Here is a 56,503-nt window from a genome sequence, read left to right as displayed (position 1 = left end):
GTGTCTCCGCAGTGGTCTTCAACAACTTCTTCGGCTTCCCGGGAGCGGACGCCACGGTGCCACTCTTCGGCTTCGTCTTCCTTGTGGCGCTCGGCGTGGACTACAACATCTTCCTGATGAGCCGGGTCCGGGAGGAATCCCTGAAGCACGGCACCCGGCCCGGCATCCTGCGCGGCCTGGGCGTCACCGGCGGCGTCATCACCTCCGCCGGAGTGGTCCTCGCGGCGACCTTCGCGGCCCTGGGCGTCATTCCGATCATGTTCCTGGTGCAGTTGGCCTTCATTGTGGCCTTCGGCGTTTTGCTGGACACCGTGCTGGTCCGCTCCCTGCTGGTGCCGGCCCTGGCTTACGACATCGGCCCGCGGCTGTGGTGGCCGAGCAAGCTGGGCCTTCCGGAGACAGATGCCCGTGCCCGCGCCGTGCCTGCCGCCGCCGGGGCGCCGGAATCCGCGGACGCCGGAATCCGCTAAGCAGGACCCCCCAAGCCGCAGCCGCCGTCACCGTCCCTGGTCCCCCACCAGGCCGCGGTGGCTGCGGCTGCTTCCTTGAGCGGCGCCGGTTTCAGTGCCCGGGCTGCCCCGCCGGCGTGCGACTCCGTCACGAGCGGCGCTTTCCCTGCGCGCCGCCGTCGTCATCCCGCGCGGGGAGCGCCCATTTGACGCAAACGGCCGCTACGGGGATCAACAGTGCGGCCATTTGTGGCGAATGGACGAAGGAAGGCCGCCGCCATCCGGCATCGGCAGTGAGTGTCCCACCCCCTGTTGCCTCCCAGCGGGGCTGGATAGACTGCGACTGCGTCCGCACGGGCGCGCCCGATGCTTCCAGGGAGGATCCATCCATGTCCGAAAACAGAGAGTCCGATCGAACGGCAGCCCACGTTGTAGGTGCGGAGGCTGAACCCAAAGAGGCCGGACCCAGCGAGACTGTACCCAAAGAGGCCGCAACCGAAGTGGCCGAGGGGCAGTATGTCGCTGGCGACTACGGCTCAGCGGGCGCCACCGGCGAGAATCCTGCTACCGCAGAGGAGGGCGAATACCCGGCGGGTGACTACGGCGCCGCGGGCGTGGCCGGCGGGACCGCCGTCGGCGATGCTGAAGGCGACTACCCCGAAGGTGACTACGGCAAAGCCGGCGCCGTCGGCGAGACCGCGGGGGGCGGGACGCCTGCCGCCGTCGAGGAGGGCGAGTACAAGGAAGGCGACTACGGCGCGGCGGGAACTGCCGGTGAAGCGCCCCGCGGGGACCGCTAGGCGGGGACTTCGCGCACAGCGAAACTGTCGCATGTGACGGCGCCTCCGCGCCCAATTGCGGGGAAGCTGGCCTGCCGAGATGCCTTCCAGGTTGCCCAAAATCCAAGGTTGAGCGTTCGCGACTCAACTTTGGATTGACTTTGGCTGCTGCCTGGGTAAGGTTGAGTGCAGATCGCTCAATGACTGGGCGAGCACCGATCTCGGCAGGTCCCATCCCCGGGCAGCAGTTCGATCACCGGGCCGTACCCGGCGACGGAGCCAGCAAGTTTCCAAGAAAAGAAGGAAGCAATACATGTCACGTGCAGTAGGTATTGACCTCGGAACAACCAACTCCGTCGTCTCCGTTCTCGAAGGTGGCGAGCCCACCGTTATTGCCAACGCCGAGGGTGGCCGCACCACGCCGTCGGTTGTTGCCTTCTCCAAGACCGGCGAAGTGCTGGTCGGTGAGATCGCCAAGCGCCAGGCCGTCAACAACATTGACCGCACCATCGCCTCCGTCAAGCGCCATATGGGCACCGACTGGTCCGTCGCTATCGACGACAAGAAGTACACCGCGCAGGAAATCTCCGCACGCATCCTGATGAAGCTCAAGAACGACGCCGAGTCCTACCTGGGTGAGAAGGTCACGGATGCCGTGATCACCGTCCCCGCGTACTTCAACGACGCCGAGCGCCAGGCCACCAAGGAAGCCGGCGAAATTGCCGGCCTGAAGGTGCTGCGCATCGTCAACGAGCCCACCGCGGCCGCACTGGCCTACGGCCTGGACAAGGGCAAGGAAGACGAACTCATCCTCGTCTTCGACCTCGGCGGCGGAACCTTCGACGTCTCCCTCCTCGAGGTGGGCAAGGACGAAGACAACTTCTCCACCATCCAGGTCCGCTCCACCGCCGGCGACAACCGCCTCGGCGGCGACGACTGGGACCAGCGCGTTGTCGACTTCCTGCTGAACCAGCTCAAGGTCAAAGGCATCGACCTGTCCAAGGACAAGATCGCCCTGCAGCGCCTGCGTGAAGCAGCTGAGCAGGCCAAGAAGGAACTCTCCTCCTCCACCAGCACCAACGTCTCGCTCCAGTACCTCTCCGTCACTCCCGACGGCCCGGTTCACCTGGACGAGCAGCTGACCCGTGCGAAGTTCCAGGAACTCACCAAGGACCTGCTGGAGCGCACCAAGAAGCCGTTCCACGATGTCATCAAGGAAGCCGGCATCAAGCTCTCCGAGATCGACCACATCGTGCTCGTCGGCGGGTCCACCCGGATGCCGGCCGTCTATGACCTGGTCAAGGAGCTCGCCGGCGGCAAGGAGCCGAACAAGGGCGTCAACCCGGACGAGGTGGTCGCTGTCGGCGCCGCCCTACAGGCCGGTGTCCTGAAGGGCGAACGCAAGGACGTCCTGCTGATTGACGTCACTCCGCTGTCCCTCGGCATCGAAACCAAGGGCGGCATCATGACGCACCTGATCGAGCGCAACACGGCCATCCCCACCAAGCGGAGCGAGACCTTCACCACGGCGGATGACAACCAGCCCTCCGTGTCGATCCAGGTCTTCCAGGGCGAGCGCGAGTTCACCCGCGACAATAAGCCGCTGGGCACTTTCGAGCTGACCGGTATCGCCCCGGCTCCGCGCGGCGTCCCGCAGGTCGAGGTCACCTTCGATATCGACGCTAACGGCATCGTGCATGTCTCCGCGAAGGACAAGGGCACCGGCAAGGAGCAGTCCATGACCATCACGGGCGGGTCCAGCCTCTCCAAGGAAGACATCGACCGCATGGTCAAGGACGCCGAGGAGCACGCAGCAGAGGATAAGGCCCGCCGCGAGGCAGCCGACACCCGTAACACTGCCGAGCAGCTCGCCTACTCCGTGGACAAGCTGATCGCCGACAACTCCGACAAGCTGCCGGACGAGGTCAAGACCGAGGTCCAGGCCGACGTCGACGCCCTCAAAGCCGCACTTGAAGGCACCGATGACGCAGCCGTGAAGACCGCGTTTGAGAAGCTGCAGGCTTCGCAGACCAAGCTCGGCGAGGCCATCTACGCCCGGCCCGGTTCCCCCGACGGTGCCGCCGGCGCCCAGGGTGCTCCGGCCGGGGAGCAGGCGGCCGGGGCCGACGAGGATATCGTCGACGCCGAGATTGTTGACGAAGACGAGAAGAAGTAGTCATGCCGCATCACGGTAACGAAGAAGAGCACGGTTCTTCCGAGGACCGGCGGGACGCTGAACAGCGGGCAAACGAGCCGCAGAAGCCAATCATCCACGACAACCGCAAGGTTGATCCGGAGACCGGCAAGGCCCGCCACCCGGACCAGGAAAGCCACCCGGACCAGGAAAGTGCCGACTCCGGGGACGCCCTGTCCCAGGTGGAGGACATCCTCAACAGTGCTGAGGTGCCGGCCGCGGAGTCGGTGGCCCAGGGTGCGGACCAGGCCGAGGCGGAGGAGCTCAAGAACGATCTCCGCCGCCTGCAGGCCGAGTACGTCAACTACCGCAAGCGGGTTGAACGCGACCGTGCCGTGGCGGGGGAGATGGCCGTCATCGGCGTCCTGAACTCCCTGCTCCCGGTCCTGGACGACGTCGACGCCGCCCGCCAGCACGGTGACCTATCGGACGGCCCGTTCGCTGCGATCGCGGCCAAGCTGGAGAATGCGGTGAAGACGTACGGCCTCGTGCGCATCGATGAGACCGGTGTGGAGTTCGATCCCACGATCCACGAGGCTCTCATCCAGCAGCCCGGCGCGGACGTCGAGATCGACACCGTCAGCCAGGTTTTGCGATCGGGTTACAAGTCCGGTGACCGCGTGCTCCGCGCAGCACAGGTCATTGTGGCCGTCCCGGCCTAGCAGCACCTCATCGAGGTGACAGTTCGCGCCCATGTTTCGAACAAACATGGGCGTGAACTGTCACCTCGGCACACAGATTTGAAAGGAAACGCCATTGGCTAGCCAGGACTGGGTGGACAAGGACTTTTACAAGATCCTTGGCGTCGCCAAGGACGCTTCCGGAGCCGACATCAAGAAGGCCTACCGGAAGCTCGCGCGGCAGCACCACCCGGACACCAACGCGGGGGATGCCGCTTCGGAGCGGAAGTTCAAGGACATCTCCGAGGCCTATTCCGTGCTTTCCGATGCCGATGAGCGCCAGCAGTACGACGCCGTCCGGGCCATGGGCGGCGGCGCCCGTTTCGCCCCCGGCGGAAGCGGCGGCGCGGGTGGCGGCGCCGGCTTCGAGGACCTCTTCGGCGGCCTCTTCACCGGCAACGCTGGCCGCCAACCAAGCGGGTTCAGCACCTCCGGCGGGATTCCGCCCGAGTTCGCCGATTTGTTCGGCGGCGCCGGGGCCGGCGGTGGATTCGGCGGCGGCCAGTCGTTCCAGCGCGCTCCGCAGAAGGGTGCGGACCGCACCGCGTCCACCAGCATCTCCTTCGCAGGCTCCATCCGCGGAACCACCATCGGCCTGCGTGAACCGGACGGCGAAGTCATCGACGTGCGCGTCCCGGCCGGCATCAAGGACGGCCAGAAGGTCCGTGTCCGCGGCAAAGGCCAGTTCGGCCCGGCAGGCAACGGGGACCTTATGGTCACGGTCTCGGTGAAGCCGCACGATTTCTACGTCCGCGACGGCGACAACCTGCGCATCCACGTTCCGGTCACCTTCCCGGAGGCCGCCCTGGGTGCCGATATCGAGGTCCCGACCATCGACGGCGACAAGGTCAGGGTCCGAGTTCCGGCCGGCACACCGTCGGGCCGCACGCTCCGGGTCAAGGGCCGCGGCATCAAGCACGCCAAGGCCACCGGCGACCTACTGGTGACCATCGACGTCGCCGTCCCGCGGAAGCTGGGCAAGGAAGCTGAGGAAGCCGTCAAAGCCTTCGCCGCCGCCACCGCCGGCGAGGACGTCCGCGCCGAACTGGCAGCCAGGGCACGGCTCTAGGAACGGGCTATCGCCATGGTCATCGAATTCGACTTCGACCAGCCGATCTTTGTCATCTCCGTCGCCGCGCAACTGGCGGATATGCACCCCCAGACGCTGCGGCAGTACGACCGGCTGGGCATTGTCTCGCCCAGCCGTGCGCCGGGAAAGTCCCGGCGGTATTCGCAGCGGGATGTAAACATGCTCCGCGAGGTGCAGCGGCTCTCCCATGAGGGCGTCTCGCTCGAAGGGATCAAGCGGATCCTCCAGCTCGAAAACCAGGTGACGGCCCTGCAGGGCCGGGTCATTGAACTGACCGAGGAACTGCAGCGCCGGCCGCGGGCCGTGGGCGCCCGCATTTTCGCTGCCGGAACGGCGGGCGACGTCGTCAGCCTGGCCCGTGGAAAGCGCCCCCGGGCCCGCTCCCAGGCCCTTGTGGTGTGGAGGCCGCGCGGGACGGGCTTTGAACTCCCGCAGGGCTGACCGTTCCCTTCGACCTTTCCCCGGGCCCGGTCCCCGTGGTGGCTGCAGGCGGTTGCGGTCTTCCCGGTGCCCCGGTCCCGCCGCCGCTATTGGGGCCTACGCCGTGTTCGCGACGCCGGCCTAGCCCTCCATCCTGATCATGGCGGCGACCTCAGACCTGCAACGCGGGGTCACTTCGAGCCCATCCCGAGGGGCTTTACCGGCGCTAAGTGACCCCGCGTTGGTGTCCTCTGCCGTGGCTAACGGGAACTGTCGAACGGGAACTGTCGAGCGTCAAACCCTGGAGGTAGCGGTTTTCAAGACACTTGTAACCCGCGTCATACCTGCCGTAGAGTTTCGGATTACGAGAGTTTTCAATTATCGAACACGTCGTTCTATTATCGAACACAAATACGGCAACAGGCCGCCACACAGCGAAGTGAGGAAAGCCCGTGCAGTTCCACCACCACGGTTACGTATCCGGTGACCCGCGAGTCCAGCCGGCCGCCGGCGTCGGCATCGATCGGCCCGCGCAACTTCCTGACGAGGTCGACGTGCTCGTCGTGGGCACCGGGCCCGCAGGCATGCTCACGGCCGCACAGCTGTCCCAGTTCCCGGGCATCACCACGCGGATCGTGGAGCGACGCAGCGGTAGGCTCGCCATCGGCCAGGCCGACGGCATCCAGGCCCGGAGTGTCGAGACATTCCAGGCCTTCGGCTTCGCCGAGAGGATCATCGCTGAGGCTTACCGCATCACCGAAATGGCCTTCTGGAAGCCGGACCCCGCGGACCCTTCCCGCATCGTCCGTGCCGCCCGGGCTGTCGACGACGCGACCGGCGTCAGCGAATTTCCGCACCTGATCGTCAACCAGGCCCGCGTGCTGGATTATTTCGGCGAGTTCATGGCTAACTCGCCCACCCGCATGTCGCCGGACTACGGCCTGGAGTTCAGCAGCCTCGAGGTCGCCGACGAGGGGGAGTACCCCGTCACCGTCACACTCCTCCAAACGGCCGGCCCAGACGAGGGCCAGGAGCGCGTTGTTCATGCCAAGTACGTCGTCGGCGCGGACGGCGCGCGGAGCAAGGTGCGGGAATCGATCGGCTGCACGCTCGCCGGCGACAAGGCCAACCACGCCTGGGGCGTCATGGACGTCCTCGCCGTCACCGACTTCCCGGACATCCGCACGAAGTGCGCCATCCAGTCCGGCGCGGGCGGCAGTATTCTCCTGATTCCCCGCGAGGGCGGCCACCTCTTCCGCATGTACGTCGACCTTGGCGAGGTCCCGCAGGACGACGCCGGCGCCGTGCGCAGCACAACGGTCGGGCAGATCATCGCCAAGGCGAACAACATCCTCCACCCCTACACGCTCGAGGTGCGCGACGTGGCCTGGCACAGCGTGTACGAGGTTGGACACCGCCTCACTGACCGGTTCGACGACGTCCTCCCGGACCAGCGCGGCATCCGCACGCCGCGCATATTCATCACCGGCGACGCCTGCCACACGCACAGCGCCAAGGCGGGCCAGGGAATGAACGTCTCCATGCAGGACGGCTTCAACCTGGCCTGGAAGCTGGGACACGTGCTTGAGGGCCGCAGCCCGGAGAGCCTGCTGTCAACGTATTCGGCCGAGCGCCAGGTCATCGCGAAGAACCTCATCGACTTCGACAAGGAGTGGTCGACGCTCATGGCGAAGAAGCCCGAGGAGTTCGCAAGTCCCTCCGAACTCGAGGACTTTTACGTGAGCACCGCCGAGTTCCCCGCCGGCTTCATGACCCAGTACGCCCCGTCCATGCTCATCGCTGCGCCTGTCCACCAGGAGCTCGCCGCCGGCTTCACCATCGGCAAGCGGTTCAAGTCCGCGCCCGTTGTGCGGGTCTGCGATGCAAACCCTGTGCAGCTCGGCCATCAGGCCGCGGCGGACGGCCGCTGGCGCATCTACGTCTTCGCCGACGGGGCAGCGCCACAACAACTGGCGGCGGCACCGTCGCCGGCCGCGGACCTGGCCGAGTGGATCGCCAGCTCGCCGGAATCCCCGCTCGCCGCCGCCCCCGAACGGGCCGACCGAGACGCGTGGTTCGACATTAAGGTCATCTACCAGCAGGACCATACGAGTATCGACATCGGAGCCGTCCCGGCCGCGTTCAAGCCCCAAGTTGGCCCGTTCCGGCTCACCTGTCTTGAGAAGGTCTACGCCACCGATGCGGCGGCGGACATCTTTGAACTACGCGGCCTCGACCGCGGAGGCGTTGTGGTGGTGGTGCGACCGGACCAGTACGTGGCTAACGTTCTGCCGCTGACGGCGACGGCAGAGCTCGGCGCGTTCTTCGCGCCCCTCCTGCGGGCAGGCAGCCGCGCCCCCGAATTCCAGGATCACGCGGGCTAGGCGCCGGCGCGGGCATCCTGCCGCTGGACTGGTGACGCGTCAGGCAGGTTTCCCGCGGCCGGGGCGAACTCCCTCCGGCCTCCCTCGTCGCACGATGCCCCCGACAGGCCTAGCCGTTGATGACCTGCGGCACGCCGAGGGCTTTGAGTCCCTCGACGCCGAATTCCAGGCCATAGCCGGATTGCTTGGCACCGCCGAAGGGGATCCGTGGGTCCACGGCGCCGTGCTTGTTAATCCACACGGTGCCGGCCTGGATCCGGGCCGCAACCTTGCGGGCCGCGGCCTGATCGGAGGACCAGACCGAGGCGCCGAGTCCGACGTCGAGGGCGTTGGCCATGCTAACTGCCTCGTCCACCGTGCTGTAGCGGATGATGGGCAGGGCGGGACCGAACTGTTCCTCGGCCACGAGAGGATTGTCGTTGGCGATGTCGGCAACCAGGGTGGCAGGGTAGAAGTAGCCGGGCCGGTCCGTGTCCGGGTTCCCACCGAGGAGAATCCTGGCCCCGGAGTCGCGGGCGGCTTCAACCAGCCGGGCCACGATGTCGAACTGCTGCCTGTTCTGCAGCGGGCCCAGGACATTGGCTTCGTCGAGGCCGTTGCCCATGGGCATGGCGGCGGCGACCGCGGTGAGTTCTTCGCAGACGGCGTCGTAGATGTCGCTATGGACGTAGAGGCGCTTGAGGGCGGCGCAGGTCTGGCCGGTGTTGATGAACGCGCCCCAGAACAAGCCCTCGGCGATCGACTTCGGATCAGCGTCGGGCAGCACGATACCGGCGTCGTTGCCGCCCAGTTCCAGAGTGAGGCGTTTGACAGTGTCCGCGGAGGACTTGATGATCGCTTTGCCCGTGGCGGTGGAGCCGGTGAACATGACCTTGCCGATCGCAGGGTGTCCGGCCAGGGCCTCGCCGACCTCGCGGCCGCCCGCGACCACGGACAGGAGGCCCTCGGGGAGTTCCTGGTTCAGGACATGGACAAGGCCCAGGACACTCAGCGGCGTGAATTCCGAGGGTTTGACTACCACGGCGTTGCCCATCCGCAGGGCGGGGGCGATCTGCCAGACGGTGATCATCATGGGCCAGTTCCAGGGCCCGATCGCCCCGACGACGCCGATGGGCCGGTAGTGCAGCTCGGCGCGGATCTCGCCGTCGTCCACCACGGTTTCCGGGGCCAGGGGCGTGGCGGCGGCCGCGCGGAGCCAGGCGGCGCAGGCGCCTACCTCAAAGCGGGCGTTTGGCCCGTTGAGCGGCTTGCCCTGTTCGCGGGAGAGAAGGCGGGCTAGCTCCTCAGTGGAGCGTTCGACGGCGTCGGCGGCCTTGAGCAGTGCGGCGCTGCGGGCGTCGTGCCCCAGCGCGGCCCAGGCCGGCTGCGCAGCCGCTGCGGCGGCGATGGCCTGTTCGAGGTCCTGGACGGTGTGGACGGGCGCTTCGCCGACCGCTTGACCGGTGGCGGGGTCGAGGATGGTCCGGATCTGGCCGGTAGCCGGGGTAATCGCAGCCAGAAGGGCGTCGTAGGTTTCCATGGTTGTACTCCACATCGAGTAGTTGAGGCACTGGGCTATTGAAGCACTGGTGGTCATTGAAGCACTGCGTAGTTGAAGCACTGCGCGCGGTACAGGATGGTCCTAGAGCGGCCGTACTGTCATGTCCGAGTGTCCCCCGGTGAGGGACGCGCAGTCTTGTCTTTGCGCGAACTGAAGTTGACCCATTGCGAAGGATCGCGACGGCCTTGGATGCCGTTGCGCTGAGGAACAACAACCGATCGCTGATCGACAAAAAAGTGACCGGTGTCACCTGCCATGCTGGATTGCACGGTGCAAACCACCTCGATTTCTCAGACCGCTATTTCCCAGGCTCATGACTGTTAAGAAGGATCCGATGAGTATTTCAAATTCCGAGTCCCGGACCGCGGAAGCAAGTTCCCGCACGGAGCACTCCACGGCGCTGCGCGCCGGCAGCGTGGGCGTTATGGGCATCCTCTTCTTTGTTTTGTCTGCCCAGGCGCCGTTGACCGGAATCGTCGGGGCGTCCCCCCTGGCCGCAGCCCTCGGCAACGGTCCCGGAGCGCCCGGGGCTTACCTCGTGGTGGGCATTGTTATTGTGATCTTCGCCGTCGGGTTTGTTGCAATGAGCCGCAAGATCCAGGCCCATGGCGCCTTCTACGCCTACGTTACGGCCGCCTTTGGGCGCAAAACCGGAGCGGGAGCCGCGTGGCTCGCGCTCCTCGCGTACAGCACGGTCCAGGCCGCGATGTATGGGCTGTACGGCGCGGCGTTCTCGGGGCTCCTCGGATCCGCCGGCATCGCGGTTCCCTGGTGGCTGCTGGCCGTGGTCACCATGGCGGGCGTGCAGGTGCTGGGATCTCTCAACATCCAACTCGGGGCGCGGGTCCTGGCGTTGCTCGTGGGCCTTGAGGTCGCCATCCTGCTCATGTTCGGGTTCACCGTGCTGTTGCGGGGCGGCGGACCGGAAGGAATCAGCCTGGCGGCGTCCTTTTCTCCCGCGGCGATCGCCGCCGGTGCCCCGGGCGTAGCCATCATGTTCGCTGTCGCCTCCATGTTCGGTTTCGAATCTACGGCCATCTACTCGGCCGAGGCCAAGGACGCCCAACGCACGGTAGCCCGTGCCACGTACCTTTCGGTGGGGGTCATCTCGGTGTTCTTCTCCTTCATTTCGTGGATGCTGGTCAGCTACTACGGCCCCTCTCGCGTCATTGATGCCGCGGGCGCAGCCCTCGAATCGGGAGATTCCACCTCCTTCGTATTGACGCCGATGGTGGAGCTGTTCGGGCCCTGGGCAGGAATAGCCACGGGCGTCCTGCTCGTGACGTCCCTGCTGGCCGGCATCATCGCCTTCCACAACGGCATCAACCGTTACCTCCATTCGCTGGCCCTGCGCGGGTCCATGCCCGGTGCCGTGGCCCGCACTAACCGGCACAGGGCCCCCGCCGCCGCCGCGCGGATCCAAACACTGATCGCACTCCTGCTCGTGGCGCCGTTTGCCTTGCTGTCCCTTGATCCTATCCTGACCCTTTTCTCCTGGTTCAGCGGACTGGCCGTGGCGGCGCTCCTGGTCTTGTATATCCTGTGCTCCCTTGCCGTCGTCGCGTATTTCCGGCGCGAAAAGGTGGCCGGCCAGGTCTGGCAGACCAGGGTGGCACCGATATTTGCCACGTTGCTGCTCGGCTGGGTTCTGTTCCTCGTGGTCAGCAACTTCACGGCATTGATCGGCGGCAGTGCCGAAACGGCCGTGGGCCTGCTGATCGCTGTGCCCATATTGTTTGCGGCCGGCGTGCTGGTGGAAGTCGGCGTGGAACGCAGGGCAGAGCGGGCAGGAGTCCCCGTCTAGCAGCGGGCCCTGAGGGTAGAAGGGTGCGGTGCCGGGTAAATCCGGCACCGCCTTTTCTAACACTTCAGCTCGCGGGGTTAACAAAGGGCGCTGACAGCACCTGCTGTCACCGCGGGAACGGGCCGTTCTAGGCGCCGCGCCGCCAGTCGCTGGGGGATCCGCCGAAGGCGTCACGGAAGGAGCGGCTGAAGTGGGCCGCATCCAGGAAACCCCAACGCCCGGCCACGGCTCCTACGGACATGCCGGCCAGGAGCGGATCCCGCAGTTCGCGGCGCGCCCCTTCCAGCCGCTGGGTCCGGATCCAGCTCGCCACGGTGGTCCCGGATTCATGGAAGACGTTGTGCAGGTGCCGCGTGGAGATGAAATGGGCCGCTGCGATGGAAGCGGGCGAGAGCAGCGGATCGGCCAGGTTGGCGTCGATGTACTCGCGGACGGATGTCGCCAGGAGGGCCTGGGGCCTCATCCGGTCCGGGGACATGTCCAGTTCCGAATGCAGCATCGTGGACACGAGATCGAGGGCATTCGTGGCAAGGCGGGACCCGCTGGGGCCGCTCAGCGCATCCAGGTTCTGCGCGAGGTGGGCGATGAACGGCCCGACGATCGCGGCAAGGCCTGTGTCAGCGGCCATCCGCACGGCGGAGAGTTGTGCAATGCAGTCCGGCGGTAGGGAAAGTGCGTCCCAGGGGAACATCACCACCATGAGCCGGGCGTCCGCCTCGAACGCAAGCGTGTAGGGGCGGCTGGTGTCGTAGATGGAGAGATCGCCCGGGCGCAGCAGAGCCTCGCGGTTGTCCTGGATGAGGAGCCCGGTGCCTTGCAGTTGGAGATTGAGCTTGAAATAGCGCTCGTTGGACTGCGCAATCAGGGCCGGCGTGCGGTGGACCTCATGGCTCGTGGAGGAGACTTCGACGACCGCCATGCGGTCCAGCCGGCGGGCCCGCATGCGGCCGCGGAAGTTCTCGGCATTTCCGCTCGAGGCGGCCAGGGGAACGAAGGACTCCGCGACGAGGTGCCGCCAGTGGTCGAAGGATGTTGCCGTGCTGGTGCGGACGTCCTGTCCGGCAGGACTGAGGGATAGGCGGGCTGCAACTGCGGTCATAGAAGATCCTGACGCCGTCGTACTTCGGGGATTGTGTCGTGGGACACAGTCCTTTCAGGGTAGCGTCGCAGCCCGTCGATGTCATCTTTTTTCGACAACCGGCGAAAAAAGATTATCCTCGGGTCCTAGCAGCCGAGCAGGGTCAGGAATCCCTCCAGCTGCTCGTTCAACCCTAGCTCCACCTGGCCTCCCGGGGCGAGCGCCGCCGCGATCTGGGCGCCGAGGAGAAGGTTGAGCAGCTGCCCGGCCAGGGCGGCGTCGTCGACGGCGGTGGTGACGGTGCCGGCGTCCCGCGCCTCGGCAAGATACTGCCGCATCGCCGCAAGCCACTGCTGCATCGATTCCCGATGGATCCGGGCCTTTCCGGGATCGTTGATGGCCTTCTGCCAGAACGGAATGACGATCCGGGCCTCATTGATCCGCTCCTCATCCAGGGGCAGTACCTCGAGGCAAAATGCCCGCAGGGCCTCGAGCCCGGCCTGACCGGCGGTGACCTCCGCGATGCGCTCGTTGGTGCGGTTGAAGACGTGCCCGAAGGCGAAGGTCAGCAGGTCATCCTTCGTGGGGAAGTACGGCTTGAGGGCCCCGTTCGCAAAGCCGGCCTCGAGGGCAATTTCCCGCATGGTGGCACTTTCGATCCCGAGCCGGGCGATGATCCGCCACGTGGCGTCGACGAGTTCGAGCCGCCGCTGGTGGTGGTCGACAATCTTTGGCACCGGGCAGCTCCCCAAAATAATTTGCGTCGGACTCTTGTGGCACATCTTACGTTTCCGTATTCTCTACAACTATAGAAAATAAAGTTCTGGCCCGCCAGGGTCCCCGAGCAAAGGTCGCCATTATGCCCGCACAAACTGACACCCGCACCTCGTTTAGTCCGTACAGTCCATACCGCCTGGCCACAGACGCCGAAATCACAGCAGTCCAAGGCATCCTGCGCGCCGCGGGCCTGCTGGGCGAGACCAAACGCATCGCGTACCTGGGATTGGTGGATCCCGCCAGGAACGCGCCGGAGGGACGCGAGGACCGCCGGTTCCGCGTCTTCGTCCACGATGTGTCCGGAGGGCGCCCGGCCGACGTGACCGTCTCGGTTTCCACCGGCACAGTGGTTTCCGACGTCGAGCTGGACACGGCCGTGACCGGTGAGCTCCCCGTCCTGGAGGAGGAGTTCGAGGTCGTCGAACAGCTTCTGGCCACGGACGAGCGGTGGCTCAAGGCGCTGGCGGAACGCAACCTGGACGTGAGCAAGGTGCGGGTGGCGCCCCTGTCGGCCGGTGTCTTCGAGTACCCGGAGGAAAAGGGCCGCCGGATCCTGCGTGGCCTGGCCTTCGTGCAGGATTTCCCCGCGGACAGCGCCTGGGCGCACCCCGTGGACGGTCTCGTGGCGTACGTCGACGTCGTCAGTAAGGAAGTCACGCAGGTTCTGGATACCGGCACCGTCCCGATTCCCGCCGAGCACGGCAACTACACCGACCCCGAGCTGACCGGGCCGCTACGGACCACGCAGAAGCCCATCACCATCACCCAGCCTGACGGGCCCAGCTTCACGGTCACCGGCGGAAACCACATTGAATGGGAAAAGTGGAGCGTCGATGTCGGCTTCGATGTCCGCGAAGGGGTGGTGCTGCACAATCTTGCCTTTCAGGACGGCGGCCGTCTGCGGCCCATCATCAACCGCGCCTCCATCGCCGAGATGGTGGTCCCGTACGGGGATCCGTCGCCGATCCGGTCCTGGCAGAACTACTTCGACACCGGCGAATACCTCGTGGGCCAGTACGCCAATTCGCTGGAACTGGGCTGCGACTGCCTCGGCGAGATCACCTACCTCAGCCCCGTGATCAGCGACGCCTTCGGCAATCCCCGGGAGATCCGCAACGGCATCTGCATGCACGAGGAGGACTGGGGAATCCTGGCCAAGCACAGCGACCTCTGGACAGGCATCAACTACACCCGCCGCAACCGTCGCCTCGTGATCTCTTTCTTCACTACCATCGGCAACTACGACTACGGCTTCTACTGGTACCTCTACCTCGACGGCACCATCGAGTTCGAGGCCAAGGCCACCGGCGTCGTCTTCACCTCCGCCTACCCGGAGGGCGGCTCGGCCAACATCTCCCAGCTCGCCCCGGGCCTGGGCGCCCCGTTCCATCAGCACCTGTTCAGCGCGCGCCTGGACATGGCGATCGACGGCCTCACCAACCGGGTCGAGGAAGAAGACGTGGTCCGGCAGGCGATGGGCGAAGGCAACGAACGCGGCAACGCGTTCTCCCGGAAGCGCACGCTCATTGCCCGCGAATCCGAGGGCGCCCGCGAGGCCGATTCCCGCAGCGGCCGGACCTGGGTCATTTCCAACCCGCGGTCACGCAACCGCCTCGGCGAACCCGTGGCCTACAAGCTCCACGCCGAGGGGCACCCCACCCTGCTGGCGGACCCGGAGTCCTCCATCGCCTTGCGCGCCGCCTTTGCCACGAAGGACCTGTGGGTGACCCGGTTCGCCGAAGACGAGATGTACCCCACGGGCGACTTCGTGAACCAGCACGCCGGGGGAGCGGGCCTGCCGCGGTATGTGGCGCAGGACCGGGACCTGGACGGCCAGGACATCGTGCTGTGGCACACCTTTGGCCTGACCCACTTCCCGCGGCCCGAGGATTGGCCCATCATGCCGGTGGATACAGCCGGCTTCAAGCTACGGCCGGAGGGCTTCTTTGACCGCAGCCCCGTGCTGGATGTGCCCGCGAGTGCACAGCCGGCCGGCGGCCACTGCCACAGCTGATCCGACGCCGTGAGTGTCGCAGCCAGCGTGGGACGCCGGGCCGGCATGGTCCCGCATTCCCGGATCTGTGCCACCGTGACGGCGGCGTCGAGCCTCGCGCACCTGTGGCTTGTCGCTGGCAACCAGCACGGGACATGGCTGAACCTGCTCATGCTGGCCATGGTTGCGGTGTGTCTGCCGTGCGCCGTGCATATCTGGCGCCACGGACGGGCCAGCGCCCTTCGCCAGGTCATGGCCTCGGCTCTGGCGATGACCGGGGTGCATGCGCTCTTACTCCTCGGCGCCGGGGCTTCGGGCCATGTCCATCAGGGTGCCTCTCCCGCAGCAGCCGGAGCGGCGCCCTCAGGTGCCGGGGCGCTACTGGCGGTCATCGCGCTGGAAATGACGACGGCGCTGCTCGCCGCGACGCTTCTGGCCCGGCTCCGGACGCAGGCCAACGGCTGAAACAGGCCAGTCGGTGACTCAGTCGTTGAAGAGCCCGGCCAGATCCTCTGCCGTGAGCGCGCCGCCGGACAGGGCATCGCCTTCCATAACGTCGGCGAACAGCTTTGACTTCCGGGCCTTGAGCGCCATGACCTTCTCCTCAATGGTGTCCTTGGCGACCAGCCGGTAGACCATCACATTCCGGGCCTGGCCGATCCGGTGCGTCCGGTCCACGGCCTGAGCCTCCGAGGCCGGGTTCCACCACGGGTCCAGCAGGAACACGTAGTCCGCTTCCGTGAGGTTCAGCCCGAAGCCGCCGGCCTTGAGGCTGATGAGGAACACCGGCGCCGCGCCGTTCTTGAACTCGTTGACGACGTCGGTGCGGTTGCGGGTGCTGCCGTCAAGATAGCAGAACTCAATTTTTTCCTCGACGAGCCGTTCCCGGACCTTACCCAGGAAACCGGTGAACTGGCTGAAGATCAGCGCCCGGTGCCCTTCCGCGACGAGGTCTTCCAGTTGCTCGAACAGCACATCAAGCTTGCTGGACCGCACACCGGACAGCGACGGGTCGATCAGCGAGGGGTCCAGGCTGAGCTGCCGCAGCAGTGTCAGTGACTGGAAGATCGTAAACCGGTTCTTGTTGACGTCGTCGATCAGGCCCAGGATCTTCTGTCGCTCCCGCTGCAGGTGCGTCTGGTAGACCTTCTGATGCCGCGGATTCAGGACCACCTCCAGGATCTGCTCCTGCTTCGGCGGCAGATCGTGGATGACCTGCTCCTTGGTCCGGCGCAGCATGAGCGGACGGACCCGGCGCCGCAGCTTGTCCAGCTGCGCCTTGTCCCCGTTCTTCTCCACCGGCTTCTGGTAGTACTCGGCGAACCGCTTGGGGCTGGAGAACAGTCCGGGCGCCACGATCGAGGTGAGCGCCCAGAACTCCATCAGGTTGTTCTCCAGCGGGGTGCCGGTGACGGCCAGTTTGAAGGCCGCAGGAAGCTTGCGCGCGCACTGGTAGGCCTTGGACTGGTGGTTTTTGACGAACTGGGCCTCATCCAGGACCAGGCCGGCCCATTCCTTCGCCGCATAGGCGTCGTAGTCGATCCGGAACAAGGCGTAGGACGTGATGATGATGTCAGCGCCCGCCATTGCTTCGGCCGGATTCGAGCCGCTCTTGGCGAAGGTCTCGCCGATGGCGCAGACAGTCAGCCCGGGGGCGAACCGTGCCGTTTCTGCCTCCCAGTTGCCAACGACACTGGTGGGTGCCACCACCAGGAAAGGCGCCGCGCCAGGCGCGGCCCCGGCCCCGTCGGCAGCATAAGTGGCGGCAGCGTCGCCGTCGGGAGCCGCTGCCGGCTTTCCTGCCGCTTCCTTGGCGGCGCAGATCAGCGCCAGCGCCTGGACGGTCTTGCCCAGACCCATGTCATCGGCCAGGACCCCGCCGAGACCGTGACGGTAGAGGAAACTGAGCCAGTTGAAGCCTTCAAGCTGGTACGGGCGCAGATCGGCGTTGAGCGTCGAGGGCAGCGGCAGCCCCTTCACTCCGCCCTCCAACAGCCCGCCGACGGCCTCGCGCCAGGCTGCGGCCTGCTCATCCACAATGCCGAGCTGCGCGAGCTCGTCCCAGAGACCGGCCTGGAATCGGCTGATCTGCAGCGGGGCGTCCTTGTTGTCCTGCAGCGAGCGGGCTTCATCAATCAGGGCCCGCAGCTGGTGCAGCTCGGGCAGGTCGAGGGAGAAGTAGGCGCCGCTGGGCAGCAGCATGCGGGTCTGCCCGGCCGCGAGGGCGGAGAACAATGCGGCAAAGGATACAGGCTGGCCTTCGAGGGTGATCACGATGCCAAGATCGAACCAGTCGCGGCTGTCCGTCGCCTTCGTCGAAATCGCTACCACGGGCGCCTCGTCGGCCTCCCGGTAGTCGGCGATCTCGCCGGCGGTATCCACGGCGACCCCGGCAATCTCCCGGAGCGCAGGGAGCAGCTCCTCGGTGAAAGCCAGGGTGTCCAGGCCGCTGAGTTCAGCCGAGGCTGCCAACCGCGGTGTTCCCCAGCCGCCGGTGGCCGACTCGCCCAAGGCCGGCACAACGTCCCACGGCTGCCCGAGAGCCTCCAGGATGTGCGCCTCCGCCGGGTCGTCCCGGTAGCCATGGTCACCCGGATGGCGCCAGAGGGGCTGGGCCGTGACCAGCGTCCCGGTCTTGTAGTGCCATTCCCAATGCAGCCGGACCCGGTGATCCGCGCCGTAGTTGGCGAGCAGGGACAGGGTGGGGACAGCCAGCTGGGGCAGCTCCACTGACTCGTCGGATGCCGTGACCCGGGCGGACTGCTTGAGCTTGGGGTAGAAGCCGGTCAGGAAGCGGCTCTCGTCCCGGGCCGGGATATGCAGCGTGGTCCCGGCGGTGACGAAGGTCAGCAGTTCCTCACTCAGCCCGTTTTCCAGCGGAGCGAGCGTGATGATGGAGTCCGACGGCGCGGCGCCGGGCAGCGCGTCCGCCCCGGAGGTCAGGAAGATCCCATGGGCGGGGCGGCCGATGGTTCCCACAGACGCCGGATCGACGACGACCCCCTCCACTGTGATGGTCGGGGCGAGCGACAGGCCGCTGTTTCTGTCCGCGGCCGCGGCCGCGGCCGCCAGAGCCGTCGAACCGGAGTTTTCAACGGGGACGCCTTCAACGGAGACGCCTTCCCCGGGAACCCCGTCCCCGGGAAACGCTGCGGTGCCGAAGCGGGCCAGATTGAGCCCAACAGCGGCGGGTTCCTCCACGATTCTCACCGGCGCCGCACCGCGGCTATGGACCAGCTCGACGCCGATCTTCTGCGCATGGGCCAGCAGGCTCCAGAGGTTCTTCCCGGCATAGGTATTCAGTCCCAGCCACGGCGCGTTTCCGGTGTGCTGGCGGTTCGCCAGGACCGTGTGCGAGGCGAGGAACTCCTGCATCCACTCAACGTGTGCCTCGTTGCACTCACGCCGGTAGTTCAGATAGCTCAGGGTGTTCCAGGAAACGTCGCCGCGGATCCATTTGCCTTTGGCGCCCATGATCACGGGCCGGGCCTTGAGCTGGCGGACGCTGCGGAGCGGGTCCCGCCGGCCGGTGTAGGAGAAGTGCGGGGCCGGTTCCTCGACCTCGAGCTGCAGGGCCAGCGGGATGCCGTTGGTGGACTGGGTGATTCCGGGCCGGGCGATCAGTGGGCTGAGGGCCTGCTCCCAGTCGGGAACGTCCGTCGGCTCGGCCCGCCGTGCGAGCCGGGTGGCATCTGCGGGGGCCAGTAACTGGAAGCGGGTGGCGGGGTTATCTTCGGCCGCGAACAGCAGCGCGGCAACATGTTTGCAGTCTTTCCGGACCGGACAGCTGCAGACTCCCACGGTGCAGCTCCAGCCTCCTGCCTTGCGGACCAGCTTGGCGGTGGTCGAATAGGGCACGTCGGAACCGCCGCGAACCTTGCCGAGCAGCAGGCCTGTGGCGGCGTCGAAGGAGATTCCGGAAACGCGGCTCCCCATGGCGTACGCCAGTCCGGCCGCGAGGGAACGGTCATTGATCGCGGGTGTCTGTATTGCCAGTGCCGCACTCTCGTCCGGATGGGATGGCATTGTGCGCACTACTTTCAGCAGTTGGTCATCTGGTCCATCTTAGCGAGCCTGGAAGGGCCCCTCGAACTTCGCCGGCTGAGCCGGTGCCGCCCCGGACGGACAGACCGGACGCCGGTGCCGCCCCGGACGGACAGACCGGACGGACAGGATGGCAGGAACCCCCAAACTTCGTCCGACGTTCAGCTCCGGCTCAGCCGCGGGCCGGCCGGAGCAACATATCTTGGAGGGGTCCGGAGTGCCACCAGCCTTCAGCAGTGAGGATTTCCCATGAGCAACGGCCTTTCCACCACCGTTTCCAGCGCCACACCCGCCCCGGTCCTGACCAGGGAAGGCGTCGGCGGCAGCGACGCTGACGCGGTCGACGCGAACGTAGACGTGGTCAACGCCATGTACGCGGAACTGCTCGACACGGACGAAATCGCCCCGAACGCATTGCGCGCCTACTACGTAGATTTCTACCTGACCCAGTCGCTGGGCGGCGGGTTCGCCCAGTACGTGTTCACCGCACCGGAACGCGAGGACATTGATGCCTGCATCCGCGAAGGGCTCGAAGCGATGGGAGCGGTGGCGCATCTGGACCTCTTCAACCGCACCGTGGCGGCCTTCGGCGCACTCTCCGAGGAGGAAGCCGACGCCTATCTTGATGGCGATGCCGACGCTGAGGATGACGTCACGGACGGCGGCCGCCCGGACGCCGTGCACCTCCTGGAAGAGCTCGACCGCGAGTTCGAGTCGCTGCTGGAGACCGAGGACATCATCCGCCTCAACGCGGTCTGGCTCCGGGGCCAGGTGGACCTCCTGGTCCTGGACGACGAGGAACTTGATCGTCACATCGCCGAGCGCGTCTTGCGGATCCCTAACCTGGCGGAACGCCAGGCCGGGGCCGCGGAGGACGACCTGCTGGATGCCCCGGAGTTTGAGCTCATCATCCGTGAACTCTGCGACGTGGCGGGTCACACATTGGTGAAAATCACCATGGGTGACCCCAACTACCCCCACGACGGAAACCCCGTCCTGGCCTGGCATTTCACCACGGACCAGGGCGAGTACCTCATGGTCGAAGACGACGATGAGGCGTTCATGATCCACCCGGACACCCAGGAAATTGTGGCCGCCGTCGAATTTGCGGAGGACGACGCCTAACCGGGGTCCGTCCGTCGTCGGCTAGGAACCGGCTGCCGTGGTGATCATTTCACCGGAGGGTGCCACGACGTACCAGACGCTGTTGACGCCCTGCCCCAGGACATCCCCGGCGGCCTTGTCCTTGGCGAAGTAGTAGATGGGCATACCGTTGATGGTCACCTGCTTCTTGCCGTCCGGGGTGGCGATGGTGCCCACCTTGCCGGTGACGCCGTCGACCGTGGGTGCGGCAGAGGTGGTGACGACCGGCGGCCAGGCGGTGAGGCACCCGCCGGTGCAGGCGCTGGTCCCCGAATCCTTCGTGTCCTTCGTGAAGTAATAGACGCTCATGCCTTTGCCGTCGACCACGATCTGGCCAAGCTTGGACGAAGCCACCTTGAGCGCTGCGGCCGCAGCCGCCGGCGTGGACGCCGGCGCCGAACTGGCCGCGCTGGGGGACGTCGTCGCGGGCGTCGACGTCGTTGAAGTGCCGCTGCCTCCGGCACAGCCGGAAAGTAGTGCGGCGACGGCGAAAGCGGACAGGCCGATGCTGAGGTGCTTCTTCATGTGATGCTCCTTGACTCGTGCCGGCCAACTCAGAGTCCGGCCCTAACCCTTACGACGCCGCCGGGTGAACAATGGTTCAGGGCGGGGCAATGAACTTTTCCGCTGCCCCGTGCGTCGTAGGGGGCAGCAGAGGGCAGAGCGGAACGTCGGAGCAGGGGAGGTAAGGGCATGTCGCTGGACGAAGACGTCGTTGCCTCGATCTACCGCGAGCACGGGACCGCGCTTAGGCGATTCGTCCTGGGGGCCTCCCGCGATCCGCAACTGGCCGACGACGTCGTGCAGGAGACTGTGCTGCGCGTCTGGCAACAGGCACCGCAGATCACGGGGAGCCTGCGCAGCTACCTGTTCAGGACAGCCCGCAACATCATGATCGACAATTACCGCAAGGCCCAGCGGCGGCCGCAGGAAGTCGCGGAACGCGACGGGGCCGATCCCGTCGACGGGGCCGAACGGGTGGACGAACTCCTCAACAGGGTCCTGATGGAGGAGGCGCTGCTACGGCTCAGCGCCGGGCACCGGGACGTTCTGGTCGCGCTCCACTACCGCCGCTACACGGTCCAGGAGGCGTCGGCCCAGTTGAACATTCCCAGCGGAACAGTAAAGTCCCGGGCGTTCTACGCCGTGCGGGCGCTCCGGACGATCCTGGACGAGATGGGGGTGCAGCGGTGAACCCGACGGAACTCCACCAGCTGCTCGGGGCCTATCTGCTCGGCGGGCTGGCACCGGCCGAGGCCGCTCACTTCGAGCAGCATCTGGGCTCATGTCCGGACTGCCGGCTGGAGCTCGATGAACTGGCCAGCCTCCCGGCTCTGCTGGACGCGATTCCGGTGCCCGACGCCGTCGCCCTGGGCACCGCCGCCGCTGCGGCGGGCCGCGAGCCGGCGCCTCCGGGTCCCGAGGCGGTGCCGGTGCCGCGGCGGCTCCTCGATCAGCTGTCCGCCCGGCGCCGGAACGTACGACGCCGGTGGTCGGCGGCCGTGGCTGCCGCGGCTGCCGCCTGCCTCGCCGTCGGGGTCCTGGCCGGACCGGTGCTCAACCAGCCGGCCAAACCGGACGCCAGTTACTCCGTCCAGGCCAGCGACGGTCCACAGTTCACGGTGGGGCTGGTCAAGAAGACATGGGGAACCGAGCTCGCGGTCGACGGCCGTAGCCTGCCGGCGGACGGAACGTTCTCGCTCTGGGTGAAGGACCGCGACGGCGGCGAGGACCGCGCCTGCGCGTGGACGGCGACCCCCAGCGGCAAGGTCAAGATCACCGGGGCCACCCCCGTGCAGCTCACCAGCATCGCCGGCGTCGAGGTGCGGAACGCGCAGCAGCAGACCGTGGCCGTGATCGCCGTACCGGGGGCTTAGCGGGATTGTCCTGCGGCGAATTCGTCGTAAAGGCTCCCGGTATCGGGTGTCAGGACGATGATGCTCCCGAGTGACAAATCCGAGCGCGTCGTAGAACGGGAGAACATCGTCGAGGCGTTGGCAGGTCAGAATCGGGATAGCTGCGCAATGATTGCGTGGGTCAACGATCCTCTTGCGGGTCGCGGAGCATCTGCTCGTGGTCGCGGCCGCCTTAGAAGATACCTACGATTGCCACTGTCTCATTCATGATGGCCGGGGGTGTCAAATGGATTGTGTATCTAGCTCCTCATCGGCGCCCGACTCACCGTTCTGGAGCCGGCCGAGCACCGCACCGCATTCACGGACCTCGCAACGGACATCACCCGCATCGCCAACGACAACCCCGCCGGCGAAAAGGTCACATGACAGATCAAGGCAGGAATCGTTCGTGCGCTGAAGCTGACCCGTGTCACATGGGAACCTTGAGCGGGCGGCCAGAAACCGTTGTCGGTCGCCCGGAAGACGTCGCGTGGAATAGATCAGAATAGCGACGCTGCATAACTATGGATGAGTAACTAAGCATTGGTATGGTTGGATCATGTCAATGTTTGAGCAGGACGCAGCCTGGCCACCGCTCGACTTTGAAGAGCGGCTCTGGCGCAACGTTCAAGACGTATATGGCTCACGCACACAGAAGCGTCGGGCCGCCGGACCGTATCTGGCTGCTGTGCCCCCATTCATTTCCGGCCTGGCGATCCACATCGATGGCGAACTGCACGCTCTGACCGAAGAAGCCGCCAGCGAGCTTGCCCGCTTCGACGCCGAAGTCGGACACATTGCAGCACCGTTCGCATCCGTTCTCTTGCGCACCGAAAGTGCCTCCAGCTCAGAGATTGAGAATCTAACCAGCGGTGCGCGACAGATCGCCTTGGCGGAGCTCGGTGAGCACGCCTCGAGGAATGCGCAGCTGATCGTGGGCAACGTCAGAGCCATGCAAGCTGCTCTCGCCCTGTCCGAATCCATTGATGGCCACGCCATCCTGGAAATGCACCGCGCGCTGCTCGAGCAGAGCAATCCCGACATCGCCGGCCATTGGCGCGATCAGCAGGTTTGGATCGGCGGAGGGGGCCTCGGGCCCCACACAGCACAGTTCGTCCCGCCCCATCACGAGCGCGTCACCGTACTCATGGACGATCTCGTCGCTTTCGCCAATCGCATCGACCTACCTGTTCTTGTTCAGACCGCGATCGCCCATGCCCAATTCGAAACGATTCATCCATTCCCCGATGGCAATGGCAGAGTCGGTCGCGCACTCATCCAGGCGATGTTGCGCGGGGGGCAGCTGACTCGTAATGTCGCCGTTCCGGTCTCCGCGGGTTTGCTCCACGACACTAGCCGTTATTTCGATGCCCTCGGCGCTTACCGGTCGGGGAACATCACCCCGATAGTCCGCTCCATCGCCGAGGCATCGTTCGCGGCGGTACACAACGGTCGCATCCTCGTCGAGGACCTCGAAACCGTCCGGCTTGAGTGGCGCGACCGCATTACGGCAAGACGAGACTCCGCGGCCCACCGGCTCGTGGATGTCCTCCTTCGCCAGCCAGCTATTGACAGCGCCGCCGCCGCAACTCAACTTGGTATCTCGGCCGTCAACGCCCAGGTCGCTATCAACCGCCTTGTTGATGCCGACATCCTGATCCAAATCTCGACCGGAAGGCGCAACCGGATTTGGCTGGCGAAGGATGTCGTACGAGTTCTTGACGAGTTCGGCGCTCGGGCCAAGAGACGCCGATAGGGGAACCTTGAACGGGCGGCGATAGGCTCTCCAGCATGTGAGGGCCGAGAGCAGCGAGGAAAGGGGTCGCCAGGGGAATGCAACCCTCAACGGGGGAGAATTCCGGAATTACGGAGCAATCTCCTCCGTTCTGGGTCGCAGTAGGTGTCTGATCCCTAAACAAGTGTCAGGTTGCTTCGGCGGACAGCAAAAGGAACAACGGCACACGCCTTCGGCGCTCCAGCTCGCCTTCGTCTCCGCCGGATCTGCCAGGTTCCGGTTCGCACTCGCGCAGGGCTGTCAAAGTAAAGCCTGCACCAGTAAGCGCGCCCACATACTGTTCGATAGTCCTATGGAACCAGGTCACGGTGTCGCCCATCCACAAGCGCTCCCGGGTTCCACCTACAAAGTAGTCATCGACCGTCCAACTTCCGCGCGACCCTTCCGGAGATGACTGCACGTCCGATGAGGTGATGACGGGGTGAAGGACTGAGAAACAAGTCCTCCCGCCGGGGCGCAGCGCGGCACGACAGGACCGCAGAACGGGGGTTAGATCCTCAAGGTACTGCAGTGCCATCCGCGAAACAACGGCCGGCCGACATGTTCTCAAGCCACAGTCCGATGGCACCGACGGCGTTGTCGGACTGTGGCATCGGCGATGGCGAAGGACAGCCCTTTTCCTTCGGCGGACCGGCCGCGCTGCCTGTGGATCCACTCCAGAGCCTGCTGTGCCGTGGGGAGTGCGGGAAGGCTGCCAATGAGAGGGATGTAAGGATCGTCCCCCAACTCGAAGGCGAGATGGACGTCGTCGTCGGTGAACTCGTGCAAGACGACTGAACCGCAGGTCGGTGGTTCGGTGGGCCAGGACGGTAAGTGCTCAGTCATACGGTGACTATCGTCGTGGTCATCGTCCTGTGCTGCTCACGGTCCACCCGATCATGCCGGACAGAGTGGGGTCTCCACCCGCAGCCCGTTTCCGGTGAGGTATCCCTTTGCGGAACGCCTGTCTGCCCTGGCGGGCAGGTTGGACTTCAGGGTTGTTGTTCTGGCTGATGTTTGTTCAGCCGAGTACGCGGACGTCGCTGTCCTGGATGAGGATCGCTTGTTGGTCGCCAAGTGGTCGGGTCGGAATCCCGTCCGCGACGAGCGCGTTCCTCCAAGCCCTGTTGGCTGTGTCGAAGTCGGGGTTGCCCGTGTGGGGAATGATTACGTGATCGTATAGGTCCAGCCCGTCCTCGGGGACATGGCCAGGAGCGACTGTGACGTCCTCGATCTTGCCGATGTGGCGAAGCGAAGGGCCAGCAAGGACAGCGCCGGCGCTCCACCCGGCGTACACAGTCCCTGCGGACACTCGTGCTCGGATTAGCTCGCGTGCACCGCTACGCTGAACGAGCCAACTCAGGTATGCGGCGTTCCCGCCGCCGACCCAGATGACGTCGACGTGCTCGAACAGTTTGGCCAGCTCCGTGGTGGCGCCTGTTTCGTACTTGCGGAGGTCGACGGGCAGAACATCATAGCCGAGGTCGGTGAGCCCCCGTCGGATCACCTCGACCCAACCGGGCGGCCCTTCGGTCACCACGTCTGCGGCGTTCTCGATGGCCGCCACCCGGGTTTCGTCGGGCCTGCGTCCGACCAGGCCCGCTAATGCCGCGGCGATGTCCGGTGTGAGGTCGAGTGAGTACAGCAGCGCCTTCATCGAGCTTCGTCTCCTGCATGAAGTGTTGGTTCGTCCAGGCTGCGTGCGTCCGCGCCGGCGGCGCCGGTGAGCCATTGCACGAGCTGGGCAAGAGTCTTGGCGTGGCCGTTGCGGTGCCCGTCGATCATGCCTTGGCCGGCGAGCGAGGTGACCTGATCGATGACAGTGATCCGGGTCCCCCCTCCGCTCTCCTCGAATACCCAGGTCAAGACGGCGATGGCCATCAGCTGACCTTTGCGTTGGATCGAGTCGCAGTAGACGAGGCGATGGGGTGGCTCGATGAGGTGATAGCGGTGAGCTCCGACGTTCAACAGGTTTTCGGTGGGCCACATCGGTAGCTGTCTTCACCACCTTCGGTGAAGTTGGCAGTGTCATAGACGATCTGCTCACCGTCGGGGACCGACCAGCGACACCGGTCCTCCACACTGGCATAGGCGACCCATGCCGCCTCGACTGGTGCCTCGACCTTGCGAGTGAAGCGGAGGGTGTCGTGGGCTAGATCCATGCGCTGCTCCTTTCGGCGTGAACGTCTGACGGTGCCTTGGTCGAGTCGTTCTCTCGTGACGTTGCCGCTCAGGCCCCGGCGAGATCCACCCTGTTGCCGTCGGGATCGGAAAGCGGCAGGATGCGCGCTGCGCCGCCGGGTTGCGGGCACCGATACTGCAGTCGCCGAGTTGTATGCACGTACCGACTATATCGGCGGCGGCACGGCCCGATAGCCGAACCCTGACCGGGCCGAAATTCCGCTCTCTGACACCGAGAGGCCAAAGTGGCCAAGCCATCGGATACGCCTACGTGGGCCCGGTGGAGCTGCAGTTTCCCATGAGCTGGCCTCGGCGGCAGCCTGCTTCGGGAATGGATGCGCTCCAGCGCCGGTGGCCAGAAGCCCCGAAGGCAAGTGGCTCGTGCCCCAGTCAGCCCCTTACCTTGTCCCACCCGCAGAAGTCAGGACCATCTACGTTGAAGCGACGCTCTCTTCGGGTTCCCGCGTTGCCCGCACATTTCCGATCGAAACGGAGCCCACCGGAAAGTATCCCTATGGCCGCGAGTGCGGAGGTCCATACGGGTTCACGCCCGTGCAGGTACCGCTCGGCTGAGCGAATCAATTGTCCACCGTAGGCCACTCGCGTTAGCACGCCGCCGGCCGAGGTACCCTTCCGGGCGCCGGGCACCTCACGAACACAGCGAAACATTTCCCGCATCCCCGCCCGTTAGGACCGTCCCGTAGGCCGGTCGATCACCGGGCCGCGGAAGCGCGCCGCTACGTTCCTGTCATTTTCCGAAGTCGTCTGCACGAAATGTCCAAAGTCGTCTGCACGGCCACTACATGTCCGTTTGGGGAACCGCAGGTGAGACGGGTTGGGTCCGGAAGTTTACAGAGTTATTTGTGAGTCTAGTAATTTGCCATACTTCTGTAGATTTCGATAGACCGGGCCTTGGTCAGAGAAGTCATAGCCATCGATGAGTCCGATCTCTTCATGGTGAACTGGCCAGACGATTGCGCAGCTAGTCGAAGCCAATGACCTGAGTGTTGCAGGGGCAATGCCGAAGTTGCAATGCCTCTAGAGGGCCCGATGACCACCAAAGAATGGCTTCGGAATCCCTGCCCGTAAGCCGATCCCTCAGCGTGAACGACTGACGCAGCCGCAGCTCGACCAGCGGCCGCGTCGGTTTGTAACGTCGTCCGGGCAGGCGGTTTGACTGCGAGGCCCCTGCCGCTTGTTTAGGGAATCAGTCGCTGGTCTCGGAGACTCTGGAAGATTCTTAAGAACATGGTTTCGCTGTCAACATATGTGTGGAAGCCGGCTCGCCTCGACTTTGATGTGTCGGCGATGACGTCGTAGTGCCACGCGAAGACGAAATCGCCAAACTGCCAGGAGGACACATCAGAGTAGGTGGTCTTCGCCAGAGCGTGCTTCTCAACCATTGCATCCCAGAGGTCAGACTTGTCTGCCATCACCTCGCTCAGGCTCATCGGCAAAGGTGGCGCTACATCGAGGTCGAAGAACGCTGCAATTTTCGGCCACATCGAGGACCAGCGGAACATGTCACCGTTTGTGATGTTGAAAGCTTGGTTCCTGCTGCCGGGGTTTGTTGCGGCCCAGACGGTAGCTTCCGCCAGCAGCCCTGAGTCCGTCATCTCGATCAGGCTTGTGTAGGCCCCGGGCTTGCCAGGGAACCGGAACGGGACGCCGAGCTCTTTGCTGATTGAGGCGTACACCGCAATCACCATGGCGAGGTTCATGGGGTTGCCGAGCCCAATGCCGGCCACAACCGAGGGGCGCAGTGCGGACCACGACCACGCGGCGTCAGCCTGCCGGCGCTCAAGGAACTGTTGCTGGTCGACGTTGAACTCCGGTGGCATGTGCGGCGGATCGTCCTCACGGGCCGGCGTCGAGAAGGGCCCCAGATGAGCGCCATAGACCTTGTAACCCTGCATCAAACTGATGTGCTCCAGGTTCGTCGCCACGGGTTCGATTGCGTTGACGACATTTGTGAGCATCGCCAAGTTCGGCGGCACCAGTTCCGCCCAGCTGGCGCGATCCTGATAAGCGGCATAGAAGACATGGGTGACCCCAGTCAGGCTTGCGAGTTTCAAAGCGGTGTCGTCTTTGTCCAGAAGGTCAACGGCGATATGTCGGACCGATCCCTGACTAGCCCCTCCCCGCCGAGAAAGTCCGATGATCGTCCAGCCTCCCACGCGGTCGAGGTGCTCGATCAAGTTCCCGCCGATCACACCCCGTGCTCCGACGACTAATGCAGTTCTCGTTGCCATGCTTCCTCCTTCATCGTAAAAACGTGATTTACCGATCTCATTTGTAGCACAGCATCGTGACATCGCGATATTACGATTTAGCGCTACAGTGGAGGCATGGGAGAACTCAGTGACGATCAACTGGTGAGCGCGTTCAAAGCGCTCGGCCACCCAACGCGCTTGGCAATTCTGGGCTGGCTCAAGGACGGCAACTCATTTCCGCCGCAGGATCAGCCGGCGGACGAGGTTGGAGTGTGCTTGAAACACATTCAGGCGCGTGCAAACGTGTCACAGTCCACCGCTTCACAGTTCATGGCGACGTTGCAACGCGCGGATCTTGTGATCTGTACTCGCATCGGCCAGTTCTCCCACTACCGACGTAACGAGCAAACCATCGCCAAGCTCGGCGAGGCCATCGGCGCCGACGTTTAGCCGCACCAGTGCCCCGTTCACGACGAGATCACCACGAGATCATTATGCGAACCCTGGGCGACATGTCGCTCTGACGAACGCCCGCAAGGCGAAGCGCTGCCGGAGCTGGATGCGGGGGGGTTCGTCACGCGAGGTAGTTGGCCAGAGCCTCGAGCAGGCCCCGTGTGCCTTTCTCGCGGCCCAGCCCATCGGTCCAGAACTGGTCGAAGAAGACGCCGTGCTCGACGTGCGTGAACCGGGTGCCCTCGTCTATGGGCTCGAACTCTAACGACGCCACCGACGTCGACATGTGGACCCCGTCGAGCCACATGTCGTACGTCGTGACGATGCGGACGTGCTCGACGATGTCGGAGTACGTGGCTTCGTACCGCGAGACCGGACCGTTGTGAAACGTCCCCGCGTCGATGTCGTGGCCGCCGACGCGGAAGTCGAATACCCACTCACCGGGCTCAATGGCGTCGCCGGCGCCCCACCAGCTCAGCTTCTTGTCCTCTTCGGCGAATGCGTTCCAGACGCGTTCGATAGGAGCGGGGTAGTCGCGGGTCAGGGTGAACCCGGCGTGGGCGAGGCGGCGTTCGATTGCCATGGGTGCGTCCTATCGAGAGAAGGTGACGTGGATGGCGCCGCTCTCGGCGACTTCTGTCGTCACCCTGTGGGTGAGATCGAGGCTGGGAAGATCGTCCCACAACCGGGTTCCGCGGCCGAGGTGGATGGGGGCGACCATGAGATGCAGGTCATCAACTAGGTCGACACGCAAGAAATCGCGCGCGATGCCAATCCCTCCGCCGACGCGCACGTCCAGGCCGCCTGCTGCTTCTGTCGCTTCGGCGAGCACCTCCTCGATGGGGGTGCTGCGGAAGTGGAACGTCGTTCCGCCCGCCATCGGGATCGACGGACGCGGTGCGGTGTGTGTGAGTACATAGACCGGGGTGCCGAACGGCGGCTGGTCACCCCACCAGCCCTTCCAGTTCGGATCGTCGGGGAACGAGTGCAGGCCGAACATTGCCGCGCCCATGACCTCGGCGCCGATGCCCTCGAAGAACGCGGCAGCGTAGGTGTCATCGATGCCGAACGTGCCGGTGCCGGTGGTGTCGCCAAAGACTTGCTCATGGAACGTGCGGGTCGCGGCGTAGGCAGCCGTGAGGCGGCCCCAGTCCTCGCCCATCGGATTTTCGGGCGATCGGCCGGTCGTCGAGGTGTAGCCATCCAGTGAGACGAACAGGTCCATGCGAACGCGGGTCATATCAGGTCTCCTTCGGAGGTGGTGCGGATCAGGTGGATGCCAAGCCGGTCGGCTTGGTGTTCTGCGGGGGTTCGCTGCTCGCCGAGCCACAAGTGCAGGACGTCCAGGGCGCCCGGTCGCAGGCTCACGATGCGGACGCGTCCGTGCTTCTCCGACGTGACGACTCCCGCGTGGTCGAGGACGCTCAAGTGCTGCATGAGCGACGGCAACGTCATCGAGAACGGTGCCGCGAGTTCGGACACGACCGCTGGAGCCTTCGCCAACCGTTCCACGACGGCACGGCGTGTCGGATCCGCGAGAGCGCGGAGCACGGCGTCGAGCTCGTCATGATACTTAGGCATATGCCTAAGTATCAGTGAAGGCAGGGATCCGTCAATCGGCCCACGCGAGTAATGTGTCTCGGGGTTGACGCGTGTCCTGAATTGATCCGTTAACGCATTTCTTGATTCCGTTCTCGGTCGCGAAACTGGCGTCGCTAATGAATTTCCCTGGATTAGCGCCTGAAACGGGCCTTCACAGACGCAGATTCAGTGCCGAGACCAAGATGCAACCAGAGAAGTGTGCTGTGTCACAGGGGAACCCTTACCGGGACAGGTGCTGCTTGACCTTGTTTTGCGGTGGCAGGCCAATATCCGCACTATCGGGACTGTTAACTCCGTTTGGCGGCGAGGCAGCGTGGCGGTCGGACCCCCATAGAACCAAGGAAATGGGACCCCCGAATGGCAGGCAGGGGGCACGTAGCCTGCGAGGGCGTCCTACGACACCTCGCAATCACCGCTCAATTGCCCGGCTGGAAGACGAGTTGCTCAAAACTGCCAGCGCCGCGGTCAGATCGGTGGAAGACCAAATGCGTGAGGGTCTCGACGCCTCCGAACAGGCGCAACTAAGGCGCTTGCTGGCCTCATGCATCGCGGCCCTGTCCGAAACTCGAATACCCGGGCAACATTAGCCATGCAGTGACTTCGAAGCTGGACCTCCGCGCCTACGAGTGACTGGCGGGCGGGTCAGCTTGCGGGGCGGGTCAGGATCTGGCCACCGCGCAGGACCGTGACCAGCCCGAAGTCAGCGTCCACCGCAACGATGTCGGCGCGCATGCCCGCCCGCAGGCTTCCGGTCTCGCCGTCCAGGCCCAAAATCCGGGCCGGGACGAGCGTAGCCGCCTTTACGGCGTCGGCGGGACTTACCCCGGCCCCAACGGTCCGGCGGACAACGTCCAGGAGGGTTGCCGTGCCGCCGGCGAGGGCGCCGTTACTCTGCAGGGCAGCTACGCCGCCGCGCACCACAACGGCGGAGGATCCGAGCTCGTAGTCGCCGTCGGGTAGCCCGGTTGCCGCCATGGAATCGGTCACGAGGGCTACGTTGCCGGCTCCGACCAGCTCGAAGACCATCCGGACCGTCTCGGGGTGGAGGTGGACGCCGTCGCCGATGAGTTCGACGGCGACGGTGCCGGCGGCTGCCAGGCGCAGACAGGCCGCAACCGGTCCGGGGCTCCGGTGATGCAGGGACGGCATGCCGTTGAAGAGGTGCGTCACCGTGGGCCGGGCGGCCGCACCGAAGGGGTCGGTGGTGCCGAGGCCCGTCTCGCCTGGGCCGGTGTTCGCCGCCAGGAGCTCAGCCGCCTCCGTCAGGGATGCGGCGGCGGTGCGGGCATCGGCATCGGTATGGCCCAGCGAGGGGGTAACGCCGTGCCCGGTGAGCATCCTGACCAGCTCGCCGGCCCCGGGCAGTTCCGGGGCGTAGGTCATGGTCTTGAGGGTACCGCCGGCCGCCGCCAGCATGTGGCCGAGCAGCCCCGGATCGGGGTCCCGGAGCCAGTGGGGATTCTGCGCTCCGCAGCGGGCGTGCGACAGGAAGGGGCCCTCGGCATGGACGCCGGCGATAAGCCCCTCGGACGCCAGGGCCCGCAGCACACCGAGTCCCCGCAGGAGCTCGTCGGCCGAGGCAGTGACAAGGCTGGCCAGCAGAGTTGTGGTTCCGCTGCGGTGCAGGAAGTCCACGGCGTCACGGCAGGCCGGGCCGTCCGAGCTGGGGAAGCTGCCGCCGGCCGCGCCATGGCAGTGGACGTCGATGAGCCCGGGCAGGATACGGCTGCCCGGCGGGAGGTTCAGTTCCACCGCGCCGCCACCAACCACGTTGCCAAAAGCAGCGGCGTCAAAGCCGTTCCGGGGCCCGGCGTAAGCGATCCGGCCGTTGGCCACGGCCACGACCGAGTCAGCGTAGCTGGCCCCGTCCGTCAGCATCTCCCCGCGCAGGATGTACCGCCCGGCGGGGGTCGAACCGAGGATTTCGGGGCTGTACATGGGTGCCTTTCAGGAGCGAAACGCGGCGGGCAGGCCGATGCCGGCGGCAGGCCGGCGGGGCCCGCCGTCGGGCATTACATCTTGGCGAGTTTGGCGCGGACTACCATGAAGACGCCGTAGCAGATCAGGCCGACCCCCACGGCAGCCAGCATATACATGCCGAACGGCTGCTCGCGCAGGCCCTTCAGGCCGCCGTCGAGCCCGGTTGATTCCTCGGGACGCACCTGCACGGTGGCGATGATGATCAGCAGTCCGGCCAGCAGCAGTGCGACGCCCTTCGCGGCATAGCCCACCACGCCCAGGACCGTCACCGCGGTCCGCCCGGCGTCCGCGGACGGGAGCCGGAGGTGTTTGGCGAAGGACTGCCGGAAGCCGCGGATGGCGTAGACGATTCCGGTGACGGCGACCGCTGCACCGATGGCGAGCAGGAGTGCGTAGCCGCCGGGGGCCTTCATCACGGAGACGGTGAGGTCGCTTGTGGAGGTGCTGTCGTCCTTGCCGACACCGCCGGCGAAGGACGCGAGCGTCACCGCGAGTCCGGCATACACCACAGCCTGCAGGGCGGCCTTGAGCTTCTTCGCCAGCTTCTTCTTGGCGGGGAGATGCTCGAAGTCGAAGATGGCGTCGCTGGTCTGCCACAGGGCCAGCGCCACGCACGCGGCGAAGGCACTCCACAGGAGCAGCGGCCCGGCCGGCTGGCTGGCCAACTGCCCGACCGCCCCGCTCACATCCGCCTTGCCCTCACCGCCCAGGGCGAGGCGGATCGAAACTACTCCCACCAGGAAATGCAGGGCGCCGCTCACGGCAAACCCGGCCCGGGCCACCAGCTCGAGTGCGCGCGAGTTCGTGATCTGTTCGGCGGCGTCGGCGGCGCCTTCTAATTCTCTTTTGATATTCGGTCCTTCGGCTGGCTCAGCTCCTGCGCCGGATGTGACCTCCGGCGCCTTCATCTCCCGCAATGGTGCCACGGGAACGTGCCCGGTGACAGCGTCGGCTGTGCGGCCGGCTGACACATGGCCCCGGGGCGTTCAGCGGCGCCGGTAGCTGAGATCGAAAACGAGGCGGCCGGCGTCGTGCGCCTTGTTCTCGAAGCTGGTCAGGACGCGGCCGTCGAACCTTGGCGCCCAGCCACCGGTCTCGTCGGTGCCTTCGTTGGGGCCGGTGTGCCCGGTGCTCACCGGTGCGCGGCCTTCCTTGACCGGGGCCCCGCCCACCAGGGATTCGACGCCGGATTCCCACACCCGGGTGAGGGGGCTTTCGGCGCCGCTGCGCTGGCCGTCGTGAAGGTTCTCGAAGTCGGGCGAGCCGGCCAGGACCTCGCGGACGTGGACGGCGTAATTGGACCAGTCCGTGGCGATGCGCCAGATGCCGCCCGGTTTGAGGGCGCGGGAGGCAAGCTCGGCGAAGTCCGGCTGGATGAGGCGGCGTTTGTGGTGGCGGGACTTGTGCCACGGGTCCGGGAAGAAGACCCACAGTTCCGCCACGGAACCGGCGGGCAGCATGGTGGCGAGCACCTCGGGGGCATTCGCCTCCACAACGCGGACGTTGCCCAGGCCACGGCCTTTGATTTTGATCAGGGTATTGGCGAGCCCCGGGGTGTAGACCTCCACCGCCAGGAAATCCGTGTCCGGGTTCTCCTCGGCCGCATGGCACACGGCGTCGCCGAGTCCCGAGCCGATCTCGACGATCAGCGGGGCCCTGCGGCCGAACTCGGCCTCGGCGTCGAAGACATAGTCCGGATGCACCGAGGTATTGGCGATGTGGCGGGGGACCTCCACGGCCCAGCGGTCCGAATGCTCCTCCCAGGCGGCCTGGCGCCGGCCCTGCAGGCGGGTTCCGCGGCGCACGAAGCTCACCGGCCGGCCGCCGTAGGTGCCGAAGGAGGCCTGGCTGCCGGGCGTCACGGGGCGCGACGGCGTCACCGGCTGGGGCGGCTGGAGGGGCTGGGGCATCTGTGGCGGCTGCGACGGCTGGGGACATTCTGGGGATTCGCTCATCCTTTCCAGAATAGTGGAGTTCCGACGGGCGGGGTGGTCTGCAGGATTGCCCGGCCGGCTGCAGTGGACAAGGCCGGCGGCACAGAGCCTGCCAGAAGCGGAGCCTGCCAGAAGCGGAGCCTGCCAGAATGGGGCGGTGACCGTACCGAACAGCGCCCCCGACTCCACTGCCAGCAGTCCCGCCGCCGGGGAACGCCGCAGCACGCTCGTCGACGCCGAGATCGACGATGTCCCCGCGGCCGCGCCCACCCGGGTCGGCAGCCGCCGGGCGCTGGCGTATCTGGGCGTTTGCCTGGTCCTGATCGGGCTGAACCTCCGCACCGTTTTCTCCAGCTTCTCCGCGGTACTCCCGGAAGTGACGGCCGACGCCGGGCTGCCGGGCTGGGCCGTCGTCGTGCTCACCACCGTGCCGGTGACGCTGCTCGGGGTTTTCGCCCCGCTGGCCCCTGTACTGGCCCGCCGCTTCGGCGCGGAACGCGTCCTGCTCGCCGCCATGGCGGTGTTGACCGCCGGTCTGCTGCTGCGGCCTGTGGACGCCGGTGGCGCCGGGCATCTTCCGGCGCTGCTGCTCGGAACGGCGGCCTGCGGCGCTGCGATCTCGCTCTGCAACGTGTTGCTCCCCGGCCTGGTGAAGCGCGACTTCCCGCACCGGCTGGGCCTGATGGGCGGGCTCTACACCACGGCGATATGCGCCTCCGCCGCCCTCGGCGCCGGCTTCACCTACCCGGTGTTCAGGGCGACGGGGGAGTGGACGGCGGCGCTGTGGATGTGGGTGCTGCCCGCCGGCGTCGTTCTTCTGCTGTTCCTGCCGCTGGCCATCCGGCAGCGTCATAGCCCGCACCAGACTGCGCACGACGGCGTGAATGTGTGGCGCTCAGCGGTCGCCTGGCAGGTGACCATCTTTATGGTGCTCCAGGCCATGATGTCCTTCAGCGTTTTCGCCTGGCTGGCCCCGATCCTGCGCGAACGCGGGGTGGACGGCGGCACGGCAGGGGTGATTGTCTCCGTATCGATCGTGCTGCAGATGCTCGGGTCCTTGTTCGCCCCGGCGCTCGCTACCAGATTCCGGGACCAGCGGGCCATCAACATCGTGGTGGCGCTGATGACCGGCGGCGGCTTCGCGCTGAGTATCTTCGGCCCGCTGGAGTTGATCTGGGTCTGGACCGGGGTGCTGGGCCTGGGCCAGGGCAGCCTGACCGCCGTCGCGCTCACCATGATCATGGTCCGTACCCGGGACGGCCACACGGCCGCGCACCTGTCCGGGATGATGCAGGGTGTGGGCTACGGGCTGGGCTCCACCGGGACCCTGCTGGTGGGCCAGCTGCACCAGTCCACGGGGTCCTTTGCCGCGGCGGGCGTGCTCTTCCTTGTGGTCGGCTCGCTGGCCGCAGTGTTCGGCTACCGCGCCGGGCGGGACCGCTTCATTGGCTGATGGTCAGCGGCCCAGGCCGTGATGCCGCGCCGATGCCCGGCGGGTGGTGCGCCGTGGTGCGACCGCCCGTGAAGTGGTGCGCCCGCCTGGCAGCTGTGGCATGCTTCCCCTTGAGCCAACACTCGCGTTCCGCCGAAAACTCGCCGGCAAATCCTCCGGGGGGACGGGCCTTGACCGCACGATGGGTTGAGGTTCTGCGGTTGCGTCCATGACTATCGATCAGGCCACGCCCTTGCCCAGTACCGCCCCCGCCCCGTCCCTGGAATCAACCGGCATCTTCCGCCGCGACTATCGGCTGGTGACCCTGGGTGCCTGCGCCCTGGTGTTCCTGGCCGCCTTCGAATCCCTGGCGGTGACCACCATCATGCCGCTGGTCAGCCGCGAGCTGGACGGGGCTGCCCTCTACGCCCTGGCGTTCGCCGGCCCGCTGGCCACCGGCGTCATCGGCATGGTGGCCGCCGGGAACTGGTCCGACCGGCGCGGCCCGGTGGGCCCGCTGTACGCGTCCGTGGCCATGTTCGTGGCGGGCCTGCTGATCGCCGGAACAGCAGAGAGTATGCCCGCCCTGGTGGCCGGCCGGCTGGTGCAGGGCCTGGGCGGCGGCGCCATGACGGTGGCCCTCTACGTGGTGATCGCCCGGGTCTATCCGCCGCCGCTTCACCCGAAGATCTTCGCCGCCTTCTCCGCGGCGTGGGTGTTCCCCTCACTGGTGGGTCCCTTCGCCGCAGGCCTCGTGGCGCAGCTCACCAGCTGGCACTGGGTGTTCCTTGGCGTGGTGGGGCTGGTGGTGCCGGCCCTGCTCATGATTATCCCGGCGCTGCGCGGACTGCGCGGCACCCCCGACGACGGCGGGCCCGAGGAGGCGCCCGGCCGCACCGCACCGCTGGACATGTCCCCTTCTGCCACGCGCAGTGCCGGGGGCTATGGCCGGCTGGCCTGGGCCTGCCTCGCGGCGCTCGCCGTGCTGGGCCTGAACCTTTCCGCCGGGCTCCCGGTAGCCGGCGGAATCGCGGCAGTAGCGGCCGTCGTCGTGGCCCTCGTCGCTGTCCGGCCTTTGGTGCCGCGCGGCACTCTGACCGCCGGCCGCGGCCTTCCCAGCGTCATCCTTACCCGCGGCCTGGCCTCCGCCGCGTTTTTCGGCGCGGAGGTCTACCTGCCGTACCTGCTGGTGGAGCGCTACGTTTTCTCACCCACCTTCGCCGGCCTGACCCTCACCGGAGGCGCCGTCGCCTGGGCTGCCGGCTCCGCGGTCCAGGGCCGGCTCGGGCCGCGGCTGGAGAACAGCCGCGCGGTCCGGATCGGCGCGGCCCTAGTGCTCGGCGCCGTCGTGCTGGTGCTGGTGACCACCGTCCTCCACTGGCCGGCCGCCGTCGCGATCGCCGCATGGGTATTCGCCGGCGCCGGCATGGGCCTGATGTACGCACGCCTGAGCGTGATGACGCTGGCGTTGTCCAGCAAGGAAAACGCGGGCTTCAACAGCTCGGCGATGTCCATTTCCGACTCCCTCGGCGGGGCGCTGTCCCTCGCCACCACGGGGATCATTTTTACCGCCTTCACGACGACGTCCACGGACAGCACGACGGCGGCGTCCTTCGCCGGCGTCTTCGCGCTGACCGCGGTGATCGGCCTCGCCGCCGTCGTCGTCGCCCCGCGGGTCGCCGCGAGGAAGACGTCCGTTCGGCGCAAATGACTGGCAGCAGGGGCCGTTCTGAGCGCCCAAAACGGTCTCTGCTGCCAGTCAGTTGGGGAAGCGGTGGGCCGGGCGGGCGGCTCGACCAGCGGACGCTTTTCTCAGTGCGCTTCCATCCGGGTGGCGCGCAGCACGGCGTCGGTTACGTCAGCCGCCTCGCCGTCGGGACCGATGATGCTGCGGTGCCGGGTGTCCGCGACGTCGAGGCCCCACTCGGGCGCCTCGATCCCCAGCTCCCGGGCCAACTCCTCTGCCGTATAGAACCGCTCCGGCGCGTGATGCTGCCCCCACGGTGGCAGCCCGTCGGGATGGTGGCCGACGACGAGCAGGGTGCCGCCCGTCCGCACCGCCGCGGCGGCCAGCTGCAGCGCCTGCTGCCAGGGCATCACGGTGGAATGCAGGAACTGGGCCGTGACCAGGTCGAAGAGCTGGGCGGGCACCCAGGTGGCGAGATCCTGCTGTACCCACTCGATGTTTGCGCCCTGCCCGTTCTCCTGCGCATGGGCCGTGGCGCGTTCAAGGGCGACGGCGGAAACGTCCAGCGCCGTGACCATCCAGCCCCGGCCGGCGAGCCAGATGGCGTCGGCACCCTCGCCGCAGCCCAGGTCCAGGGCCGTGCCGGGAGGCAGGTACGCTGCCTCGGCGATCAGCTGCGGATTGGGCTGCCCGCTCCACATCCTGGGGCGGCCGCGGTACGTCTCGTCCCATTGCTGGGCCGCGGTGGCGTTGCTCTCGCCGTCGGGGTGCTGGTGCTCGGTCATCGTGCTCCTCGGGGTCGTTCACCTCATCATTGCAGGCGCGGGGCGGCCGGGATACAGCGACTGGACCGGGGCCTGGCACTACGGGAGGCTGTTTCCCGCGCCGGATCTGCGCGATGCGGGCCGGACCGGCACCGGATGATAGGCTAGGGGAACTTGATGTGCAGTGATGCCCACTTTGGTCTTGAATGACCGGCCCGGTCCATCAACCGGTTCCCCTGCTGGATTTCTTCTGGAATCCGATTGCAGGGAGTGGGTTTTTTCATGTGAGAGGCACATCCTGCGTCGATGAACGCGTTCTATTTGGTCCCAGCGGCCACTTCCGCAAGGTGAGTGGCAGCCCGGTCGATCACCTGACTTTTCTTCGGCGAACCCCTGGGCCAACCGGCACCGGGGGCCGATATCCGCATGGATACCGCCTGAAAGACTTTATAAAACACATGACTACTTTCGCTGCCCTCGGCACGCCCAAGGCCCTCGCCGACACCCTGACCGCGCAGGGGATCCTGGAACCGTTCCCCATCCAGGTCAAGACCCTCCCGGACACCCTGGCCGGACGCGACGTTCTGGGCCGCGGCCGCACCGGTTCGGGCAAGACCATCGCTTTCGCCATCCCGCTTGTAGCACGACTCGCTGAGCGGGAGGCCAAGCATTTCCGCAAGCCGGGCCGCCCCATGGGCCTGGTCCTGGCCCCCACCCGTGAGCTGGCCACCCAGATCAACGCCACGATCGAGCCGATGGCCAAGGCCATGGGCCTGACCACCACCGTGATCTACGGTGGCATCTCCCAGGCCCGCCAGGAAAAGGCCCTGCGCGCCGGCGTCGACATCGTCATCGCCTGCCCGGGCCGCCTGGAGGACCTGATCCGCCAACGCATCCTGACCCTCGAGGCCGTTGAGATCACCGTCCTGGACGAGGCCGACCACATGGCCGACCTCGGTTTCCTTCCGGTGGTCAAGAAGCTCATGGACATGACGCCCAGCAAGGGCCAGCGACTCCTCTTCTCCGCCACCCTGGACAACGGTGTGGACAAAATCGTCCAGCGTTACCTGTCCAACCCGCTGACCCACTCCGTGGACGATCCGCAGGCCGCGGTGACCACCATGGAGCACCACGTGCTGGTGGTCAACGACCAGACCGTCAAGAAGCAGCTGATCGTCGAGCTCGCCTCGGGTGCCGGCCGCCGGATGCTCTTTATGCGCACCAAGCACCACGCCCGCAAGCTCGCCAAGACCTTGACCGACGCCGGCATCCCCGCCGTCGATCTGCATGGCAACCTCTCGCAGAACGCCCGTGACCGCAACCTGGCCGAGTTCTCCTCCGGTGAGGTCCGCGTCCTGGTGGCCACCGACGTTGCCGCCCGCGGCGTGCACGTCGACGACGTCGAACTGGTCATCCACGTGGATCCGCCCACGGAGCACAAGGCGTACCTGCACCGCTCCGGCCGTACGGCCCGAGCAGGCTCCGACGGCACCGTGGTCACGCTGACACTGCCGGAGCAGCAGTCCGACGTCAAGAAGCTCATGAAGGCGGCCGGCGTCGAGGTCAACTTCGAGCGCGTTACCGCTAACTCCCCGCTGGTGGCGCAGCTGGTCGGCGAGATGGCGGACAAGATCGATCCGCGGACCCGCGCCGCGCTGCTGGCCGCCAAGTCCAACCAGGGCGGCGGCAGCTCCACCGGGGCGAACGCCGAGCGCAAGCGCGCCCGCCGCACCACCCAGGCTGCACCCACCGCGGGTGGCCGGGGCGGACGTGGTGGACGCGGACGCGTCGGAGCCGAGGCTCCCCGCACCGATCTGCCCCGCGCCGAGCGCCGTGCCGTGGCTTACGAAGGCCAGGCCGCCGCACGCAACGCGGCTGAGCGTGTCATCGAGAAGAACGAAGACCGGCAGGATGCCGAGCGCGCCGAACGCCGCAGCACCCGCGGCCGCTCAACGTCCTATGGCACCCACCGCAACGACGTACCGGCTGCAGGCGGCCGCGCCTCGGCCGGCCGCGGTTCGGACGGACGCGCCACAGAAGGACGCAGCGACGCCCGGGGTGCTTCTGCTCCCCGCAGCGGCGCACCCCGCACCGGTGGTGCACCCCGCACGGGGGGCGCGCCCCGCACGGGTGGCGCCACCGGCGGTGCGCGCGGCGGTCGTCCGGCGACGGGCCAGCGTGCAGCTGCCGGCGCCGGTTCCGCCGGAAGCAACGCCGGTGGCAACTCCGCTGTCTGGTCCTCCAACACCGGTGGTACCTCGGGCGGTTCCTACGCTGGCGGCGGCAACGGCCGCTCCGGCGACGGACGTCCGGCACGCAGCGGCGGCCCCCGCCGCGCCTCCGCTCCGGCGTCGAACGAACGCCGCAGCCGATAGAGTCGCTGTTTTCCGCTACCCAAAATAACCGGCGCTACGCGAAATGCCGGTCGCTACGGGAATTCCCGCAGCGACCGGCATAAAGCGCAGCGCGGAGCACGAAGCGCAGCGCAAGCTGCGAAGCCCAGCGCGGATCGTGCTGCGGGCCCACCAGCTGGGCGGGAACCAACTGCGGGCCTAACCAACTGGGCGGCACCCACCTGCGGGCCCACCTGCTGCGGGCTCAACCAACTGGGCGGCGCCCTACTGCGGGCCTAACCAACTGGGCGGCACCCACCTGCGGGCCCACCTGCTGCGGGCTCAACCAACTGGGCGGGAACCAACTCCGGGCCTACCAGCCCCGGGCACGCCACTCAGCCAGGTGCGGGCGTTCCGCTCCCAGGGTGGTCGGCTTGCCGTGGCCCGGATGCACCACGGTGTCATCTGGATACATGGCGAACAACCGCTCGCTCACATCGGCGATCAACTGAGCGAACCGCTCCGGATCCTCGTTGGTGTTGCCCACCCCACCCGGGAAGAGCGAGTCGCCCGAGAATATGTGGGCCGGGCCTGCCGGGTCCTGGTACACCAGTGCGATCGAACCCGGGGTATGCCCGCGCAGGTGCACTGCCGTCACATCGAAGCCTTCGAAGTTGCGGACGTCCCCGTGATCTAGCAGTACATCCACTGGTACCGGCAGCCCCGGGGCGTCATCCGTTCCGGCGGCCGTCTTAGCCCCGGTGGCTTCCACCAGGTCCGGCAGTGCACGGACATGGTCCCAGTGCTGGTGGGTGGTGGCAATCAGCGCCAGCTTCGGCGTCGCTGGAGTAGCCGCGGCGGCGTCCACAAGCAGCCCCTGGATGGCGGCCGGGTCATCGGCCGCATCGATCAGGAGCTGCGCCCCGGATGTTTTGTGGGTGAGCAGATACACGTTGTTGTCCATCTCGCTGACTGAAATCCGGCGGATGGTGATGTCACGTAACGAGTGAATTAGCGAGTCCATGGGCTTCAGTCTACGGAGGCGCTATTCACGGCCCTCGGACACCCAGTTGGGGTCCGCGGACCGGGAGCCGACGACGGCGTCCGCAGCGGCGTCGAGCTTCGTCAGTTGCGCTGCGGTGAAGTCGAGCGTCAAAGCCAGGGCCCCCCAGTTTTCGTCGATCCGGTGCGCCTTGCGGGTGCCGGGGATGGGGACCACCGGAAGTCCCAGCTTCCGGCCCTGCGCCAGGAGCCAGGCGAGGGCAACCTGGGCAGGGGTTGCATCCTGCCCGGCCGCGGTGAGCTCGGCGGCGACTGCCTGCACGGTGGCCACCACAACCTGGTTGGCGTCGGCGGCGTCTGCGGCGAAGCGCGGGATGTTGCGGCGGAAGTCGTTGTCGCCCAGTTTGGCCGCGTCCACGGTGCCGGTGAGGAATCCCCGGCCCAGCGGCGAATAGGGCACAAAGCCCACCCCGAGCTGGGCCGCGGCGGGAACAACGTTGCGTTCCACATCGCGGCTCCAGATGGACCATTCACTCTGGACCGCGGCGATCGGGTGGATGCTGTTGGCTTCCCGCAGCTCCTCGGCCGTCACCTCCGACAGGCCAAGATGCCGCACCTTGCCGGCCTGCACCAGCCCCGCCATGGCCTCCACGGTTTCCACTATCGGAACGCGGAGGTCACGGCGGTGCAGGTAGTACAGGTCGATGGTGTCGGTGCCCAGCCGTTGCAGGCTGCGGTCCACGGCCTGCCGCACGTAGGCGGCGTCGCCCCGGATGTCCGTGTAACCGGTTCCCGGTGTGCCCACGAGGCCAAATTTAGTGGCGAGCTGGACGTCGCCCCGGCGTTCCTTGAGCAGCTTGGCGATCAGTTCCTCGTTGCTGCCCCCGCCGTAGATGTCGGCCGTGTCGATGAAGCTGACGCCGGAATCCACCGCGTGGTGCAGGGTTTTGAGCGCCTCGGCCGGATCCACGTCCCCGTAGACCGGGGTCAGGGCCATACCGCCGAACCCCAGGGGGCTGACCGAGAGGCCGTCGCCGAGCTGGACTGATGCTGCATTCATCGTCGGTCTCCATTCGCTGGTTTTCCTGCCGAACTGCCGTCCCTGCCAAGAACTGCGTCCGGCCCGGGAGTGTTCCCTGCCAAGAACTGCGTCCGGCCCGGGAGTATTCCAGCGCTCGTGCCCAGTTACTTTTGGCGCACCAGCATATTCCGCGCCGCGGCACGGCGTGTCGGACTGGAAAGAGAGGGTGGCCGCCGACTAATTGGGCGGGAGCGCCGGGGCAGGGACGGATTTCCCGGCCGGCAGCAGCTTCAGACCCGCGGCGCAGCCCACGATCCCGGCGATGAACAGCAATTTCAGCGGACTGGCTGGTTCGACGCCGGTCGCCATGGCCCAGCCGACCGTCAATGCCGCGCCGACCCCCACCCAGACGGCGTAGGCCGTGCCGAGCGGGATACGCTTCACTGCCAGCCCAAGCCCCACCATGCTCAAGGTCGCGGTCAGCGCGAAGACGAGGGTGGGCAGTGGCCGGGTGAAGCCGTCAGACAGGCCCAGGGCCGTGGCCCAGACTGCCTCCAGCACAGCCGAGGCGAGCAGGATCAGCCAGGGGGCTGTGGTTGCGGGCGCCTTCGTTGCGGATTCCGGCGTGCGGTTCGCTGCCATGGTCACGCCACCAGCTTCAGGCCGGCCACACAGGCGACGATTCCGCCGAGCAGCAAAATCCGTCCGGCGGTCGCGGGCTCAACCTTGGTGATCATCGCGTAGGCGGAGGTCAGGACCACCCCGACCCCCACCCAGACCGCGTAGGCGGTACCGGTCGGGATGGACTGCATGGCGATGGCCAGCCCGCCCAGGCTGGCCATCACTGAGACGAGGAAGATGGCGGCCGGTGCGATCCGGCGTCGGCCTGTGTTCTGCGAGGTCCGGTGCAGGGCTGCGGCCCAGACGGCTTCCAGCGCTCCGGAAAAGATGAGGATGATCCACGGCATAACTGCTCCTGCGGCCAGTCTTGTCGCGTTCCGGGTACTGAACCGTCGTCCGGAGGCCGCCAAGAAAGCGACCTTGAGTCAAGCCTAGCAAGGCCGCCCCGCGAGGCGAAGTTCCAGTCTCAAGCGGCTATAGAGGAAGGACTACTCCGCGACCCGGTCGATCGAGACGACGGCGAGGAAACCGCGGCCCAGGATTTCCGGCGTCGTGGCGTCGGAGCCGACGACGGCGTCGTATTGGTCAAGTGTTCGGGGCTCGACGGCGGCAGCCGGCGCCGTGCCGGCCCCGGCCCCTGCGTCCGCGCCGGGTTCGGTGCCCGCAGTGCCCGGGCCGACGGTGGCCTGACCCTGCAGCAGGATGCCGAACTGGCCCTCAAATACGGGGTGCGCGCGTTTCTTGGAGAGTTCGATGATGGAGGTGTAGCCCTTGAACGCGCCGGTGCGGGTGAGAACAAAGAGGCCGCGGATGTCGCCGGTGGGCAGGGCGCCGGCCGAGTCGGCGTCGCCGGAAAAGCGAAACGGCCGGTACTTCTCCAACGGGTGCTCGGCGCCGTCGACGGTCAGCAGCAGCAGTTCGCCGTCGATCACGGTAAGCACACGGTCCATGCCGGGGAACGCGGAAAACGCGCCGGCCTTGGACACATCGGCGATGCTCACCCGCCAGTCCCGGCCGCCGTCCTGTTCGGTGCTGTTCCGCGAGGACGCGGCCACGGGGTGGCCGGCCAGTTCGCGGGTAACACCGCCGCCGTTGCGCCAGGGTTGGGCTTTCAGCTCGGCAAAGCGGATGATCTCCATGCCTCCAGCCTATCCGCCGGGCCGGTGCGTTCGCGGCTGGGCCCCCGGGCGCGCACGCGGGTCCCGGGCCGCTGCCGGACAGCGCCGAGGTCCGACTTCGCGCCCATGTTCTGGACAAACATGGGCGCCAAATCTCACCTCGGTGTGCCGGTAGGGTGCCTGATCCTACCGGTGGACTTGCTAACGTCGGAGGAAGGAAACACAGCAGAAGGAGCCGAATGTTCGTCAAGGTATGCGGGCTCAGTACCCCCGAGTCGGTCCGGACCGCAGTGGAGGCCGGGGCGGACGCCGTCGGCTTCGTCCTGACTCCCAGCCCCCGGGAAGTGACCCCCGCGCAGGTCCGGGAGCTCCTGGCCCACGTCCCCGCCGGGGTCCCCGCCGTCGGAGTTTTCCGGCACGAAGCAGCCCCGGACGCCGTCGCCGTGGCCCGTGAGGCGGGCCTGGGATGGGTCCAGCTGCACGGCGTCCGAACAACGGCGGACGTGCAGACCGTGCACGACGCCGGCCTGAGGCTCATCCGCGCGGTGAACATGTCCGCCCCGCCCGAGGCGTTCGCCGACTGGGGCGAGGAAATGCTGCTGATCGACGCCGCGATGCCCGGTTCCGGCGAAGCCTGGGACTACGCCTCGGTCCGGGCCAAGGGTCTGGCGGGCCCTGATGGCTTAGCGGGCCGGAGCTGGCTGCTGGCCGGCGGGCTGGATCCCGCCAACGTCGCCGATGCTGCGGCCCGGGCCGGCGCCTGGGGCGTGGACGTCTCCTCCGGCGTCGAATCCTCCCGCGGGGTGAAGGACCTGGCCAGGATCCGCGGCTTTGTGGTGGCGGCCAAGGCCTGACCGGGCTGCCGGGAGGCGGTGGCCCGACAACACAGGCAGAAATGCGGCCGGTCCGGCCGCGTTGGGCCGACAACGGCGGCGCGGCCCCTCGAAACCAGACACGTGAGGTGGGCGGTCTTCGGCGCCGCGCAGCGGTTTATGCCGGCAGAGGTCCCACCCCGGATCGGTTTTCTGGCGGATTGGGCGGCGGCAGATTCATTGATTGAATGGCGCTCGGCGGCTGCATCGGGGGGAGAATCACCTCCCATGGAGTGACAAGGAGCTGTGCGCGGTCCCAAAGATGCAGCAGGAGGGCGATCTCCGGATCCCAGGGGTGCGCTTGGACATGACGGCGCAGGCAGGACCGGGCCTCTTCCAGTTCCGGCCGGGTGCTGTTGAGGAGACTGCCAATGATCTCGAGTGCCTGAAGCCGCAGGGAGGTACCGGCGTACTGTTCGGAAGCTTCGACGGAAGCCTGTTCGCGCGGCGCCGCCCCGCGTTCGGCGACGTAGTCGGGAGGCTGGGCTGGTCCATTGAGCGGATCCTCCGCCGGGATCACTTTACTTCTCCGCGTACCCGCGAACCGCCAGCGGTCTGAGGGTAAATCATCGGCGTCCGCTCCCCGGACTTTCTGGTACTTTCATCGAGAATCACCGGTCGTCTATCTGGGCTCTGGGCTCTGGAGCGTTTGTCCGCACAAACCTCGCTGCCGAATGATGTCCAGCCGAGCCGGAAGCCAGAGTGTAAATCTGCTCCCGCCTCGGGCCGCCGAGTGGACCCGGACGCTGCCCCCGTGCGCTTCCGCGATTGCCTTGACAATCGGCAGCCCCAGGCACGAGCTTTCGCCCGGGGACATCGGGCCGGACAACGCGTATCGGTCATTTATTCGCTGGTGCTCCACTGCGGGAATTCTTGATCGAGTGTCCGAGACCCATATGTCCAGTCCTCCAATCAGAGCGGACGAGACACGTGCGGCCGAAGCGCCGCTCCGCTTTGACGTTGCGGGAGAATCAGCCCAGACACCGCCGAGGGAAATCGTGTCGTCTTCGGAGGTGGTAGTCAGGGCATTGGCGGTGAGCTGATCCACGGCCTGGGACACGCGCTGACGATCAGCGAGAACCCAGCCGCCAGGCTTCACGCTTAGGGTCCAGCGTCGGCGGCCAAGGATCTTGGCCCGCTGCAGAGCTTCTTCCAGAAACTGATCGACGTCGATCCATTCAGCATGGATGAAGTCCGGGCGCCTGCTACCGGCAAGCACCTGGAAGTCGTTGACCAGACGCTGTATTTGTTCCAGCTCCTTCAGTAGAAGAGTACGGGACCGGGCGGCGCTTTCCGCGTCGTGGGCGCTCAGCAGCTCGAGGTGCCGACGGACGGCAGCGAGCGGCGCAGCCAGCTGACGGCTGGCATTGTCGAGAAATTGACGGTGCTCCGCGGTCCCGCGCTCAAGCCGATCGATGAGGTTGTTGAATGTAGCGGCGAGTACGGCGACGTCGTCGTCGGTGGAGGAGGGCAATGGGACCCGCTGACCCGGCTCATCGAGCGATAGGTGGTCGGTGGTGTCCCGGAGACGCCGGACGCGGCCGGGCAGTCGCCCGGCAACCACGCAGCCCACGACACCGGCCACGAGGAGGGCGATCACGGAGATAATGTCGAAGGTGGCGCGCGACTGCAGGATTTCACCTTGTTGTGGACCAGTGCCGTTGCCCACTCCAGTCAGGAGCCCCCACTGGACGGCGTGGGGTGCAGTGCCGACCAGCGCAACAAGCCCGAAACTTGCGACCAGCGGTCCAAATCTTCGTTTCATGACCACATCCATCCTGTGCATCTCTCACTGCTCCGCCCCGGCGCGAACATCGTGCGCCAACCGGCGAACTTGTGAGGCTCACAGTAGGGACAGCCGCTTGTAGATATCCTGTCGTCATGAACACCCACGACGATCGCCCTGAGGACCTTTCCTAGGGTTTCCCTAGGGCGCCGGCGGGAAAATTGCTCACATGTCATCGTCAGCGACACTCCAGCGCGCGAGAATCCTTATTCCGGCAATATTGCTCGTCCTCGTAGGGTGCCTGGTCGCGAGCGTCGTGACGGCCACACCACGGAAACCTCCGGCTATGCTGGGCGCCTCAGCCAGCCTCAACGGCGGACTCGCACGCATCAACGGGGTACTGCCCTCCGACGTCGACGGATGGACGCCCGCCGCTGCTGCTGCGGCGCTGGCCACTCCACCTGGCGAGGGACTCCATCGCGTCCGCGTTCTGCTGGAGCTGACCGCTTTGCAGCAAGGCGGTCTCTCCTACGACCCGTCCGAGTACTCCGTGTCGGGCCTCGGCGCAGGGAAATGGAAAGCGATCTGGGCTTCTCCGGCTCCCGCGGTCGCACGCCAGGGGGAAAGTATCAACGCCACGCTCGTCTTCGAGCTCCCCGACCGGGCCATCGAGCTGACCCTGGAACTGCCCGGGGGGCCCGGACTGTCCCTTGGTGCGGGTCACCACCGGGGAGGAAGCTAGCGGCACGTAGTCGGTGTCTGGCTAACCGATGAAAAACAGGTACCCCTTACTCGTGTCGAGAGTTGTTGGATGGAAATAGCTTGAGGGCACAGGGTTCCGTCTGAATTGCAGGTCTCACATGCTTTCTATTCTTCCGCCGGAGAATGCCGGCCCGTCGACCGTGAGCGTGGATCTGCGGACGCAAGGCATCCTTGACATCAGGATCCTCGGCCCGCTCAGGATCCGACGCGGCGGCGCAGTCCTTGAGTCCGGTGGGCTTGGCGGTCCCAAACCGCGGCAGATCCTCGAAATCCTCTTGCTGAATCTCGGCATGCCAGTATCCAAGGATCGTCTTATTGAGGTCCTGTGGGCCGGGCGACCACCCGCAGAGGCGCTCCCGACGCTGGAAAGCTACGTTAGCGTCCTTCGGCGTCATCTGCAGCCGGGCCAGGGCAAGGCCGGTCCCCTTCGGACGGTCTCGGGAGGCTACATGATGGATTCCCTCCTCGTTGACCTGGATGTGAGCCGGTTTAATGACCTACTGCGTCGAGCATCGACCTGTGGGGCCACGGAGGCTCTGGAACTCCTGCAGGAAGCCCTTGAACTGGCCTCTGCGCCGTTGCTGGGAGATGAGTTGCGGGCGTCCTGGGCGGATGAGGAACGGCGCAACCATGAGCTTCGGGTCTGCCGAGCCCGGGTGCTCGCCGCTGAATTGGCGATGTCCCTGCATCAACACGACACGGCAGTCGCCTGGGCGAGGGAGGCCCTGTCGGGGGACGAGCTCAACGAGAGGGCCTGGTCTTCCTTGGTCCTGGGGCTGGAGGCGTCAGGCCAACCGCTGGAAGCGCTCCGGGCCTTCGAACAATACCGGCGCACGCTGGAACGGGAGATGGGGTGCAGCCCCGGGGATGCACTGCGCGCGGTGCACGCCCGCCTGCTGCGCCTCACGGGGGACGCCGGAAGGCCGGCCCCTGCAACTGCGCTGGCACCCGTAGGCGGAACATCTGCGCTCGGAGCCCAGAACGCTGGTCCGGCAGCCCGGACCGCGATACGCATCCTGACCGTCGACGACCACAGGACTTTCGCCGAGCTACTGACCGGCGCACTGGACCGGGAGCCGGACCTTCACAGTGTTGGTTCGGCGGCTTCCGTCGAGGACGCCGTGCGGATGTGCCGTGATCTGGCACCCGACGTTGTCGTCATGGACTATCATTTGCCCGACGGTGACGGGCTGGGAGCGGCGATCCGCATTCTGGAATATGCGCCGGAAACGCGGATAATCATGCTGACCGGAGATCCGTCCCAGGACGTCCTCCGGCAGGCGGCCGGCATCGGAATATGCGGATTCCTCCCCAAAGACGGCTCGCTGGCCGCTGTGCTCGACACGCTCCGGCACGCGCGGGCGGGAAACATGGTGGTACACCCGTCGTTGGTGGCCCAGATTGGCGTCCCCCACCAAGCTTCCGCCGGGCCCCCCGCTGGGCCCCCCCTAAGTCCCCGCGAGCTGGACGTGCTGCGCCTGATGGCGGAAGGGCATGAGATACGGGCGGTGGCGCATAGCCTGAACATCTCAATCCACACGTGCCGCGGCCACGTCAAAACCATTTTTTCCAAACTTGGCACTCACTCGCAAAGAGAAGCGATGGCGGAAGCACAGCTTCGGGGCATTTTGAGCGCGAAGTCCAATGTCCAGGCCTTCTGACGCGGCGGGCGGCAGCACGCCGAGCTACCCGGGAGCGGCTGAACGATTCCAGGTCCGGGCCGCTGTGGCTAAATTCCTCCTGATGGGGTTCCTGGCCCTGCTCGTTGTGGCGACTCCGGTCGCGTTTTGGATTCGGGCCGCGGCGGAACGGCACGCGCTCAACAACGCTGTCCTCCTCACCCAACGCGTTGCCGATCTTGCCATCAAGCCGCTCGTAAACGAAGCGCTGCTCGCCGGTGATCCCTCTGCACTGGCCGCATTGGACCTTGCCTTGCAGCCTTGGCGCAGCGACGCATCGGTGCTGCGTATCAAGGTGTGGGACGCGGACGGGCGGGTGGTCTATTCGGACATGCGCTCGTTGGTAGGCCAGCAATTCGATTTACCGGCGTGGGGCCGGGATCTTTTGGCCGGAGGCCCCGGGACCGCCACGCTGGAGAGCCAGCAGGAACTGGAGAACGAGTACGAGTCAGCGTCAGGAGACCTAGTGGAGGTCTACGTCAGCTCGGCGGCGATTGACGGTACCCGGCTGATTTTTGAGGCCTACTATGACGACGGACCCATGCGGGTCGAACAAGACGCGGTCCTCTACAGCATGATTCCGCCCCTGCTACTTTCGCTGGCGGCCTTGCAGCTCGCCCAACTGCCCCCGGCGTTTCGCTTGGCCCGCGGGATCCAAGAGCATCAGGTTGCACGGAACCGGCTGCTCAAGCGAGCCATTGAGGCCTCCGACCTTGAACGCCGGAGGATCGCACGCGACCTGCACGATGAAGTGATCCAGGACCTATCCGGGCTGGGCTACGCCCTGGAATCAGAAGAGCACCACGGATTGCCCGAACAACAACCAGTGTTCGGTGGAGCCCGAAGGATACTGCAGCGGAGCGTACGCGCTCTGCGGGCCATTACAAGCGAGCTGTATCCTCCCGACCTTGAACAGCTTGGGCTTAAGACGTCCTTGGAACGGCTCGTGGAGCCACATCAGGAGCGCGGTCTCACCGTGCGTCTGCGGGTCCCGGAGGACGGCCCGCTGGACCTCGCCGTGTCGGCTTTGCTCTACCGCGTGGCCCGGGAGGCATTGTCAAACAGTGCCAAACACTCCGGGGCAACCACGGTAGTGCTTTCGCTGCGGACCGACCATCAAGGCTCGGAAATAAGCATCTCGGACAATGGCAAGGGATTCGACAAGATGCAGGGCTCCGTGGACGGGCACCTGGGCCTGCGGATACTCAAGGACACCATCAGGGAGGCCGGCGGAGCGCTGGAAATCCTTAGTGTCCCCGGCGCCGGCACAACCGTGACAGCGCGGCTGGTGTCCCGCCTCGCGGCAGCTTACTAACCCCTGCTGCGTTTTAGGGTTACTCCAAGGTAGGGAGACAGGCGCAGGAAATCTCCAAGCCGGGTGCGGCAGAGTCGAGTTACCGAACACAAAGGAGACCTGCCATGTCCATTTCTCGCCGTCAGGTTTTGTTGATCGGGGGACTGGGAGTCCTTGGCGCTGGTGGCGCGATGGTGCCGACGGGATCGGTGGAGGCCAAGTCGGCCAGCCGCCTCAACTCCAAGGACATGCCGCGGCCCTTCCAATCAGCGCTCGTTCAGGCTCCGGTCCTTCAGCCCTATGCGACAGGTACGGATGCCGCGGACGGCTCGCCGGTCAACTACTACAGGCTGACGGAGAAGGCCGCCACGGCAAGCATCCTCCCGAGGCTGAGCACACCCATTCTCGGCTACAACGGTTTGTTCCCGGGGCCGACGATCAGCCTCGAGCAGGGCACAAAATCTGTTCTGAGGGTGCGCAACCAACTGCCGGCCCGGCACGCTCTGGACGGGCATGCCCTTTCCACTTCCACCCACCTCCATGGGTCAGCATCGCGGCCGCAATTCGACGGCTACGCCAGCGACATCACACACCCGGGGTTCTACAAGGACTATCACTACGCCAACTTCCAGCCGGCACGCACGCTGTGGTACCACGACCACGGCGTCCACTTCACGGCATTGAACGCCTATTCCGGCCTCGCGGCGCAGTATCACTTGCATGATCCCGTCGAACGGCAGCTGCTCCCGCAGGGCCGCTACGACGTGGCACTAACTGTCAGTGATGCCATGTTCGCAGCGGACGGGTCCCTTGGCTATGACGACAATAGCCACTCGGGCCTATGGGGGGACGTAATCCTGGTCAACGGAAAGCCTTGGCCCGTCATGAAGGTGCAAAAACGCGTCTACCGCTTCCGGATCCTGAACTGTTCCATCTCCCGCTCGTTGCGGCCGACGCTCAGCACCGGCGATCCGTTGGTCGTGGTTGGCACGGATGGCGGCCTGATCCCGGTGGCGCAGACCGTCGTCAACTACCGCCATGCCGGAGCGGAGCGGTATGAGATCCTTATCGATTTCCGGAAGTACAAGACGGGGCAACGGATCGAACTCCGAAACCTGTCCAACAAAAACAACGTGGATTACGACTTCACGAACAAGATCATGGCCTTTGACGTGACGGACGAACCGGTGAACACCGCGGACCCGACCTGGAACCGCATCCCGACTGCGTTGGTCGACAGCGAAGCCATGTCGCTGCGGACAGAGCAATCCGCGAAAACACGCAAGTTCCGCGTCAAGCGGAACGACACCACCAACATGTGGACCATCAACGATGACAGCTGGCAGGACGTCATCGCCAGCGGTTACAAGAAAGTCATTGCCGATCCTGAACTCAACTCGGTGGAAATCTGGGAAATCGAAAACGGGTCAGGTGGCTGGTTTCACCCCCTTCACATCCACCTGGTGGATTTCCAGATCCTCAGCCGCAACGGAAAGCCGTCCTTCGCATACGAGCGCGGGCCCAAGGACGTCGTGTATGTAGGTGAAGGCGAGACCGTCCGACTCCTGATGAAGTTCACCCCTCACAAGGGCGTCTATATGATGCACTGCCACAACCTGCCGCACGAGGACCACGACATGATGGCCCAGTTCAGGGTGGGTCTGAAGGAAATCGACTGGGACGCGGATGACCCAATGACAGCGGCCAAAGCGGTCTGGGACGATGATCGGGATTGAACCCTGCACGGGGAACCCGCGACGGCAGGCGGCCGCTCCCGCGCCACAGCCTGCCGGGGCCGACCCTGCAGTCCGACAGGGGACGCCGCGCCCGGCTCCTCGCGGTCGCGCTGATCCCTGTCATGGCCGTCCTTGCCGCGCGCTGCTGGCTGGTGGAACCTTTCACTGTGTCCTCGGACAGCATGGAGCCGACCATTCCCGCGGGCGCCGTCGTGGTCCTGTTCAAGCCCGCTGCCGCTTCGGACTGGATCCGAAACGGCGTGATAGTTGCCTTCACCAGCCCGGTTGACGGCCGGCTCGCTATCAAGCGCGTCATTGCAAGGGAGGGGCAGAGCGTGGCCATCCGGGACGCGGAGCTGTTCGTCGACGACGTCGCCGTCGCAGAGTCTTTCGTAGATCGTAGCCGCATCGACGCCACCTACTTCGGGCCCGAGAAGGTGCCGCCCGGAAGCGTCTTCGTGCTGGGGGACAATCGCGGCGTATCGATCGATTCCAGGGACTTCGGAGCCGTGCCGTTGACGGCGATCCAAGGTACTCTGCTGACGGGCCAGAATTAGATGTGGTCAAGTAGCTCGCCGCGAAACCCCGCGCCTCTGCGGCTGGGGTAGCCCGGGGTGTGGCCTCCTTAGTCGGAGGCCCTCGCAGGGCACCTATAGGACCGATCTGATGCCATTGGATCCATATGCTGCGATCCGGGACCCTGGTTGGGGTTCAAGCCTAGAGCCGGCGCCTTGGATGCCGCCTTCCAGACGGGACGAGCCCTGCCTGCAGCCACAACCCCGGCTTCCAATGTCCGCCGCGGCGCGGGCGTGCCCGCTTTTGGCAGGTCAGTCAGGGCGCGCGGATTGAATGTATATCAGGAAATGGTTCAGGGTCCCGCCCGCTGAGCGGACAGGACCCTGAACCATTGGTGGCGTTGCCGCTAGCGTGTTGTGACTGCTCCAGTTGCGGTGCCGCCGCGGGTGGACTGGACCAGCACGCTGGTGATTTGCCTGGTGGGTCCGGGCTTGGCCTTGAGCGACCAGGCGCCAAGGTTATCCACCTGTGCTGTACCGAGTTTGGCGACCGGCCGGCCGGGGCTGGTGTCGTAGATGACCACGGTCGTGGCCGGCATCAGGGCGCCGGCGCCGGCGAGCGTGGACGTGCCCACTATTCGTAGTTCCGTCCCAACCCGGTGGCGGGACCCGGCGCCAATGGTCACATTGTCAGTTCGGATGGCCAGCTCCACAGCGGCCGGGGCACTCCCGAGGCCGTTCTTACCGGTCACGACCAAGTCGATTCGGACCGGTTCATCGGCTTTGACCGTCAGCGGAGCTGTGTCGGTGTTTTTAGCGTAGTAAGGAATGGAAATGAGGGGTTTCACAGCAGTGTCGCTCGAGATCGTGACCGCAGGACCACTAACCTGGCGCCACTTGTAGCTGACAGCACCCGTAGAGGCGCTGCCATCCAACTGAACGGTACTGCCGCGTGTCATGGTGGGCGAGGATGCGGTGGCTGTTGCTGTTGCTGTTGCGGGGGCCGTCGGGCCGACTGGCCCCGGGCCGTTCCCGGTGTCCACGATCGGGCCTGGATCAGGTGCCGGGGTGACCGGCGCAAGACCCACTGGCGTTGCCGCGCCGCCGTTGACGGTGACAGGCAAGGAGGCTGAACCGCCCGAGGCAGTCTTGACGGTGACAGTTGCCGGCGGCGCCTTGGTCGGGAACGATTTCTCGGACGGCGTTCCCGGTGCTGGCTCGTCGAGGGTACCGAGGCCAGTCACAGTCAACGGGTATCCCTCCGTGGAGTACGCAGCAACGGTGAGGCTGGCTCCATCGTATAGTGCCTTGGTGATGGCTACGCCGCTTGGCTTGGTCACGTTGATGAGGCTGCTGCTGGCGGGTTTGTCGCCGATGTTGGACACTTTGATAGCCGCCGGAGCCGTGCCGGCAACCTTGATCCTGGCGTAGTACCGTCCGCTGTCGGCGTCGTTCGCCATTGGTGTGGTCTCGAATTTCCCCGCCTGTCCGTCGACCTGAAGCTGAGATTCCGGGCCGCTGCTGGCGAAAACGTCAATCATGTCCCCGTTGAGCACGGCGCCATCGGCGCTGACTCCGCGGTTGGTGGCGAGTTTGCCCTGGAGACCGAACCGGTCGGTTTCCAGGGCAAGTCCGCCGCCGGCGACGGAAAACTTGTTGTACGCCAGAGGGCTGCCCGTGACGGTGTGCTCCTGGTTCGGGTCTCCGAGATACCCCTCCGGCGCGGCCGGGGCGGTGGCCGGATCCCACTTCAGGAAGGGGCCGATGTTGCTCTTGAGCGCGGTAGTGAAGTTGCCGATGGCGGGTGCAATGTCTTCCACCAGTTTGCCGCTGCCGGTCGCATCGGTATCGATGGTGATGGTGCCGTATGGATGCCGGAACTCCAGCGTGGTGTTGGCTGGCCCTCCTTTGACAACGATCCGTTGGCGGCCGAAGACCACCTGGTCGCCTTCCGCGATGGTGTTCGCGAAGGCCGCTTCCAGCCCGAGGACCAGGATCGCGCGTCCTCCGCCGGGAAGTTCCAGCCCGGAACTGGCGAGCATGTAGAAGGCCTCGGCCGGGAAGTTGTTCGGGAACGATATGGCTGCGCTCTCGTCAGGGATGTCGCCGGGAAGAAACCCACACAGGGGATTCTCGGCGTCAAGGCAGAGTTCGACGCGGGTTTTGGTGCTGTCCTCATACCAGGACGGAAATCCGTGTTCGGTGTTGACCGGGCCGACCGCAGTCAGTCCTCCGGGGTTTTTCACTGCTACCTGGGTGGCCGCTTGAGCTGAACTCAGGCCCGTTAGGGTCAGAATCAGCGCGGCTGCCGCAGCAACGCCACGGCGGGTAGCCACTCTTGGATCCAGACGTTTGCCTGAACGTTCAGCCGGATTGAAAACCATTTTGTCTCCTCAGAAAGACGCTGATGGCCTCCAATATCTAGCATCGGGCTTGGAGATACATTGTGCCCCGGCTTGGAAAAACCCTCGGGAGGGCCGGTGACGAGCGTAGGGTGCGGCCTTACAAGCAGGTGTCGCGATCCGGCAACGGGTCATTTCCTGTCTCATCGGGCTACCTTGTAATATCCTCGGAACGCAGGGGGCCAGATAGGGCGGGGGAGGTGCCTGAATAGCCGGTCCCTGCCGGAGGGGGCTTTCTTCGACGACGAGTTCGCCGGCGTCGCGGCCGCCCTGGTGCAGCAGACCTGACAGGCTGACTTATCAGGCGGTCAGAAGAGCAGCAGGACAAAGCCTCCGGCGGTGGAGATGATACCGACCCAGATGAGGATCCAGCCGATGACCCACGCCGCGTTGTCCGGTTTGGGCGGTGCCAGCCCCCACCGGGAGGGGTGGCACACATCGTAGAAGAGGACGACGTCGGCCCCCTCCATCAGCCCGTGCGACTCGGCGGCGGGGAGCAGCGACCGGTGGTCGGCGTCGTTGTGGTCTGTCCAGCTGTATCCCGTGAACCCGCCGGCGCTGATCACTGTGCCGGTGGTCTCGGCCCACTGGCACCGGCGCCGCCGGGAAATCCAGCCCCACAGCAGCAGCGGCGGGCCCAGGACGAATCCTACCCACGTCATGACTTCGAGAATGGGGCCAAGGAGGTCCCCGATGCCGGTCATCTGTGCGTCCCGGGCGGCGGCGTCAGCGGGTGACGCGCGAGCGCCGCAGGAAGTGCACGATGCCGGCGCCGACCAGGACCAGCAGGCCAACGTAGAGCAGGAACTGCACAGCCTCCACAACAACACCGACAACCAGCAGGATAAGGGCGACGATCAGGGCAAGTTTCAGGAGTGCAGGCATGGTTCCAGTATTGTGCGGATCCGGGCCTGCGCAAAGCGCGGGGCGTTTGAATGATGTCCCGGGAAGCCAATTGAGGGTAGGTCCAGGGCCAACCCGTAGGCCGGATCGGCCCGCGATGGGAGAGAATAGTGCCATGAAGACACTGCTTAACATCATCTGGCTGCTCTTTGGCGGGCTCTGGCTGGCGCTCGGCTATTTCGTGGCAGGGGTAATCTGCTGTCTGCTGATCGTCACCATCCCGTGGGGG

The 56,503-nt window shown here is 66.1% G+C and carries 52 protein-coding genes and 1 riboswitch (2 of these 53 running past the window's edge); of the genes, 25 read left to right on the top strand and 27 right to left on the bottom strand.

What is annotated here, in order from left to right; translation table 11 throughout:
* From RCH07_RS05055 to RCH07_RS05025, 7 genes are all read left to right on the top strand, one after another.
* Positions 1–470 carry the final stretch of an MMPL family transporter gene (locus RCH07_RS05055; RefSeq protein ID WP_326966379.1) on the top strand. The gene continues 1,777 nt to the left of window position 1, outside the view, so only the last 470 of its 2,247 coding nucleotides appear in the window; its start codon lies beyond the left edge, outside the window; the stop codon is at positions 468–470.
* 368 nt (positions 471–838) lie between these two features.
* Complete coding sequence (locus RCH07_RS05050; RefSeq protein ID WP_326966378.1) at positions 839–1,249, top strand: hypothetical protein; 411 nt, start codon at positions 839–841, stop codon at positions 1,247–1,249.
* Positions 1,250–1,541: 292 nt separating this feature from the next.
* Positions 1,542–3,404 carry a molecular chaperone DnaK gene (dnaK, locus tag RCH07_RS05045; RefSeq protein ID WP_326966377.1) on the top strand — a complete coding sequence of 621 codons (1,863 nt, stop codon included), beginning with the start codon at positions 1,542–1,544 and terminating at the stop codon, positions 3,402–3,404.
* A gap of 2 nt (positions 3,405–3,406) precedes the next feature.
* A complete protein-coding gene (locus tag RCH07_RS05040) occupies positions 3,407–4,084 on the top strand; it encodes a nucleotide exchange factor GrpE (protein WP_326966376.1) in 678 nt (225 codons plus the stop codon).
* Positions 4,085–4,178: 94 nt separating this feature from the next.
* Entirely contained in the window at positions 4,179–5,171 is a 993-nt protein-coding gene (locus RCH07_RS05035) for a DnaJ C-terminal domain-containing protein (protein ID WP_326966375.1), read from the top strand.
* Positions 5,172–5,186: 15 nt separating this feature from the next.
* Positions 5,187–5,633 (top strand): heat shock protein transcriptional repressor HspR, encoded by a 447-nt coding sequence (locus RCH07_RS05030; protein ID WP_442784773.1) that lies wholly within the window; start codon positions 5,187–5,189, stop codon positions 5,631–5,633.
* A gap of 431 nt (positions 5,634–6,064) precedes the next feature.
* Entirely contained in the window at positions 6,065–7,996 is a 1,932-nt protein-coding gene (locus RCH07_RS05025) for an FAD-binding monooxygenase (RefSeq protein WP_326966374.1), read from the top strand.
* Between the two features lie 109 nt (positions 7,997–8,105).
* On the opposite strand, the gene RCH07_RS05020 is transcribed toward RCH07_RS05025, so the two are convergent.
* Complete coding sequence (locus RCH07_RS05020) at positions 8,106–9,515, bottom strand: aldehyde dehydrogenase family protein (RefSeq protein ID WP_326966389.1); 1,410 nt, start codon at positions 9,513–9,515, stop codon at positions 8,106–8,108.
* Between the two features lie 355 nt (positions 9,516–9,870).
* Here RCH07_RS05020 and RCH07_RS05015 point away from each other — a divergent pair, with 355 nt between their 5' ends.
* Positions 9,871–11,340, top strand: coding sequence for an APC family permease (locus tag RCH07_RS05015; protein WP_326966373.1), 1,470 nt, complete (start codon positions 9,871–9,873; stop codon positions 11,338–11,340).
* Positions 11,341–11,467: 127 nt separating this feature from the next.
* Here the strand turns inward: RCH07_RS05015 and RCH07_RS05010 are convergent, their stop codons facing one another.
* Positions 11,468–12,439: a helix-turn-helix domain-containing protein gene (locus RCH07_RS05010; RefSeq protein ID WP_326966372.1), complete on the bottom strand. Its 972-nt coding sequence runs from the start codon at positions 12,437–12,439 to the stop codon at positions 11,468–11,470.
* A gap of 125 nt (positions 12,440–12,564) precedes the next feature.
* Positions 12,565–13,155 carry a TetR/AcrR family transcriptional regulator gene (locus RCH07_RS05005; RefSeq protein WP_326966371.1) on the bottom strand — a complete coding sequence of 197 codons (591 nt, stop codon included), beginning with the start codon at positions 13,153–13,155 and terminating at the stop codon, positions 12,565–12,567.
* 122 nt (positions 13,156–13,277) lie between these two features.
* Between RCH07_RS05005 and RCH07_RS05000 the strand changes: the two genes are divergently transcribed.
* Positions 13,278–15,209, top strand: a complete 1,932-nt coding sequence (locus RCH07_RS05000) for a primary-amine oxidase (RefSeq protein WP_326966370.1) — start codon at positions 13,278–13,280, stop codon at positions 15,207–15,209.
* Positions 15,210–15,218: 9 nt separating this feature from the next.
* The gene (locus RCH07_RS04995) at positions 15,219–15,653 is read left to right on the top strand and encodes a hypothetical protein (RefSeq protein ID WP_326966369.1); all 435 of its coding nucleotides are present in this window, start codon (positions 15,219–15,221) and stop codon (positions 15,651–15,653) included.
* An 18-nt stretch (positions 15,654–15,671) separates the two neighbouring features.
* On the opposite strand, the gene RCH07_RS04990 is transcribed toward RCH07_RS04995, so the two are convergent.
* On the bottom strand, positions 15,672–19,214 hold the full coding sequence (locus RCH07_RS04990) for a DEAD/DEAH box helicase (protein WP_326966368.1): 3,543 nt from the start codon (positions 19,212–19,214) through the stop codon (positions 15,672–15,674).
* A 267-nt stretch (positions 19,215–19,481) separates the two neighbouring features.
* Here RCH07_RS04990 and RCH07_RS04985 point away from each other — a divergent pair, with 267 nt between their 5' ends.
* Positions 19,482–20,357: a DMP19 family protein gene (locus tag RCH07_RS04985; protein ID WP_326966367.1), complete on the top strand. Its 876-nt coding sequence runs from the start codon at positions 19,482–19,484 to the stop codon at positions 20,355–20,357.
* A gap of 21 nt (positions 20,358–20,378) precedes the next feature.
* On the opposite strand, the gene RCH07_RS04980 is transcribed toward RCH07_RS04985, so the two are convergent.
* Positions 20,379–20,900: a COG4315 family predicted lipoprotein gene (locus RCH07_RS04980; protein ID WP_326966366.1), complete on the bottom strand. Its 522-nt coding sequence runs from the start codon at positions 20,898–20,900 to the stop codon at positions 20,379–20,381.
* Between the two features lie 168 nt (positions 20,901–21,068).
* Here RCH07_RS04980 and RCH07_RS04975 point away from each other — a divergent pair, with 168 nt between their 5' ends.
* The 3 genes from RCH07_RS04975 to RCH07_RS04965 all read left to right on the top strand — a co-directional run bounded on the left by RCH07_RS04975 (position 21,069) and on the right by RCH07_RS04965 (position 24,026).
* Complete coding sequence (locus RCH07_RS04975; RefSeq protein WP_326966365.1) at positions 21,069–21,569, top strand: sigma-70 family RNA polymerase sigma factor; 501 nt, start codon at positions 21,069–21,071, stop codon at positions 21,567–21,569.
* The gene (locus RCH07_RS04970) at positions 21,566–22,252 is read left to right on the top strand and encodes an anti-sigma factor family protein (protein WP_326966364.1); all 687 of its coding nucleotides are present in this window, start codon (positions 21,566–21,568) and stop codon (positions 22,250–22,252) included. The genes RCH07_RS04975 and RCH07_RS04970 overlap by 4 nt, the downstream gene beginning before the upstream one ends.
* A 583-nt stretch (positions 22,253–22,835) precedes the next feature.
* On the top strand, positions 22,836–24,026 hold the full coding sequence (locus RCH07_RS04965) for a Fic family protein (RefSeq protein ID WP_326966363.1): 1,191 nt from the start codon (positions 22,836–22,838) through the stop codon (positions 24,024–24,026).
* Positions 24,027–24,611: 585 nt separating this feature from the next.
* On the opposite strand, the gene RCH07_RS04960 is transcribed toward RCH07_RS04965, so the two are convergent.
* The 5 genes from RCH07_RS04960 to RCH07_RS04940 all read right to left on the bottom strand — a co-directional run bounded on the left by RCH07_RS04960 (position 24,612) and on the right by RCH07_RS04940 (position 28,477).
* Positions 24,612–24,890, bottom strand: a complete 279-nt coding sequence (locus RCH07_RS04960; RefSeq protein ID WP_326966362.1) for a hypothetical protein — start codon at positions 24,888–24,890, stop codon at positions 24,612–24,614.
* A 175-nt stretch (positions 24,891–25,065) separates the two neighbouring features.
* Positions 25,066–25,701: a Type 1 glutamine amidotransferase-like domain-containing protein gene (locus RCH07_RS04955; RefSeq protein WP_326966361.1), complete on the bottom strand. Its 636-nt coding sequence runs from the start codon at positions 25,699–25,701 to the stop codon at positions 25,066–25,068.
* Entirely contained in the window at positions 25,698–26,012 is a 315-nt protein-coding gene (locus RCH07_RS04950) for an SRPBCC domain-containing protein (RefSeq protein ID WP_326966360.1), read from the bottom strand. The genes RCH07_RS04955 and RCH07_RS04950 overlap by 4 nt, the downstream gene beginning before the upstream one ends.
* Entirely contained in the window at positions 26,009–26,206 is a 198-nt protein-coding gene (locus RCH07_RS04945) for an SRPBCC family protein (RefSeq protein WP_326966359.1), read from the bottom strand. The genes RCH07_RS04950 and RCH07_RS04945 overlap by 4 nt, the downstream gene beginning before the upstream one ends.
* Before the next feature lie 1,218 nt (positions 26,207–27,424).
* Positions 27,425–28,477: an SDR family oxidoreductase gene (locus tag RCH07_RS04940; RefSeq protein ID WP_326966358.1), complete on the bottom strand. Its 1,053-nt coding sequence runs from the start codon at positions 28,475–28,477 to the stop codon at positions 27,425–27,427.
* Between the two features lie 96 nt (positions 28,478–28,573).
* Here RCH07_RS04940 and RCH07_RS04935 point away from each other — a divergent pair, with 96 nt between their 5' ends.
* Positions 28,574–28,888 (top strand): ArsR/SmtB family transcription factor, encoded by a 315-nt coding sequence (locus RCH07_RS04935; protein WP_326966357.1) that lies wholly within the window; start codon positions 28,574–28,576, stop codon positions 28,886–28,888.
* Positions 28,889–29,012: 124 nt separating this feature from the next.
* On the opposite strand, the gene RCH07_RS04930 is transcribed toward RCH07_RS04935, so the two are convergent.
* The 6 genes from RCH07_RS04930 to trmB all read right to left on the bottom strand — a co-directional run bounded on the left by RCH07_RS04930 (position 29,013) and on the right by trmB (position 34,428).
* The gene (locus tag RCH07_RS04930; protein ID WP_326966356.1) at positions 29,013–29,474 is read right to left on the bottom strand and encodes an SRPBCC domain-containing protein; all 462 of its coding nucleotides are present in this window, start codon (positions 29,472–29,474) and stop codon (positions 29,013–29,015) included.
* 9 nt (positions 29,475–29,483) lie between these two features.
* Positions 29,484–30,131, bottom strand: coding sequence for a dihydrofolate reductase family protein (locus RCH07_RS04925; RefSeq protein ID WP_326966355.1), 648 nt, complete (start codon positions 30,129–30,131; stop codon positions 29,484–29,486).
* Positions 30,128–30,472 (bottom strand): ArsR/SmtB family transcription factor, encoded by a 345-nt coding sequence (locus RCH07_RS04920; RefSeq protein WP_326966354.1) that lies wholly within the window; start codon positions 30,470–30,472, stop codon positions 30,128–30,130. Before RCH07_RS04920 ends, RCH07_RS04925 begins: the two co-directional genes overlap by 4 nt.
* A gap of 663 nt (positions 30,473–31,135) precedes the next feature.
* Positions 31,136–32,431 (bottom strand): N-acetylglucosamine-6-phosphate deacetylase, encoded by a 1,296-nt coding sequence (locus tag RCH07_RS04915; protein WP_326966353.1) that lies wholly within the window; start codon positions 32,429–32,431, stop codon positions 31,136–31,138.
* 74 nt (positions 32,432–32,505) lie between these two features.
* On the bottom strand, positions 32,506–33,381 hold the full coding sequence (locus tag RCH07_RS04910; RefSeq protein WP_326966352.1) for a DUF1206 domain-containing protein: 876 nt from the start codon (positions 33,379–33,381) through the stop codon (positions 32,506–32,508).
* 78 nt (positions 33,382–33,459) lie between these two features.
* Positions 33,460–34,428 (bottom strand): tRNA (guanosine(46)-N7)-methyltransferase TrmB, encoded by a 969-nt coding sequence (trmB, locus tag RCH07_RS04905; RefSeq protein WP_442784772.1) that lies wholly within the window; start codon positions 34,426–34,428, stop codon positions 33,460–33,462.
* A gap of 220 nt (positions 34,429–34,648) precedes the next feature.
* Here trmB and RCH07_RS04900 point away from each other — a divergent pair, with 220 nt between their 5' ends.
* Both RCH07_RS04900 and RCH07_RS04895 read left to right on the top strand, forming a co-directional pair.
* Positions 34,649–35,860, top strand: coding sequence for an MFS transporter (locus tag RCH07_RS04900; protein ID WP_326966388.1), 1,212 nt, complete (start codon positions 34,649–34,651; stop codon positions 35,858–35,860).
* Between the two features lie 208 nt (positions 35,861–36,068).
* A complete protein-coding gene (locus tag RCH07_RS04895; RefSeq protein ID WP_326966350.1) occupies positions 36,069–37,550 on the top strand; it encodes an MFS transporter in 1,482 nt (493 codons plus the stop codon).
* Between the two features lie 101 nt (positions 37,551–37,651).
* On the opposite strand, the gene RCH07_RS04890 is transcribed toward RCH07_RS04895, so the two are convergent.
* Entirely contained in the window at positions 37,652–38,311 is a 660-nt protein-coding gene (locus tag RCH07_RS04890) for a class I SAM-dependent methyltransferase (protein ID WP_326966349.1), read from the bottom strand.
* Positions 38,312–38,748: 437 nt separating this feature from the next.
* Here RCH07_RS04890 and RCH07_RS04885 point away from each other — a divergent pair, with 437 nt between their 5' ends.
* Complete coding sequence (locus RCH07_RS04885; RefSeq protein WP_326966348.1) at positions 38,749–40,665, top strand: DEAD/DEAH box helicase; 1,917 nt, start codon at positions 38,749–38,751, stop codon at positions 40,663–40,665.
* Between the two features lie 331 nt (positions 40,666–40,996).
* Here RCH07_RS04885 and RCH07_RS04880 read toward each other — a convergent pair whose 3' ends face one another.
* From RCH07_RS04880 to RCH07_RS04860, 5 genes are all read right to left on the bottom strand, one after another.
* On the bottom strand, positions 40,997–41,647 hold the full coding sequence (locus RCH07_RS04880) for an MBL fold metallo-hydrolase (protein WP_326966347.1): 651 nt from the start codon (positions 41,645–41,647) through the stop codon (positions 40,997–40,999).
* Positions 41,648–41,668: 21 nt separating this feature from the next.
* Complete coding sequence (locus tag RCH07_RS04875; RefSeq protein ID WP_326966346.1) at positions 41,669–42,685, bottom strand: aldo/keto reductase; 1,017 nt, start codon at positions 42,683–42,685, stop codon at positions 41,669–41,671.
* Positions 42,686–42,883: 198 nt separating this feature from the next.
* Positions 42,884–43,288: a DMT family transporter gene (locus RCH07_RS04870; protein ID WP_326966387.1), complete on the bottom strand. Its 405-nt coding sequence runs from the start codon at positions 43,286–43,288 to the stop codon at positions 42,884–42,886.
* Positions 43,289–43,290: 2 nt separating this feature from the next.
* Complete coding sequence (locus RCH07_RS04865; protein ID WP_326966345.1) at positions 43,291–43,614, bottom strand: DMT family transporter; 324 nt, start codon at positions 43,612–43,614, stop codon at positions 43,291–43,293.
* A 9-nt stretch (positions 43,615–43,623) separates the two neighbouring features.
* A riboswitch (guanidine-III (ykkC-III) riboswitch) is annotated at positions 43,624–43,691 on the bottom strand.
* 64 nt (positions 43,692–43,755) lie between these two features.
* Positions 43,756–44,406, bottom strand: a complete 651-nt coding sequence (locus tag RCH07_RS04860; RefSeq protein WP_326966344.1) for a HutD/Ves family protein — start codon at positions 44,404–44,406, stop codon at positions 43,756–43,758.
* A gap of 218 nt (positions 44,407–44,624) precedes the next feature.
* On the opposite strand from RCH07_RS04860, the gene RCH07_RS04855 reads away from it, so the two are divergent.
* A complete protein-coding gene (locus tag RCH07_RS04855; protein ID WP_326966343.1) occupies positions 44,625–45,239 on the top strand; it encodes a phosphoribosylanthranilate isomerase in 615 nt (204 codons plus the stop codon).
* A 136-nt stretch (positions 45,240–45,375) separates the two neighbouring features.
* Here the strand turns inward: RCH07_RS04855 and RCH07_RS04850 are convergent, their stop codons facing one another.
* Positions 45,376–45,777 (bottom strand): hypothetical protein, encoded by a 402-nt coding sequence (locus RCH07_RS04850; RefSeq protein WP_326966342.1) that lies wholly within the window; start codon positions 45,775–45,777, stop codon positions 45,376–45,378.
* A gap of 102 nt (positions 45,778–45,879) precedes the next feature.
* A complete protein-coding gene (locus tag RCH07_RS04845) occupies positions 45,880–47,022 on the bottom strand; it encodes a sensor histidine kinase (RefSeq protein ID WP_326966341.1) in 1,143 nt (380 codons plus the stop codon).
* Positions 47,023–47,329: 307 nt separating this feature from the next.
* Between RCH07_RS04845 and RCH07_RS04840 the strand changes: the two genes are divergently transcribed.
* From RCH07_RS04840 to lepB, 5 genes are all read left to right on the top strand, one after another.
* Entirely contained in the window at positions 47,330–47,725 is a 396-nt protein-coding gene (locus RCH07_RS04840; RefSeq protein ID WP_326966340.1) for a hypothetical protein, read from the top strand.
* Between the two features lie 118 nt (positions 47,726–47,843).
* A complete protein-coding gene (locus RCH07_RS04835; RefSeq protein ID WP_326966339.1) occupies positions 47,844–49,406 on the top strand; it encodes a BTAD domain-containing putative transcriptional regulator in 1,563 nt (520 codons plus the stop codon).
* Between the two features lie 64 nt (positions 49,407–49,470).
* A complete protein-coding gene (locus tag RCH07_RS04830; protein WP_326966338.1) occupies positions 49,471–50,739 on the top strand; it encodes a sensor histidine kinase in 1,269 nt (422 codons plus the stop codon).
* 104 nt (positions 50,740–50,843) lie between these two features.
* Positions 50,844–52,454, top strand: a complete 1,611-nt coding sequence (locus RCH07_RS04825) for a multicopper oxidase family protein (protein WP_326966337.1) — start codon at positions 50,844–50,846, stop codon at positions 52,452–52,454.
* A complete protein-coding gene (lepB, locus tag RCH07_RS04820) occupies positions 52,451–53,011 on the top strand; it encodes a signal peptidase I (RefSeq protein ID WP_326966336.1) in 561 nt (186 codons plus the stop codon). The genes RCH07_RS04825 and lepB overlap by 4 nt, the downstream gene beginning before the upstream one ends.
* A gap of 365 nt (positions 53,012–53,376) precedes the next feature.
* Here lepB and RCH07_RS04815 read toward each other — a convergent pair whose 3' ends face one another.
* The 3 genes from RCH07_RS04815 to RCH07_RS04805 all read right to left on the bottom strand — a co-directional run bounded on the left by RCH07_RS04815 (position 53,377) and on the right by RCH07_RS04805 (position 56,256).
* On the bottom strand, positions 53,377–55,305 hold the full coding sequence (locus RCH07_RS04815; protein ID WP_326966335.1) for a hypothetical protein: 1,929 nt from the start codon (positions 55,303–55,305) through the stop codon (positions 53,377–53,379).
* 374 nt (positions 55,306–55,679) lie between these two features.
* Positions 55,680–56,075 carry a hypothetical protein gene (locus RCH07_RS04810; protein WP_326966334.1) on the bottom strand — a complete coding sequence of 132 codons (396 nt, stop codon included), beginning with the start codon at positions 56,073–56,075 and terminating at the stop codon, positions 55,680–55,682.
* Between the two features lie 22 nt (positions 56,076–56,097).
* Positions 56,098–56,256: a hypothetical protein gene (locus tag RCH07_RS04805; protein ID WP_326966333.1), complete on the bottom strand. Its 159-nt coding sequence runs from the start codon at positions 56,254–56,256 to the stop codon at positions 56,098–56,100.
* A 133-nt stretch (positions 56,257–56,389) separates the two neighbouring features.
* Here RCH07_RS04805 and RCH07_RS04800 point away from each other — a divergent pair, with 133 nt between their 5' ends.
* On the top strand, positions 56,390–56,503 hold the 5' portion of the coding sequence (locus RCH07_RS04800; RefSeq protein WP_326966332.1) for a YccF domain-containing protein. 300 nt of this gene lie beyond the right edge of the window; only the first 114 of its 414 coding nucleotides appear in the window; it begins with the start codon at positions 56,390–56,392; its stop codon lies beyond the right edge, outside the window.

This window comes from Arthrobacter sp. CG_A4 (genome assembly GCF_035985125.1).
Lineage (GTDB): Bacteria > Actinomycetota > Actinomycetes > Actinomycetales > Micrococcaceae > Arthrobacter.
The sequence above is the reverse complement of the archived record's forward strand: the minus strand, read 5'-3'. Positions and strand labels throughout refer to the sequence as shown.

What these genes read in the sequence shown, in the direction of transcription:
- RCH07_RS05050 (WP_326966378.1), top strand. Translation starts at nt 839, where the DNA reads ATGTCCGAAAACAGAGAGTCCGATCGAACGGCAGCCCACGTTGTAGGT.
- dnaK (WP_326966377.1), top strand. Translation starts at nt 1,542, where the DNA reads ATGTCACGTGCAGTAGGTATTGACCTCGGAACAACCAACTCCGTCGTC.
- RCH07_RS05040 (WP_326966376.1), top strand. Translation starts at nt 3,407, where the DNA reads ATGCCGCATCACGGTAACGAAGAAGAGCACGGTTCTTCCGAGGACCGG.
- RCH07_RS05030 (WP_442784773.1), top strand. Translation starts at nt 5,187, where the DNA reads ATGGTCATCGAATTCGACTTCGACCAGCCGATCTTTGTCATCTCCGTC.
- RCH07_RS05020 (WP_326966389.1), bottom strand. Translation starts at nt 9,515, where the DNA reads ATGGAAACCTACGACGCCCTTCTGGCTGCGATTACCCCGGCTACCGGC.
- RCH07_RS05015 (WP_326966373.1), top strand. Translation starts at nt 9,871, where the DNA reads ATGAGTATTTCAAATTCCGAGTCCCGGACCGCGGAAGCAAGTTCCCGC.
- RCH07_RS05010 (WP_326966372.1), bottom strand. Translation starts at nt 12,439, where the DNA reads ATGACCGCAGTTGCAGCCCGCCTATCCCTCAGTCCTGCCGGACAGGAC.
- RCH07_RS05000 (WP_326966370.1), top strand. Translation starts at nt 13,278, where the DNA reads ATGCCCGCACAAACTGACACCCGCACCTCGTTTAGTCCGTACAGTCCA.
- RCH07_RS04990 (WP_326966368.1), bottom strand. Translation starts at nt 19,214, where the DNA reads ATGCCATCCCATCCGGACGAGAGTGCGGCACTGGCAATACAGACACCC.
- RCH07_RS04985 (WP_326966367.1), top strand. Translation starts at nt 19,482, where the DNA reads ATGAGCAACGGCCTTTCCACCACCGTTTCCAGCGCCACACCCGCCCCG.
- RCH07_RS04980 (WP_326966366.1), bottom strand. Translation starts at nt 20,900, where the DNA reads ATGAAGAAGCACCTCAGCATCGGCCTGTCCGCTTTCGCCGTCGCCGCA.
- RCH07_RS04975 (WP_326966365.1), top strand. Translation starts at nt 21,069, where the DNA reads ATGTCGCTGGACGAAGACGTCGTTGCCTCGATCTACCGCGAGCACGGG.
- RCH07_RS04965 (WP_326966363.1), top strand. Translation starts at nt 22,836, where the DNA reads ATGTTTGAGCAGGACGCAGCCTGGCCACCGCTCGACTTTGAAGAGCGG.
- RCH07_RS04960 (WP_326966362.1), bottom strand. Translation starts at nt 24,890, where the DNA reads ATGACTGAGCACTTACCGTCCTGGCCCACCGAACCACCGACCTGCGGT.
- RCH07_RS04955 (WP_326966361.1), bottom strand. Translation starts at nt 25,701, where the DNA reads ATGAAGGCGCTGCTGTACTCACTCGACCTCACACCGGACATCGCCGCG.
- RCH07_RS04945 (WP_326966359.1), bottom strand. Translation starts at nt 26,206, where the DNA reads ATGGATCTAGCCCACGACACCCTCCGCTTCACTCGCAAGGTCGAGGCA.
- RCH07_RS04940 (WP_326966358.1), bottom strand. Translation starts at nt 28,477, where the DNA reads ATGGCAACGAGAACTGCATTAGTCGTCGGAGCACGGGGTGTGATCGGC.
- RCH07_RS04935 (WP_326966357.1), top strand. Translation starts at nt 28,574, where the DNA reads ATGGGAGAACTCAGTGACGATCAACTGGTGAGCGCGTTCAAAGCGCTC.
- RCH07_RS04930 (WP_326966356.1), bottom strand. Translation starts at nt 29,474, where the DNA reads ATGGCAATCGAACGCCGCCTCGCCCACGCCGGGTTCACCCTGACCCGC.
- RCH07_RS04925 (WP_326966355.1), bottom strand. Translation starts at nt 30,131, where the DNA reads ATGACCCGCGTTCGCATGGACCTGTTCGTCTCACTGGATGGCTACACC.
- RCH07_RS04920 (WP_326966354.1), bottom strand. Translation starts at nt 30,472, where the DNA reads ATGCCTAAGTATCATGACGAGCTCGACGCCGTGCTCCGCGCTCTCGCG.
- RCH07_RS04915 (WP_326966353.1), bottom strand. Translation starts at nt 32,431, where the DNA reads ATGTACAGCCCCGAAATCCTCGGTTCGACCCCCGCCGGGCGGTACATC.
- RCH07_RS04910 (WP_326966352.1), bottom strand. Translation starts at nt 33,381, where the DNA reads ATGAAGGCGCCGGAGGTCACATCCGGCGCAGGAGCTGAGCCAGCCGAA.
- trmB (WP_442784772.1), bottom strand. Translation starts at nt 34,428, where the DNA reads ATGAGCGAATCCCCAGAATGTCCCCAGCCGTCGCAGCCGCCACAGATG.
- RCH07_RS04895 (WP_326966350.1), top strand. Translation starts at nt 36,069, where the DNA reads ATGACTATCGATCAGGCCACGCCCTTGCCCAGTACCGCCCCCGCCCCG.
- RCH07_RS04890 (WP_326966349.1), bottom strand. Translation starts at nt 38,311, where the DNA reads ATGACCGAGCACCAGCACCCCGACGGCGAGAGCAACGCCACCGCGGCC.
- RCH07_RS04885 (WP_326966348.1), top strand. Translation starts at nt 38,749, where the DNA reads ATGACTACTTTCGCTGCCCTCGGCACGCCCAAGGCCCTCGCCGACACC.
- RCH07_RS04880 (WP_326966347.1), bottom strand. Translation starts at nt 41,647, where the DNA reads ATGGACTCGCTAATTCACTCGTTACGTGACATCACCATCCGCCGGATT.
- RCH07_RS04875 (WP_326966346.1), bottom strand. Translation starts at nt 42,685, where the DNA reads ATGAATGCAGCATCAGTCCAGCTCGGCGACGGCCTCTCGGTCAGCCCC.
- RCH07_RS04870 (WP_326966387.1), bottom strand. Translation starts at nt 43,288, where the DNA reads ATGGCAGCGAACCGCACGCCGGAATCCGCAACGAAGGCGCCCGCAACC.
- RCH07_RS04865 (WP_326966345.1), bottom strand. Translation starts at nt 43,614, where the DNA reads ATGCCGTGGATCATCCTCATCTTTTCCGGAGCGCTGGAAGCCGTCTGG.
- RCH07_RS04860 (WP_326966344.1), bottom strand. Translation starts at nt 44,406, where the DNA reads ATGGAGATCATCCGCTTTGCCGAGCTGAAAGCCCAACCCTGGCGCAAC.
- RCH07_RS04855 (WP_326966343.1), top strand. Translation starts at nt 44,625, where the DNA reads ATGTTCGTCAAGGTATGCGGGCTCAGTACCCCCGAGTCGGTCCGGACC.
- RCH07_RS04845 (WP_326966341.1), bottom strand. Translation starts at nt 47,022, where the DNA reads ATGAAACGAAGATTTGGACCGCTGGTCGCAAGTTTCGGGCTTGTTGCG.
- RCH07_RS04840 (WP_326966340.1), top strand. Translation starts at nt 47,330, where the DNA reads ATGCTGGGCGCCTCAGCCAGCCTCAACGGCGGACTCGCACGCATCAAC.
- RCH07_RS04835 (WP_326966339.1), top strand. Translation starts at nt 47,844, where the DNA reads ATGCTTTCTATTCTTCCGCCGGAGAATGCCGGCCCGTCGACCGTGAGC.
- RCH07_RS04825 (WP_326966337.1), top strand. Translation starts at nt 50,844, where the DNA reads ATGTCCATTTCTCGCCGTCAGGTTTTGTTGATCGGGGGACTGGGAGTC.
- RCH07_RS04810 (WP_326966334.1), bottom strand. Translation starts at nt 56,075, where the DNA reads ATGACCGGCATCGGGGACCTCCTTGGCCCCATTCTCGAAGTCATGACG.
- RCH07_RS04805 (WP_326966333.1), bottom strand. Translation starts at nt 56,256, where the DNA reads ATGCCTGCACTCCTGAAACTTGCCCTGATCGTCGCCCTTATCCTGCTG.